The sequence below is a fragment of the Roseimaritima sediminicola genome, assembly GCF_009618275.1.
Taxonomy (GTDB): Bacteria; Planctomycetota; Planctomycetia; order Pirellulales; family Pirellulaceae; genus Roseimaritima; species Roseimaritima sediminicola.
In genome coordinates, this window is record NZ_WIAD01000021.1 from 1 (window position 1) to 57,671 (window position 57,671).

Annotated in this window: 46 protein-coding genes and 1 tRNA gene; 23 read left to right on the forward strand and 24 right to left on the reverse strand. The window is 63.4% G+C overall.

All coding sequences use genetic code 11. The annotated features are described in order from the left end of the window. Positions 1 to 20 precede the first annotated feature (20 nt). From GE027_RS11775 to GE027_RS11815, 9 genes are all read right to left on the reverse strand, one after another. Positions 21 to 482 carry a hypothetical protein gene (locus GE027_RS11775; RefSeq protein WP_153557397.1) on the reverse strand — a complete coding sequence of 154 codons (462 nt, stop codon included), beginning with the start codon at positions 480 to 482 and terminating at the stop codon, positions 21 to 23. Between the two features lie 218 nt (positions 483 to 700). Beyond that, positions 701 to 773 (reverse strand) — tRNA-Lys (locus GE027_RS11780). A 232-nt stretch (positions 774 to 1,005) separates the two neighbouring features. Further along, complete coding sequence (locus GE027_RS11785; protein ID WP_153557398.1) at positions 1,006 to 1,161, reverse strand: hypothetical protein; 156 nt, start codon at positions 1,159 to 1,161, stop codon at positions 1,006 to 1,008. 46 nt (positions 1,162 to 1,207) lie between these two features. After that, positions 1,208 to 2,236 carry a DUF1559 family PulG-like putative transporter gene (locus GE027_RS11790; RefSeq protein WP_153557399.1) on the reverse strand — a complete coding sequence of 343 codons (1,029 nt, stop codon included), beginning with the start codon at positions 2,234 to 2,236 and terminating at the stop codon, positions 1,208 to 1,210. A 396-nt stretch (positions 2,237 to 2,632) separates the two neighbouring features. Beyond that, complete coding sequence (locus GE027_RS11795; protein ID WP_153557400.1) at positions 2,633 to 3,811, reverse strand: hypothetical protein; 1,179 nt, start codon at positions 3,809 to 3,811, stop codon at positions 2,633 to 2,635. An 11-nt stretch (positions 3,812 to 3,822) separates the two neighbouring features. Continuing rightward, positions 3,823 to 7,212, reverse strand: coding sequence for a PVC-type heme-binding CxxCH protein (locus GE027_RS11800; protein ID WP_162006697.1), 3,390 nt, complete (start codon positions 7,210 to 7,212; stop codon positions 3,823 to 3,825). A 599-nt stretch (positions 7,213 to 7,811) separates the two neighbouring features. Beyond that, positions 7,812 to 9,155: a Trk system potassium transporter TrkA gene (gene trkA, locus GE027_RS11805; protein ID WP_153557402.1), complete on the reverse strand. Its 1,344-nt coding sequence runs from the start codon at positions 9,153 to 9,155 to the stop codon at positions 7,812 to 7,814. Next, positions 9,155 to 9,349: a hypothetical protein gene (locus GE027_RS11810; RefSeq protein WP_153557403.1), complete on the reverse strand. Its 195-nt coding sequence runs from the start codon at positions 9,347 to 9,349 to the stop codon at positions 9,155 to 9,157. Before GE027_RS11810 ends, trkA begins: the two co-directional genes overlap by 1 nt. After that, complete coding sequence (locus GE027_RS11815) at positions 9,346 to 10,101, reverse strand: DUF6677 family protein (protein WP_237607475.1); 756 nt, start codon at positions 10,099 to 10,101, stop codon at positions 9,346 to 9,348. Before GE027_RS11815 ends, GE027_RS11810 begins: the two co-directional genes overlap by 4 nt. A 338-nt stretch (positions 10,102 to 10,439) precedes the next feature. On the opposite strand from GE027_RS11815, the gene GE027_RS11820 reads away from it, so the two are divergent. Next, positions 10,440 to 11,498: an endonuclease/exonuclease/phosphatase family protein gene (locus tag GE027_RS11820; protein WP_153557404.1), complete on the forward strand. Its 1,059-nt coding sequence runs from the start codon at positions 10,440 to 10,442 to the stop codon at positions 11,496 to 11,498. 121 nt (positions 11,499 to 11,619) lie between these two features. On the opposite strand, the gene recJ is transcribed toward GE027_RS11820, so the two are convergent. The 3 genes from recJ to GE027_RS11835 all read right to left on the reverse strand — a co-directional run bounded on the left by recJ (position 11,620) and on the right by GE027_RS11835 (position 16,105). Beyond that, positions 11,620 to 13,380, reverse strand: coding sequence for a single-stranded-DNA-specific exonuclease RecJ (gene recJ / locus GE027_RS11825; protein ID WP_153557405.1), 1,761 nt, complete (start codon positions 13,378 to 13,380; stop codon positions 11,620 to 11,622). 25 nt (positions 13,381 to 13,405) lie between these two features. After that, the gene (gene rpmG, locus GE027_RS11830) at positions 13,406 to 13,570 is read right to left on the reverse strand and encodes a 50S ribosomal protein L33 (protein WP_153557406.1); all 165 of its coding nucleotides are present in this window, start codon (positions 13,568 to 13,570) and stop codon (positions 13,406 to 13,408) included. Positions 13,571 to 13,864: 294 nt separating this feature from the next. Beyond that, positions 13,865 to 16,105: an NADP-dependent isocitrate dehydrogenase gene (locus tag GE027_RS11835; protein WP_153557407.1), complete on the reverse strand. Its 2,241-nt coding sequence runs from the start codon at positions 16,103 to 16,105 to the stop codon at positions 13,865 to 13,867. 243 nt (positions 16,106 to 16,348) lie between these two features. On the opposite strand from GE027_RS11835, the gene GE027_RS11840 reads away from it, so the two are divergent. Continuing rightward, a complete protein-coding gene (locus GE027_RS11840; RefSeq protein ID WP_153557408.1) occupies positions 16,349 to 17,458 on the forward strand; it encodes a zinc ribbon domain-containing protein in 1,110 nt (369 codons plus the stop codon). Further along, complete coding sequence (locus GE027_RS11845; RefSeq protein ID WP_153557409.1) at positions 17,458 to 18,504, forward strand: zinc ribbon domain-containing protein; 1,047 nt, start codon at positions 17,458 to 17,460, stop codon at positions 18,502 to 18,504. Before GE027_RS11840 ends, GE027_RS11845 begins: the two co-directional genes overlap by 1 nt. Positions 18,505 to 18,955: 451 nt before the next feature. Here the strand turns inward: GE027_RS11845 and GE027_RS11850 are convergent, their stop codons facing one another. From GE027_RS11850 to GE027_RS11860, 3 genes are all read right to left on the reverse strand, one after another. Then, complete coding sequence (locus tag GE027_RS11850) at positions 18,956 to 19,783, reverse strand: ExeA family protein (RefSeq protein WP_153557410.1); 828 nt, start codon at positions 19,781 to 19,783, stop codon at positions 18,956 to 18,958. An 80-nt stretch (positions 19,784 to 19,863) separates the two neighbouring features. Further along, on the reverse strand, positions 19,864 to 21,213 hold the full coding sequence (locus tag GE027_RS11855) for a P-loop NTPase family protein (protein WP_153557411.1): 1,350 nt from the start codon (positions 21,211 to 21,213) through the stop codon (positions 19,864 to 19,866). A gap of 87 nt (positions 21,214 to 21,300) precedes the next feature. Further along, positions 21,301 to 23,049, reverse strand: a complete 1,749-nt coding sequence (locus tag GE027_RS11860) for a hypothetical protein (protein WP_153557412.1) — start codon at positions 23,047 to 23,049, stop codon at positions 21,301 to 21,303. A 330-nt stretch (positions 23,050 to 23,379) separates the two neighbouring features. On the opposite strand from GE027_RS11860, the gene metH reads away from it, so the two are divergent. The 6 genes from metH (at position 23,380) to GE027_RS11890 (ending at position 33,022) form a co-directional block, all read left to right on the forward strand. Beyond that, positions 23,380 to 27,078 carry a methionine synthase gene (gene metH / locus GE027_RS11865; RefSeq protein ID WP_153557413.1) on the forward strand — a complete coding sequence of 1,233 codons (3,699 nt, stop codon included), beginning with the start codon at positions 23,380 to 23,382 and terminating at the stop codon, positions 27,076 to 27,078. A gap of 169 nt (positions 27,079 to 27,247) precedes the next feature. Continuing rightward, positions 27,248 to 28,324 carry an acyltransferase family protein gene (locus GE027_RS11870; protein ID WP_237607476.1) on the forward strand — a complete coding sequence of 359 codons (1,077 nt, stop codon included), beginning with the start codon at positions 27,248 to 27,250 and terminating at the stop codon, positions 28,322 to 28,324. A gap of 95 nt (positions 28,325 to 28,419) precedes the next feature. Beyond that, on the forward strand, positions 28,420 to 29,487 hold the full coding sequence (lpxK, locus tag GE027_RS11875) for a tetraacyldisaccharide 4'-kinase (protein WP_237607477.1): 1,068 nt from the start codon (positions 28,420 to 28,422) through the stop codon (positions 29,485 to 29,487). Positions 29,488 to 29,861: 374 nt separating this feature from the next. Next, positions 29,862 to 31,424 (forward strand): glutamate--tRNA ligase, encoded by a 1,563-nt coding sequence (gene gltX / locus GE027_RS11880; protein WP_153557415.1) that lies wholly within the window; start codon positions 29,862 to 29,864, stop codon positions 31,422 to 31,424. 501 nt (positions 31,425 to 31,925) lie between these two features. Further along, positions 31,926 to 32,498, forward strand: a complete 573-nt coding sequence (gene cyaB / locus GE027_RS22835) for a class IV adenylate cyclase (RefSeq protein WP_162006698.1) — start codon at positions 31,926 to 31,928, stop codon at positions 32,496 to 32,498. A 65-nt stretch (positions 32,499 to 32,563) separates the two neighbouring features. Further along, entirely contained in the window at positions 32,564 to 33,022 is a 459-nt protein-coding gene (locus tag GE027_RS11890) for an eL24 family ribosomal protein (RefSeq protein WP_153557417.1), read from the forward strand. Between the two features lie 63 nt (positions 33,023 to 33,085). Here the strand turns inward: GE027_RS11890 and uvsE are convergent, their stop codons facing one another. Then, a complete protein-coding gene (uvsE, locus tag GE027_RS11895; RefSeq protein WP_153557418.1) occupies positions 33,086 to 34,282 on the reverse strand; it encodes a UV DNA damage repair endonuclease UvsE in 1,197 nt (398 codons plus the stop codon). Between the two features lie 483 nt (positions 34,283 to 34,765). On the opposite strand from uvsE, the gene GE027_RS11900 reads away from it, so the two are divergent. From GE027_RS11900 to GE027_RS11960, 13 genes are all read left to right on the forward strand, one after another. Continuing rightward, positions 34,766 to 35,320, forward strand: a complete 555-nt coding sequence (locus GE027_RS11900) for a YeeE/YedE thiosulfate transporter family protein (protein ID WP_153557419.1) — start codon at positions 34,766 to 34,768, stop codon at positions 35,318 to 35,320. Between the two features lie 20 nt (positions 35,321 to 35,340). Continuing rightward, positions 35,341 to 35,955 (forward strand): YeeE/YedE thiosulfate transporter family protein, encoded by a 615-nt coding sequence (locus GE027_RS11905; protein WP_153557420.1) that lies wholly within the window; start codon positions 35,341 to 35,343, stop codon positions 35,953 to 35,955. A gap of 199 nt (positions 35,956 to 36,154) precedes the next feature. Further along, entirely contained in the window at positions 36,155 to 36,610 is a 456-nt protein-coding gene (locus GE027_RS11910; protein ID WP_153557421.1) for a beta-lactamase hydrolase domain-containing protein, read from the forward strand. A gap of 107 nt (positions 36,611 to 36,717) precedes the next feature. Next, positions 36,718 to 37,308 carry a DsrE family protein gene (locus GE027_RS11915; RefSeq protein WP_237607478.1) on the forward strand — a complete coding sequence of 197 codons (591 nt, stop codon included), beginning with the start codon at positions 36,718 to 36,720 and terminating at the stop codon, positions 37,306 to 37,308. 245 nt (positions 37,309 to 37,553) lie between these two features. Further along, a complete protein-coding gene (locus GE027_RS11920) occupies positions 37,554 to 38,453 on the forward strand; it encodes a DUF1559 domain-containing protein (protein WP_153557456.1) in 900 nt (299 codons plus the stop codon). Between the two features lie 2 nt (positions 38,454 to 38,455). Then, positions 38,456 to 38,881 (forward strand): hypothetical protein, encoded by a 426-nt coding sequence (locus GE027_RS11925; RefSeq protein ID WP_153557422.1) that lies wholly within the window; start codon positions 38,456 to 38,458, stop codon positions 38,879 to 38,881. A gap of 97 nt (positions 38,882 to 38,978) precedes the next feature. Continuing rightward, positions 38,979 to 40,238, forward strand: coding sequence for an MFS transporter (locus GE027_RS11930; RefSeq protein WP_153557423.1), 1,260 nt, complete (start codon positions 38,979 to 38,981; stop codon positions 40,236 to 40,238). Continuing rightward, on the forward strand, positions 40,235 to 41,422 hold the full coding sequence (locus tag GE027_RS11935) for a M20 family metallopeptidase (protein WP_153557424.1): 1,188 nt from the start codon (positions 40,235 to 40,237) through the stop codon (positions 41,420 to 41,422). Before GE027_RS11930 ends, GE027_RS11935 begins: the two co-directional genes overlap by 4 nt. 7 nt (positions 41,423 to 41,429) lie before the next feature. Continuing rightward, entirely contained in the window at positions 41,430 to 42,389 is a 960-nt protein-coding gene (locus GE027_RS11940; protein WP_153557425.1) for an amidohydrolase family protein, read from the forward strand. Position 42,390: 1 nt separating this feature from the next. Then, positions 42,391 to 43,368, forward strand: a complete 978-nt coding sequence (locus GE027_RS11945; protein WP_153557426.1) for a threonine ammonia-lyase — start codon at positions 42,391 to 42,393, stop codon at positions 43,366 to 43,368. A 207-nt stretch (positions 43,369 to 43,575) separates the two neighbouring features. Then, complete coding sequence (locus GE027_RS11950) at positions 43,576 to 44,517, forward strand: DUF1559 domain-containing protein (protein ID WP_153557457.1); 942 nt, start codon at positions 43,576 to 43,578, stop codon at positions 44,515 to 44,517. Positions 44,518 to 44,529: 12 nt separating this feature from the next. Then, complete coding sequence (locus GE027_RS11955) at positions 44,530 to 45,024, forward strand: hypothetical protein (protein WP_153557427.1); 495 nt, start codon at positions 44,530 to 44,532, stop codon at positions 45,022 to 45,024. A 29-nt stretch (positions 45,025 to 45,053) separates the two neighbouring features. Then, positions 45,054 to 46,310 carry a PepSY-associated TM helix domain-containing protein gene (locus tag GE027_RS11960; protein WP_153557428.1) on the forward strand — a complete coding sequence of 419 codons (1,257 nt, stop codon included), beginning with the start codon at positions 45,054 to 45,056 and terminating at the stop codon, positions 46,308 to 46,310. Between the two features lie 36 nt (positions 46,311 to 46,346). Here the strand turns inward: GE027_RS11960 and GE027_RS11965 are convergent, their stop codons facing one another. Further along, complete coding sequence (locus GE027_RS11965; protein WP_153557429.1) at positions 46,347 to 47,504, reverse strand: FUSC family protein; 1,158 nt, start codon at positions 47,502 to 47,504, stop codon at positions 46,347 to 46,349. A gap of 359 nt (positions 47,505 to 47,863) precedes the next feature. Here GE027_RS11965 and GE027_RS11970 point away from each other — a divergent pair, with 359 nt between their 5' ends. Then, positions 47,864 to 49,564 (forward strand): hybrid sensor histidine kinase/response regulator, encoded by a 1,701-nt coding sequence (locus tag GE027_RS11970; protein ID WP_153557430.1) that lies wholly within the window; start codon positions 47,864 to 47,866, stop codon positions 49,562 to 49,564. A 12-nt stretch (positions 49,565 to 49,576) separates the two neighbouring features. On the opposite strand, the gene GE027_RS11975 is transcribed toward GE027_RS11970, so the two are convergent. The 7 genes from GE027_RS11975 to GE027_RS12005 form a co-directional block, all read right to left on the reverse strand. Further along, positions 49,577 to 50,257, reverse strand: coding sequence for a thioredoxin domain-containing protein (locus tag GE027_RS11975; protein WP_153557431.1), 681 nt, complete (start codon positions 50,255 to 50,257; stop codon positions 49,577 to 49,579). A 56-nt stretch (positions 50,258 to 50,313) separates the two neighbouring features. Beyond that, the gene (locus GE027_RS11980; RefSeq protein ID WP_153557432.1) at positions 50,314 to 52,404 is read right to left on the reverse strand and encodes a serine/threonine-protein kinase; all 2,091 of its coding nucleotides are present in this window, start codon (positions 52,402 to 52,404) and stop codon (positions 50,314 to 50,316) included. An 82-nt stretch (positions 52,405 to 52,486) separates the two neighbouring features. Further along, positions 52,487 to 53,050: an ECF-type sigma factor gene (locus tag GE027_RS11985; RefSeq protein ID WP_153557433.1), complete on the reverse strand. Its 564-nt coding sequence runs from the start codon at positions 53,048 to 53,050 to the stop codon at positions 52,487 to 52,489. An 89-nt stretch (positions 53,051 to 53,139) separates the two neighbouring features. Continuing rightward, on the reverse strand, positions 53,140 to 53,355 hold the full coding sequence (locus tag GE027_RS11990) for a hypothetical protein (RefSeq protein ID WP_153557434.1): 216 nt from the start codon (positions 53,353 to 53,355) through the stop codon (positions 53,140 to 53,142). Between the two features lie 26 nt (positions 53,356 to 53,381). After that, complete coding sequence (locus tag GE027_RS11995; RefSeq protein ID WP_153557435.1) at positions 53,382 to 53,573, reverse strand: hypothetical protein; 192 nt, start codon at positions 53,571 to 53,573, stop codon at positions 53,382 to 53,384. 52 nt (positions 53,574 to 53,625) lie between these two features. Beyond that, positions 53,626 to 54,519: an alpha/beta hydrolase gene (locus tag GE027_RS12000; RefSeq protein ID WP_153557436.1), complete on the reverse strand. Its 894-nt coding sequence runs from the start codon at positions 54,517 to 54,519 to the stop codon at positions 53,626 to 53,628. A 976-nt stretch (positions 54,520 to 55,495) separates the two neighbouring features. Continuing rightward, positions 55,496 to 57,559, reverse strand: coding sequence for an alkaline phosphatase D family protein (locus GE027_RS12005; protein ID WP_153557437.1), 2,064 nt, complete (start codon positions 57,557 to 57,559; stop codon positions 55,496 to 55,498). Between the last annotated feature and the right edge of the window lie 112 nt (positions 57,560 to 57,671).

Here is a 57,671-nt window from a genome sequence, read left to right on the forward strand (position 1 = left end):
CTGCCGCGACGAAGTGGGGATCAGTCATCAGCATGGTTTCGAATGGTCTGTTTGATATCGTCCAGGGTCCTTTCGCCCGCTTTGAGTGCGGCGAATTCTTCGTCGGTTAGCTCGTACGCGCTGGACGTGTTCTCGCGTCGTACGAGCCCCAAGTAGTACACCACCGACTTAGTCTTTATATGGCGACCCCTCAGGTCCACCGTTTTGTGCCCCCGCGAGGGAAATGGGATCATCCGATAGTTTCCGCTGGTCTGTTCGACGAAAATGAAGTTCTGTTTCCAGTGGTCGTTGTCGAAAGCGGTGGTCCCTGTCGCGTCCAGCTTGCGAGGCAATCCGGTTTGGCCGTCGATCACGCTGAGGTTTGCGGCCGGCACGCCGTCGATCATGATGGTTAGGCGGGGTCGCTCGCGAAAGTAGTCGAGGAGCATGCCCACGCCGATGAGGAAGACGACGGCGATCGCAACGATCTTCGAACGCTTCATGGGTAACCGCTGTGCGAGTGGGACGCGGCGATGTCGCCGGGCAGAGGCGGGCTGGTGAATTCAGCGAATGCCATATTCTAGCGAATTCGGCGGCGGACGCTGGAGTCCAGGCTTTAGCCGCTCGGGAGCACAGGGGAAATCGCCTGAAGGCTAGACTCCAGCGTCCAAACTCTGGCGAGTTCGGCTACGGCCTTGGAGCTACCGTGTTAGAGAGAGAGTACGCCCAGTAGGACTCGAACCTACGACCCGCGGATTAAGAGTCCGCTGCTCTACCAACTGAGCTATAGGCGCTTGAGGATGGTCGCGGGGGCGGCTGGTCGAGCTCGCACTTGGCGGCTCGCCGGTGGCCCTGGTTTGACCAGTTCAGCCCCAATCGTACCCGGTTCGAGCGGCTGTGAAAACCTGGGCTCGGGGGCAACAGATCCTGGGACAACAAAAAAACGCTCGCCCTTCCCCGGGGGGAGCGGCGAGCGTTTGGAGGTTGGGCGCGTGAGGCCTAACCGGGGTGGAGTGCGCCGCCGGCCTAGGGCTCCATCAGGTCGCCCGGCATGATGTTGGCATCGTTGTAGCCCTCTTCGTCAAAGTCCGGGTTCTCACGCGGGTCCGGGCGGCTGGAGCCGCAACCGGTCGTGAGGAACAGTGCGGCGCACAACAGGGTCAACATTCCAATCATTCGCATTCTGCAAGTACTCCCGTTTCGGATGTGGTGGTTAAAACCGTCTTAATTAGTTACGTGGATCTTCGAACGTGTGGTTGTCACGCATGGCCGTCATCTTCAGCCAGGTGCCGTAGTCCATGGTTTCGGTCAAGAAGGAGACGCTGCCGTCGGCAAAGACCGCCTGCAGCCCGCCCGGGTGGTAACTGCTGGGGCCGGGCCAGTTGGCGTTGGGACCCCAAGCCGAAATGAAGGTCGGCGGAAAGGCGTGGTTCTTCCACCAGCCATTGGAAGCTTTGTTGCTGCCATCGGGATTAACAACTCGCTGAGTACCGCCCTCGTTGCCGGCCCAGCCGTTGACGCCCGTGGCGACAAACGCGCTGCGGAAGACCGGCGTGCCGACGCGGCGAGCACCCGTGCCGACGGTGCGGATCGGGCCGCCCCCAAAACCCATCGAATCACACTCGGCCACCGCCAGCGTTTGCGACAGGCCGTCGGTTACCTCGGAAATTCGCCGTGTCCGGTTCACGGCAAAGATGCCCATGATGTCGGCTCGCTTGGTCAGCGGATCCGAGAACGTGCTCCACGGCGGAGTGGCGTCGACCGTCGCGGTTTCCCACCAGTGATATCCTTCGCAGGCACCGTAGTTGGTTACCGCGATGTCGTGCGTCTCGCTGAGGTCCCAGCGGCCGCCGTCCGACGGACAGCGCAGGTAGGCCACCTGGGTGCTGACGATCGGCTGTCCCCAGACCGGCAAGTCGCGGTTGGTCGCATCGTACAGCGGTTGCTGTTCGATGAACGGCAACACCATCTCGTTCCACGTGTGATGGTACGGCTCGGTGTACGGCGCCTTGCCCGGTCCGTAGATCGCTTGCGGAGGGAACGTGCCGTAGGTGTCGTGATAGTTCTGCAGGGCCAGGCCTTGTTGCTTGAGATTGTTGCTGCAGGACATTCGTCGCGCCGCTTCGCGTGCCGCCTGAACGGCCGGAAGAAGCAGCCCCACCAAAACGCCAATAATGGCAATAACAACAAGCAACTCCACGAGCGTGAAGCCGAAGCGCAGGGGGAGCCGACGGCTCCGGGGAGCAGGGTAGTGCATGGGGACCTCTCAAAGAAGGACGAAAAGGTAGGGGGCGAGAAAGGGGATTAGTCGCCCGATAAGGGACGCTGAAGTAGCGTTCTAGTGAAGCTATCGGCCGAAAATTGCCGCGTCAAGAAAATTGCCGCGCCGCAAACTACTTCTTTACGGATTTTTAAGCCCCCCGAGCTTGCTAACCGCCCGAAAGTACCAGGTGAGGTTTCGGGATTGGGAAAGCAGGTCCGTTTTATTGTAGAAGGTGATGGTTGGTGGGGGCTGGGTGGCTCAGTGGAGGGGGAGGGGCGGAGGACGGTTTGAGCATTTGCCCTGGGCGTTGTCCTAGGCTGACTTAGGACCGCGGAGGGCCACACAAAAACCCTCTCCGGGCCTGAGAGCCCGACTCTCCCAGAGGGAGAGTTATATCTCGTCGGTTATCAGTAGGTCGACACAGAACACGTTCTCGTCGTCTTCGGGGTCGACCAGGATTTGCACCGGAGCGGCGTCGCTGCGAAGCAGACGTGCTTTATCGGCTGCCGTGGGGTCGACCGTGCAGGTCGCAGTTTGCCATTGACCCCGGTGCTGAAACCGCAGCGTCACGCGGTGAAGGACGCGGTTGTTGACGCTGATCCCGGTGCGTTGGACGTCTTCGACGGTGCCGGTTTCCAAGCGGCCTTCGCGTAACATGCGAGCTTTGCGGCGGCGGTGACGCAGCGTCCAACCGGCCATGACGGCGCCGATCAGAGGCATCACGAAACCCGGCACGAGCATGAACAGACGAAATTCGTCTTTCAGGGCGACCAGGCTGATCACGGCGGTGATGATGCCGAAGACGATGAAGGCGAAACCGACCAGGACCAGTGGAAAGGTGTCGCCGAGCACTTGACGCTTCACCGTTGCCGGAACGCGACGTGGCACGGGGCTGGCGAGGAACGAGGTGAGTTGCTCGCGCGGTACGACCAGTTTCTTTAGCTGACGCTTGACGGCACTGCCGACCAAGCCGCCATACTGGCTGCCGATGTTCGCCAAGTCGCTCGCGTCGGCGCGGCGCTCGATCGAGGGCTGTGCATCGAGCACGGTTTCGGCGCGGCTGAGTTCGGCCAACAGCTGCAGCGATTCGGCCAGGAAGGCGTCCCGTTGTTCCGGCGGGCAGGTTTGTCGCTCGCGGTAAATCGCCAGTTGGCGATGGTTCGCACGGATGCTCCATCCCGGATGCGCTGCGAGGTATTCGCGGAGCTGAGAATCGAACATCGTTCGCACGGCCGGCTCGGGCATCCCGAACAGCAGGTACTCTCTGGCGAATTGCGGCGAGTCGGGGAACTGGATGCCTTTGGCTCCCAGCAGCCGGCTCATGATAAACCGCGAAGGGCCCCGGCCATCGGTGGCCACCAGCCGGAACTGTGGGTAGTCGAACGCGTCGGCTTGCATGAAGGCGACGGTCTGGTCGATGCGGCCCGCACGGGAACTGGATTGTTGCCGATCGCGGTAACGCACCTGGCACAGGGTCCACGTCACTTCGTCGCTGCTCTGTTGGTCCAGCACTTCGGCTTGGACGTCGTTGTCAAAGAGGTCGGACAGATGTTGTTCGAGCGTCGGCATGGTGGGTTCCGTCAGGGGTTGGCTTGGCCGGCACGCAGAAACGCCAACAGGTCGGCCAGCTGTTGGTCGCTGAGTGAGTCGCCCAGGTCCTCGGGCATCAGGGAACGGGCGGAGCGTTTGCGCAGCTCGATGTCGTCGGTCGCCAGGATATGTTGTTTGCCCTGGGCGTCGTAGAGGTGCACGACGTCGTCGTCTTCGTGTTGAACCAGCCCCACGAAGACTTCGCCGTCGATCGTGAGGATGCTGGTCGTGCGGAAGGCTTCGTCGACGTTGCGGTTCGGGGCGAGGATGTCTTCGAGCAGACGCTGCGGAGGTCGGGCCACGGCACCGTCCAGCTGCGGTCCCAGTACGGTGCCTTGGCCATCGAGTTGGTGGCACGCCGCGCAGTGCTGGCGGAACAGGTTCAAGCCGCGGACGGCGTTGCCGCGCAGTCGGGGCAGTTCGGTCGCCAGCCGGGCGGCGCGTTGATCGCGGGGAGAAGCCGCCGCGAGGGCTCGGCCGCGCAGCTCCTCGGCGAGCGTTCGGTTCGCGCCCGCGAGTCGAGCATCGAGTGATTGCCAGAGTTCGTCGTCGGCCAGCACGTCGATGGCCAACGTGCCGTGGTGCAGCAGGTCCAGCAGTCGCCGGGTCGAGCCGCCTTGCCGGGTCCAGTCCAGGGCGAAAGCGTGTTGCTCGGCCGTCGTCAGTTGTTCGGCCAGCATCGTCAGGGCAGCGCGGATCGCCGCTTCCTCGCCTTGGGCCAGCCGCCGGATGCCCGCGGCGCTGTGCAGTTCGTTAAAGGCATCGGTGGCGGGCCACGGTCTCTGGGCCAGGGCCCGCAGAACGCAGTGTGCATCGGCGTGGCCGCCCAGCGAAGCCAGCGTCACGGCGATCTGTCGGCGCTGAAAGCCGCTCAGCCATTCATGGTCCAAGCTCGCGTCCAGGCGGTCGGCCATGTCGTCGTCGCCCAGCCGTTGGCTCCACTGCAGCGCACTGGCCAGGCCGTCGGACATGAGTTCTCGGAGGCGATAGGAAACCAGGTCCAAGGCAAACGGCTGGAAATCGCCTATCGCGATCCAGGCGTACGCGTCCCCGGCGTCGCCATCGATGCATTCGATCCGTACCAACCGACCGGCAAGCCGCGACGTGTCCCACTGGATCTGAGCTGTCACGTCGCTGCGTGGCGGCAGGGCGCGAAACAATTCGTCGCCGGTCACGGCATCGACCAGGCGGACGAAGTTTTGATTGAGAGCCGGTTTGCTGGGCGGTCCGTCGTGACCGGCCAGCCGAAACCGGATTTCCTCGGGGGCGGCAAAGGGAGTGGACCACTGCCGGCCGGTGTAGCTTTCGCCGAGCGCAAAGCTGCTGGAGACCCTCGCCTTGTTGCGACTACCGATGACCGGACGTTCCTCCAGAGGCCACGCCGTCGCCTGCGAGCTGGTCCAGTCCAGGACAACGGCCTCGCCGTCCGGTCCGGCCAGCCTCGGAGACGGGGGAGACAGCAGGTCGAGGAAGTCTTCCAGCTGCGAGGCGGCCAGCGGTCGGGCCCAGGCCGCGATGGCCGCCGGGACGCGACCGGCGCGAAGGTTCCGAGCGGTCCAGATCCGCTCGAGCCACTCCCGTTGGTGGATGGGATGCTCGCCGGCGATTTCTTGGGCGAGCTCCACGCAGCGCTCCAGTTGGTCGTTGCTGGCGCGGGAAGCGGCCAGGGCGAACAGCTCGTGATGGGCGGCCGGGTCGTCGCTGGCCGCCACGTAATCCAACAGGGCTGCGGCCGCGGCCGGGTGGTCGACCGCCGGCAAGATGTCGAGGAAGGCCGCGGCCACGGGCGGTGGTTCGGTCGCGGCGATTCGCCAGTGCGGGCTGTCGGCCGGCGTGCGGCGAAGCAGCCGAGCGCTGGCGATCCGCAGACTCTGCCGCAGCACCACGTCCTCGTCCGGGACGTCGACCAGCCGCCGCAGCAGTCGCGGGATGTCACCGGGTTCGCCCCGCCTGCCCAGCAGCTCGGCCGCGCGGCGGACAACGTGCGGGCTGGGGTCCTGCAACGCTTCGCGAATCCTCTGCAACGCCGGGCTTGAAGCGTTCTCGGTGGCGGGGTTGGCGGCGCGATTTAATTCTCCCAGACGCCCGCGGGCGGCGGCGATGGATTCGTCCGCGCCGGCTGCGGTGGCGTCCGCGGCCGGCAAGCCGCCCACGTAGCGGATCTGCCAGATCCGGCCACTGGTCCGGTCCCGCTGTGGATGGTCCAGAGGGACTTCGTAATGACCGATGATCGAGTTGTAGAAATCGGCGACGTACAGGTGGCCGTCGGGGCCGAAGCGCAGGTCTACCGGGCGAAACCAGGGATCGTCGCTGGTCAGGAAATCGGGCATCTCGGTGCCGCGCGCGGTCGCTCCGGTGTAATCGACTGCGTTGCGGTTCAGGCGGCTGGTCATCACGTTGCCGCTGAGCATCTGGCCGCGGAGCGGTTGCCAAGCGGAACGGCCGGAGACGTAGGCGATGCCCGAGATCGCCGTGCTGCCGTGCAGGTGATGGACCATCGGAGGCAGGAAGCCGAGCCCGTCGTGGGGGCGGCCAAAGCTGGGGTAGCAGGCGCCGTCGATCAGCTGGGTGATCGGTTTGCTGTGGCAGTCGGCCGAGTAGCGATAGCCCCAGTCGTCGGTCGTGGTGCCGAACGGATTGACTTGACCCTGCGTGACCTGTTCGATTCGGCTGCCATCGGGGCGAAAGCGAAAGGTGTTGCCGGAGTGCAGGCGAACGGTGTGCCCGTCGCGGCCGCGGACTTCCGATTGGTTGTTGAACCCGTGGCAGGCATAGATCCAGCCATCACCTCCGTCGCGCAGCGCATTGACCATGCCGTGGGTATCACGCGTGGTATCGAAGGGGCCAAATAATTTCTCTCGACGATCGCAGCGACCGTCGCCGTCGGTGTCGCGGAGGTACCAGATATGCGGAATGCTGAAACACAGGCAGCCGTCGCCGTAGGGCAGGATGCCGATCGGGATGTTGAGGCCATCGGCAAAGGTGGTGACGCGTTCGGCCGAACCATCGCCGTCGGCATCTTCGAGGATCAGCACGGCGTCGGCGGCGGACCCGTCGTCGGGTGAGTCCAGGGGGCGGGGATGGGGATAACGCGTGGTCTGAGTGATCCACAGGCGGCCGCGTGCGTCGGGAGCGATGTTCAGCGGTTTGGCGATCTGCGGTTCCGAAGCGAAGCAGCGGATCTCGAAGCCGGGCGGCAAGTGGAAGCCGGCGCGCTGTTGCTGGGGAGACCGCCAGGGAGTTTCGCGAACGCCTTGGCCGTAGATCGCCGGATCGGTCGACGGCTCCGCCGCGGCGGGAAGAGCAGGGGGATTCTGAGCCCAGAGCGTGGGCAGGAGGCTGGAGGAGCAGAGAAGCGCCAAAGCGAATCGAATGAGCATCGGCAGGTGGGGGGCAAGGAGCGCGGCGGGGATGAGTCTGCTCATTTTAACCCGATGAAGGGGTTGGTTGTTGGTGGGGAGTGGGGAGTTTGATTCGTGCTCGATTTGCGGTTTGCTGGCTCCGGCGGAATCTATGTAGGGTTCGGAGGGGTAGAAAGCAATGTTTTCTCCCCTCTCCCCCGCTGCGCCGCGAGCGTCAGCGAGTGAAGCAGTGGTGGGAGAGGGGCCGGGGGTGAGGGGGCTCGGGTGCAACGGAATGACTCACGGCGTACGATCCCCAGGGCCGTGCACCGCATCCACATACGGCAATCGCGCTGCTGCTCTGCTGGTCCCCCTCACCCCCGACCCTCTCCCCCGGAAGCCTGACTCGCTTAGGCTCGCCAGGCTTTCGGGGGAGAGGGGAGTAAATGGTTTTCGTCTATTGCATCGATTCCGCCGGAGTCAGGCGATTTGCGATTTGCTGGAGTCTAGGCTTTAGCCGACCTCGTGCTGGCGGGAACCGGAGCTAGCGCTCAAACGGTTCAATGGATACCGCGTTGAGTGCATCGTCCAAAGTCTGGCGAGGAGTTACTTTCGGCGGAGCGAAAGGCGACACTCGCCTAGGCGGCGAAGAGTTTGAGGGTGTCCTCGGCGACGGAATCGTCGATCAGGGCGACGACGACGTCGCCGGGCAGCAGTTGATCGGTCGCTTTGGGGACCTTCACAAAACCGTCGCGTTCGATGGCCGCGACCAGGCAGTGGCCCGAGAGCGGCAGGTCGCACAGCGGTTTGCCGCTGACCGGAGCTCCGTCCAAGATCTCCAGTTCGTACACTTCGATCGACCCGTGCGGCAGTTTGGTGTGGCTGATCACGGCGCCTTCGTGCAGGTGGCCGAGGATCTGCCGGGCGGCGACGTCGCGATCGCTGACCGCCAAGTCGATCCCCAGTTTTTCGACGACGTTGGCGTAATCGGCTCGGCCGACGACCGAGAGCACGTGTTTGGCACCCAGCTCGCGAGCTTCGACGCAGGCCATGATGTTGTTTTCGTCGTTGCCGGTGCAGGCGACAAACCAGTCGGCTTTGCCCGCTCCTTCATCTTCCAGGATCATCCGCCGGTTGGCGCTGGCGTGCAGCAGCGTGACGTGTTTCAGCTGGGTGCTGAGGTACTCACAGCGATCGCCGTCCTTTTCCAGCATGATGATGTGGTAGTGGTCCTCGCCCAGCGACTGAGCGAGGTGGTAGCCGGTTTCGCCGCCACCGGCGATCATCACGACTTCCTTGCGCTGAAAACGTTTGTCGCGGGCGAACAAGCCGCGGGCGTCGACCACGTCGCCGTGCGTACCGAGCAAACTGATCTGGTCACCGGCTCGCGGTTCATCACCGGCGCTGGCGATCCACATCCGGTCCTCGCGAAGGATCGAACCGACGCGAACGCCGCTGGGCAGTTTCAGATCGCTCAGCTTGGTGCCGGCCGCCGGCGCCGCCGCGTCGACTTTCAGGTCGTAGACGACCAGTTGGCCGCGCGCGAAGTTTTCCAGCGGGATGGCGTCGGGGTTGCGGATGGTGCGCGCCAGTTCGGTGGCCGACAATTGTTCCAGACTGAGCAGCCGGTCGATTCCGAAGTGACGCTGGTAGTCGAAGGTGCTGAGGTCGCGCAGGGCCGGTGCGTAGACGCGGGCGACCGAGCGGCGGGCGCCCAACGCCTTGGCCATGCTGGCCGCCACGATGTTGACTTCGTCGTCGCCGGTCAGCGCCAAGCAGATGTCCGAGGCCGCCACGCCGCACTGAAACAACACGGTGCTCTGCGCGCCGTTGCCCTGGATCGCGCGAACGTCCAGTTCGGCGTTGATGCGGCGAACGTTCTCGGCGTCCAGGTCGACTACGGTCACGCTGTGGCGGCGGCGGCACAACAGGTCGGCCACCCAGGTTCCCACCGTGCCGGCCCCCAAGATCATCACGTGCATCAGGACACCAAATACCCCACGCCCCAGAGGATCAAAAAGATGATCCCCATGAAGCTGGTGATCCAGTAAGCGGTGTAGGCGGCGTGTCTGAACACCAGGCTCATGTCCTCGTGCCGGGTCGCTCCGTAGACCAGCGAAATCGCTACCAACAGCGGCAGGTAGTACAGCAGATAGGTCGGAGAAATCGGGATCACTTCGAAGCCTTTGAGCGTGCCGGTGCGGTTGTTTTGCCTGCAGGCGTTTTGCCTGTGGACGTTTTGCCTGTGGACGTTTTGCCTGAATCCGGTTTGCCAGCGTTGCGTTTGCCCGAGGTTTTGGGCGGCGCAGCGTCCGCGGGCTTGTCGTCCTCGTCGTCGTCCTCGGTCTTCTTTTTGCGGCCGCTGATCGGGATCGACAGGGGGCCGGAGAAGGCGTCGTAGATAACCAGGATGTTCAACAGGCCCGCGATCATCGTGTACCAGGTGCCCATTTCGTACCCCGCGCCATGGCGGGCGTACCAGGCGGAAACCTCGTCGGCCTCCTGCTCGCGGACCGGCCGGCGGGGCGGCGCCATCACGCCGCCGAACAGCGGTTCCCAGCTGGCTGGCGTGCGATATCCCGAGACTCTGCCCGCGACGTCCCGATCGACAATCGTGGCCTGCTTCATCCGCCAGCCCTCGACCAGGGCCGGCAGGGCGGGCACGCCCACGCCCAGCTGGCAGACGTAGTGCCAGCGGCGGTCCCCGGGGATCCAGGATGCGTACACGACGTGGGCCCCGCCGATCGCAAAGCCGACCAGGTAGGTGAACAAAATGCACACCATGTAAAGGCCCCCCTTGGCGTAGCGTCCCTGGTACAAATGTCCCGCGCCGGGCAGCAGCCAAGCCAGGAGAGCAGCCAGCGAACGGTTGCGGAGATCGATCTTGATCCCGTCAACTTCGATCTGACTGGGGTCGGTCGTGGGCATGGTTCGGGGGTTCCAGTCGCGGTGGCAGAGGCAAGGAGCCGAAGTGCGGCAGAGCAGGCGAAACGGTCAGGGCGGAGGAAGACGGCGTTCAATCTTAGCGATTGGCCGTATTCAAGCTAGACGCAGTCAAAATCCGCGAGGTGCTGGGGTCCGAGCTGGCGCCGCAGCGCACCGAGCAAAAATTCCCTAAAAGCTCGACTCCAGCGGCCGCCGGCCAGCGTTTCGGTAGGTTAAGCTATTCGCCGCCCGCGTGGCCAGATTGGATGCTGCCAACGAAAAACGTGGCTCCGGCTTCCAGTCCGTGCTGCTCCACCTCCGTTTCCAGGCCGATGAACCACATGGCAAACTCGCCCATCGACCCAGCCGAAACGCTTGCCACGCCCGAGGGCCGCCCGGGCCGGGTGTTTGTCCAGGACCTGCTGGACGGCCTGGCACGGCTGGCCGTCCTGGCGCTGGTGGCCGCGGCCGTGCTGCAGCGGCTGCGCGGCCTGCACTGGGCGGCGGATCTGACCACCCACATGCAGGCCCATCTGTTGCTCGCCGCGGTGGCCGTCACGCTGTACTACCTGTGGGCTCGTCGCTGGGCGTGGCTGACGCTGGCGCTTGCCCTGGTGCTGTTGGGCGCCCTGACGGTACGTCCCTGGCAGTTCTGGATGGGGCCCGCCGAGCCGCCGCTGGCCGCGGCGGCCGAAGCCGCGCCGACCGACGGTGTGCGGCCGCTGCGGATCCTGGTTTGGAACGCGTTTGTGCACAATCCCGATCCGCAGTCGCTGGTCCGCTTCGTCGCCCGGCGGGATGCCGACGTGGTGGCGATCTTGGAGTGGACGCCGGCGTTGGGGCGCGAGCTGGATGGGCTGCGGCAATCGCATCCCCACCACCGGGAAGTTCCCTTTGGTGGAGCGTTTGGGATCGCCATGTATTCGCGCATCCCCGGCGCCATCGAGGCGGTGACGATACCGGGGCCGGTGCCCGCGCTGCGTTTCCGGCCGCAGGACCCGCGGTTGCCGGTCGACTTGTGGGCGGTGCACACCCTGCCGCCAACCGGTCGCGAGTACCAGGCCATCCGCGACGAACAACTGCGATGGTTGGGGACCCACCTCCGCGAAGGGACGCAGCGGATGCCGATCCTGGGCGGGGATCTGAATATCACGCCCTGGGCCGATCAGTACCAGCGTCTGCTCGGCGAAGCGGATTTGGTCGATTCGCAGGCCGGTTTCGGGTACCACGCGACCTGGCCGAACCGATTGGGGCGGTTTGGCATTCCCATCGACCACGTCGCGGTCGATCGCCACATCGAGGTTACCGCCCGCAGCGTCCACTTCGCCTCGCCGGGATCCGATCACGCGGCCGTTTGGATCGAGTTGGCGGTGAGTGGTCGTAGTGGCATAGGCTTCTAGCCTGTGAAAGTAGCACGGCTGTCTCAGCCGTGAACAAACTGCCTCTCGGCTGGGGACAGCCGAGCTACTTTGTGCTGCCTCTCGGCTGGGACAGCCGAGCTGCTTTATGCCACTGGGTTCTTTAGACGGGGCTGGGGGTGAGGGCGGGGCGCCAGTCGACGAGGTGGAATTCGACGTTGCACTGACCGCGGAACTCGTTGATCACCGGCCGGTAGACGATATCCATCGGGCCCTCGTGGGCGTTCAATTCTTCGCACCATTCGCCGTGGCCAAACGCGACGCCGCGGACGGTGATCCCGTCCTGCACGATGCGGAGGGTCAGGTGGCGGTCGCCGCCGCCCATCTTGCGAGACGGTTCGGCCAGCCGCACGTTGCGGGCGCACAGGATGGGCCGCGGATTGCCTTCGCCGAAAGGCGCCAGTTGTTCGATCTGGCGGACGGTCTGGTGCGTCAATTGACCGAGGCCCGCTTCGGCGTCGACTTTGATTTCGATGCCGGCATCGTCATCGGCCACCTGGTTGGCGACCGCTTCGCAGAAGTCCTCGCGAAACGCGTCCAGTTCCGCTTCGTGCAGGGTCAGTCCGGCGGCCGCACGGTGGCCTCCGAATTTGACCAGCCGATGTTCGCACTCGCCGAGGGCGCGGTGCAGGTCGACGGAGCGTGAACCGGCTCGGCCCGATCCCGTGGCCGGCCGGCCGCTGACCGGATCCAGCGAGAGGATCAGCACGGGCCGGCCGTACTTCTCGGCCAATCGTCCGGCGACCACACCGATCACGCCCAGGTGCCAGCCCGTTCCGGCCAGCACCAGGGCCGGGTCGGATTCCGGATCGAACTCCTCTTTGGCTTGCTTCTGGGCGGCCAGGTAGACGCTGCGTTCAAGGCTGACGCGGTTGCTGTTCAACTGGTCCAGGTACTCGGCCAATTGGACCGAGCGGTTGTTGTCGCGGACGGTCAGCAGTTCCACGCCCAGTTGGGCTTGGCCCAGTCGGCCGGCGGCGTTCAGCCGCGGTGCGAGCGAGAAGGCGATGTCTTCGCTTTGCAGCCGGCTGCGTTGGTCGACTTTGGTCAGCCGCATTAACTGTGACAGACCCAGCGTGGGCTGGGCCTGCAGGCTCTTCAGTCCGTGGGTGACCAGAATGCGGTTCTCATCGACCAACGGTACGACGTCCGCCACGGTGCCGATCGCCGCCAGCGAGAGGGCCTGCAGCAGGTAGGTCCGCAGCGAATCGGTCACCCGTTTGGATTCGCAGATTTCCTGACACAGGGCCCAGGCCAGTTTGAAAGCGACGCCGGCGCCGCACAGTTCGCCAAACGGGTAGCTCGATCCGGGCAGCCGCGGGTGCACGATCGCGTCGGCTTCGGGCAGCGAGCCGTCGATGCGGTGATGATCCGTGATCACCAGCTGCATGCCCAGCGATCGGCACAGTTTGGCCTCTTCACAGCTGCCGACGCCACAGTCGACGGTGATGACCAGCCGTTTGCCGCGCTCGGCCAGCTTCTGCAGGGCCTCACCGCTGAGGCCGTAACCCTCTTCGAGGCGATTGGGCACGTAGTAGCTGACGTCCGCGCCCATCAGCGTCAGGCCGCTGTAGAGGATTGCGGCGGAGGTCATGCCGTCGGCGTCGTAATCGCCGTAGATGACGATCGGTTGCTTGCTGCGGATTGCCGGAGCGATCGTGGCGACGGCCGCTTCCACGCCCGGCAGTTCCAGCGGATCGCGCAGGTCCGACAGTTTGGCGTGGAGGAATTTCTTTACCGTCTCGGCATCGTACACCCCGCGGCTGACCAGCAGCTGGGCGACGACGTCGGGAATGCGAGCTTGACGGACCAGCCGCTGGACCACCGAATGGTCCTGCGGCAGTAATCTCCAACGTTTCTGCATACTCGCATCCTTGCCTGGAAACTAATTATTTCTTCTTTTCGACGTGCCAGGTGTGCTTGCGAACGCGCGGGCAGTACTTCTTCAGACGCAGTTTTTCGCCGCCGGGTTTGCGGCGCAGCGTGTAGTTGTAGTCGCCGGTTTCTTCGCAAGCCAGGAAGACGGTTTCGGCTTTTTTCTTGCTCTTGGCCATCAGAGGCACTCCCAGTGTGTGGTTATGGTATCAGGCCGCCAAGGGAACGGCGCAGCGGCAAAATCGGTTTTCGAGCCCCGGATTATGCAATAACCCCCGCCTTGCAGGCAAGACCCGAAGGAAGGGGGAGGATTGCAAACTGGAAAATGAACCCTGCAAATTTGGAATCAAGGATCTGAGATTCGAGATTTGGTGACTCCGGGGGAATCGATGTAGGGCGTGCGAAGCTCGGGCGCAGCAGCCACGGCAGTGGCGACATGCGGTAGCCCCAGACGCGAGCGTGGGGTGTCGCCCTTAGGCTTCTAGCGAGGCGAGGGCTTGGTTGAAGGTGTTGCTGGGACGCATCGCCGCGGCCACCTTGCTCTCGTCGGGGTCGTAGTAGCCGCCGATGTCGACCGGCGAGCCTTGGGCGGCGTTCAGTTCGTCGACGATGGCGGCTTCCTGCTCGCTCAGCCGCTGGGCCAGCGGGGCGAAGGTGTCGCGAAGCTGGGCGTCGCTGTTCTGGGCCGCTAGGGCTCGCGCCCAGTACAGGGCCAGGTAGAAATGGCTGCCGCGGTTGTCCAGTTCGTTGACCTTGCGCGAGGGCGATTTGTCGTTTTCCAGGTACTGGCCGTTGGCTTCGTCCAGCCCGGCCGCCAGAGCCAGCAGGCGGGCGTTGTCGGTTTTGCGGCCCAGGTCTTCCAGCGAGACGGCCAGGGCCAGGAACTCGCCCAGCGAATCCCAGCGCAGATGGCCTTCTTCGAGGAACTGCTGGACGTGCTTGGGCGCCGACCCGCCGGCACCGGTTTCGAACAGTCCGCCGCCGGCCAACAGCGGCACGATCGACAGCATTTTGGCGCTGGTACCGAGTTCCAGGATCGGGAACAGGTCGGTCAGGTAGTCGCGCAGGACGTTGCCGGTGACGCTGATCGTGTCCTGGCCGTCGCGGCTGCGCTGGCAGGTCAGGCGGGTGGCTTCGACCGGCGAGAGGATCTGGATGTCCAGGCCGGTGGTGTCGTGATCGGGCAGGTACTGACGGACCTTGTCGATCAGGTTGGCGTCGTGGGCGCGAGCGGGGTCGAGCCAGAAGATGGCGGCCGCGCCGGTCGCGCGAGCTCGGTTGACGGCCAGTTTGACCCAGTCGCGAATCGGTTCGTCCTTGGTCTGGCACATCCGCCAGATGTCGCCCGGTTCCACGTCGTGCTGGAGCAACACGTTTCCGGCCGTGTCGACCACTCGCACCGTGCCGGCTTGGGCGATTTCGAAGGTCTTGTTGTGCGAGCCGTACTCTTCGGCTTTCTGCGCCATCAGGCCGACGTTGGAAACGCTGCCCATGGTCGTCACGTCGAAGGCGCCGTGCTGTTTGCAGAAGTCGATCGTGGCTTGGTAGACGCCGGCGTAGCTGCGGTCGGGGATCAAGGCTTTGGTGTCGTGCAGTTGGCCGTCGCGGCCCCACATTTTGCCCGAGGAGCGGATTGCCGCGGGCATCGACGCGTCGATGATCACGTCGCTGGGCACGTGCAGGTTGGTGATGCCCTTGTCGCTGTTGACCATGGCCAGTTCCGGCCGCTGGTCGTAAACGGCTTGCAGATCGGCTTCGATCTGTTGCCGCTGGGCGTCGGGCAATTGTTGGATCTTGGCAACCAGGTCGCCAACGCCGTTATTGGGTTCGACGCCCAGTTCTTCCAGGGTCTGAGCGTGTTTTTCGAACACGTCGGCGTAGTAGACCGAGACGGCGTGACCGAAGATGATCGGGTCGGAGACCTTCATCATGGTGGCCTTCAGGTGCAGCGACAGCAGCACGCCCTGCTGGCGAGCCTGTTGGATCTGGTCGGCCAGGAACTGTCGCAGGGCCGAGGCGCTCATCCGGGCCGCGTCGATCACTTCGCCGGCTTGCAGGGGCAGGTCGCCCAGAAGGACTTTTGTTTCTTTGGTTTCGCCTTCGCGGGGAACCAGTTCGATCCGCACCGAACCGGCCGCGTCCATGACGTGCGATTGTTCGCTGCCGTAGAAATCGCCATCGGGCATCGAAGCCACGTGGGTCTTGGAATCGGCGCTCCAGGCGCCCATCGAGTGCGGGTTTTTCTTGGCGTACTGTTTGACGGCCGCGGCCACGCGGCGGTCGGAGTTGCCTTCGCGGAGCACGGGGTTCACGGCGCTGCCGAGCACTTTGGCGTAGCGGCTGCGGATTTCCTGAGCCGCTTCGTCCTCGGCGTCCTCGGGATAATCGGGCACGTCGTAGCCGTGTTGCTGCAGCTCGGCGATGGCCGCGGTCAACTGCGGGATCGACGCGCTGATATTGGGCAGTTTGATGATGTTGGCCGCCGGCGTCTTGGCCAGCTCGCCCAGCTCGGCCAGGGCGTCGCCGCGGCGCTGCTGCTCGTCCAGCCGTTCGGGAAAGGCCGCCAGGATGCGGCCGGCCAAGGAAATGTCTTTCAGTTCGACGCTGACTCCGGCCGTCTTGGTGAAGGCCCGGATGATCGGCAACAGCGAACGCGTGGCCAGGGCGGGAGCTTCGTCGGTGAGCGTATAAACGATTTGGTTTGCTTGCGACATCGAGGTTCTTGCGGTGAGGGGCTTGCGAACGTTCCCAGAGGATACCGCGATCGATTCTTCAGCGGAACGGGCGGCCCCGAAAGCCCCAAGACGGTTCGGCGGCGACCGGGACGGTTCGGCGGCGGGGAATCCTGGTAAACTGGTCGGGCCGCGGGCGGCCCATGGCTGCGTCGGGGGCAGGCTGGCCCGGCATGCGTGTATTGCTTTCCCTTTGCCCGAGCTTTCCTCCGTTCTCTCTGCGAAATGGCTGAACCACCACCGCTCGGCGTGCAGCCGATCGAGCCGTCCTTGGTTGTCGACGCGCCGCTCGCCGCCGGCGCTGCGCCCTGCACCCGCTGTGGCAACCCGCTCTCGCCCGGCGATCAGTACTGCGCGGCGTGTGGTCAGGAGACCGAACAGGCGGCCGGCGAGCAAGTCGCCAGCGAAGCGGCTGCAGCCAGATTCTTGCGCTGCGAGACCTGCGGGGCGGAGATCCGCACCGAGGCGCTCCAGCGCAGCTACGTCTGTCCGTTTTGCGATTCCACCTACGTCGTCGAATTCACGCCGGACGCTTCGCAGCGGCGGCGCCCCGAGTTCGTGCTCGGCTTTGCGATCACTCGCCAGCGAGCTCAGCAGGAATTTCGGCGGTGGCTGCGGACCAATCGTTGGCTGCGACCGGGCGATTTGACGCAGGCCGCGATCGAGGAGAAACAGCAGGGCGTGTACCTGCCGTTCTGGACGTTTTCGACCCATGTCTCCAGCCGCTGGCGGGCCTCGATCGGCGAATACTGGTACGAGACGGTCGTCCGGCGAGTGCGTGGCAGCGACGGCAAAATGACCACACGCACCGAACGCGTGCGGCACACCGAGTGGTGGCCGCTGACCGGACGCCATCAACGCTACTACGCCGGGTTTCTGGTTTCGGCCTCTCGCGGACTCAGTCAGGCCGAAGCCCAGCAGCTCCAGCCCTTTCCGTTGACCGCCCTGGTGCGCTACCAGCCCAGCTATCTGGCCGGCTGGATGAGCGAGGAGTACGTGATCGATCACGACCAGGCGTGGCAGTTGTGCCAGCAGCATTTTCAGACGCTGGAAAAACGCAATATCGCCGCTTTCTTGCCCGGCGATGAACACCGGCAGTTGCAGGTGCACAGCCGTTTCGAGCAGACCGGCATCGATCTGGTGCTGCTGCCGGTGCACGTCCTGTCCTACCGCTACCACGACCGCGTGTTCCGGTTCTTGGTCAATGGTTACACGGGACAATTCGTGGGACAGAAGCCGGTGTCGGGCCGCCGCGTGGCGGCCCTGGTGGTCGCCATCCTGTTGGGGATCGCCGTGTTGGTCGGTTTGTTTCTGTTGCTTTCGGCGGGGGCGTGATGAACGACGACGCGGAGAACACGGCCGGCAAAGACGACGCCGACTTCGAGCTGGAGGCGCCCGAGAGCGAGGTTCTGGACGGTCCGCAGCGCTGCGGGGTTTGCGGCGCGATGACCGACCCGGAGGATCTGTTCTGCCACAACTGCGGAACCGAAGTGGAGCACGGCGAAGGGGCGCAGGAGTCGCCTCGAGGCACCGCGGCGACGCACACGTTTCGCTGTCAGAGCTGTGGGGCGTCGATGCGTTACGACGCGTCGGCCCAGGCTCTGCGCTGTCCGTTTTGCGGGGCGACCGAATTGGACGCGGTGCAGACGCATCGCGTGCTCGAGGCCCGGCGGGTCGTGCCGATGAGGCTGGACCAGGCGGCCGCGGGCGGTCGCCTACGCCAGTTTCTGGGCAGCAGTTTTTGGCATCCCGGCGATCTGGGCCAGCAATCGAAACTGCAGCTGGCCACGGCGGTGTACGTGCCGTACTGGGTTTTTTCTGCCGATGCCGAGACGTTTTATACGGCCGACAGCAGCCGCACGCCGCCGGGGGCTCGCGCCGATTGGTACCCGGTCAGCGGCCAAAGACGACAGCGGCACGAGGGCGTGTTGGTCTCGGGCAGCAGCGTGCTGACGCCGGCCGAAACCAATGCCTTGTTGCCATTTGATCTGCGCGCCGCGGTGCCGACCGAGCAGGTGGATTTGGAGAACATCACGGTCGAAGAGTTCCGTGTGGCTCGCCGCCATGCGCGGCCGCAGGCCCGGGCGATGATCGAACAGATCGAGCAGACGCAGTGCGCAGGCCTCGTGCCGGGGCGAGCTCGCAACGTCCGGGTCAACGTGATGCTGAGCGGGTTGGCCAGCGAGGCGATCCTGTTGCCGGTTTGGATCCTGGCTTATCGGTATCGCGACCAGGTGTACCGCGTGTTGGTCAACGGCCAGAGCGGCCAGGTCGCCGGGCAAGCGCCGACCAGTTACTGGAAGCTGGCCGGGGTGGTGATCGCGGTCGCGATCGCCGCCGTGGTGATATTAATTTGCGCCGGCGTCGCTGGTGGCGGGTAGAAGCCCGAGCCGCACGCGCTGGCGCCGCGTCAACATTTAATACTAGGGCCTGGCCGGAGCTGAAGTCGCCAGACTTTGGACCTTTTCGTCACCAAGTAACCGGGGCGTTCGCCCAAACGGCTCACCTGAGCGATGCGTTTTCGAATAAATCAATAGGCCGCGAGCGTCGAGGTTCGCGAGCATGCCCCAATGTCCTTCGGTTCACAGCGACCGCAAGGCCAGTCCGAAGGACGACACAGCCCCTGCCGGCGGTGTCAACCGCCGAGCCACGTCTCACCACGGCTAGCGCCCAATGCCACTTCCTTTGTAGCGGAACGGCGCGAGCCGTCCGGTTTTGCGGTGCGAACCTTCACACACCGGGCGGCTTGCGCCGCTCCGCTAACGCTTCAATCGCAAGCGATGGTGAAAGTAGATGGCATTGGGCTTGCGCCGTCGGCTGGCGGGTGTCGGCTTAGGGCGTGACGGTGACCAGTTCTTGGTGGACGCCTTCGACGTGGGGCGTTTCGATGCGGTCGAGCTCTTCGGCGTAGCCGACCATCAAGGCCAGGTCGGCCAGGCGGTTGATGCGGCGCGGAATCCCGCCGCTGCGAACGTGCAGCGTTTCGATCGCTTCGCTGGTGAAGATTCTTTGGGCATCGCCGCCGGCGACCTGGATGCGATGTTGGACGTAGCCGGCGGTCTGTTCGGCCGTCATCCGGCTGAGCATGCATTTGACGTTCATCCGTTCGTCCAGAGCACGGTTCCGCTCGATCACGCTGAGCAACGTTGCGTGCCCGACCAGGACCAGCGTCCAGGCGGCTTCGGCCCGGGCCTGGCTGCGCTGCAGGTTCAGCAGCAGCCGCAGGGTTTCCAGTTGCTCCGGCGCCATCAACAGATGGGCTTCATCGACGATCAACACGGCGTGGCGGCCGGCTTCGACGTTGTCGGCAAAGAAGCTGTCCAGGCGGCGGAGGGCCGTCCGCGGCGTTTCGTCATTCGGGCCGGTCGTCCCGGTCAGCTCGTCGGTCACGTACCCCAGCAGTTGATCTCCGCTGAGCTGTGGAAAGGCCAGGCGGGCGACCGGCATGAACGGCTCGGGCAGCTGGCTGGCCAGGGCGTCGACGATCAACGATTTACCGATCCCGCTGTCGCCACACATGGCGACCGCCGCGCGGCGGTTCTCGACCGCATAACGCAGCTTCAGCAGCGCCGTCTGGTGGACTTCCGACGGGTAGTAGTACTGCGGATCGCTCCAGTTCTCGAACGGCCGCGCGGTCAGATTCCAGTGGCTTTCGTACATCGCACAGGTTCCGAAGGGATGGTTGATTGACAGGCAACGGGTTTTCAGCAGGCTCGGGGAAGATTCTGAGTTGCCCGCGACTAATCCACAAAATTCTCGGCGATGCCGATCTGGGCGATCCCGGCAGCCCGCAGCGTAGCGATGCTGGCCTCCTGGGCGGCTTTGTCGAAGCTGCGCAGGTCGCGGACCAGGATGGCCGATTGGAAGCAGTCGCCGGGGATCGAACCGCTGGCACAGGGGCCGTCGATCAGGATCAGGTCGAAGTGGCCGCGCAATTGATCGACCGTCCGGTGCAGCTCGTCGGCTTGCGGCGGCAAACCGGTGGCCGCCGGGACGATCGGGAACAGCGTCACGCCGTCGCCGATGCTGTGCACGGCGGTTTCGGCCAACGAGACGCCGCCACGGATCGCTTCGGGCCAACCGAACTCCAGCTCCAGCTGCAGGGCGTCGATCAGCGACGGGTTCTCGCCATCGCCGTCGATCAACGCGACTCGGATGCCGGTCGTCGCCGCAGCGAGCGCCAGTCCGACGGCCAGGGTCGAACGGCCCGCGCCGCGGCTCGGACTGCTGATCAAGACCGTCTGCATGCCATCGCGGGCTGCTTGCGCCAGGGGCACGCCCGCCCCGGTGATCATGCCGCCGCTGGTCAGCAGTTGGTTGATGATCGCCGGAACCTCGAACTCGTCGACTTCCCAGGCCGCCTCGAAGGGCTGTGGCGCCACCGGCGATGGTTCGGTCGCGGCCGCCGCGAGCATCTCCTCGGCGGCGGGTTGAACAATGTCTTCGATGGTCAGCTCCGCGCTCGGTTCCACGGCCGGACGCGCGGTCGCCGTCTCCTCGACTTCAACAGCCTCGGCCCGTTCTACTTCGGCCCGTTCTACGTCGGCCCGTTCTACGTCGGCCCGTTCCGCTTCGGCCCGTTCCGCTTCGGCTAGGGCCTCTTGGACTTGTTCGATCGGGGCACCGGCGGTGGATGCGGGTGCTGCAGCGACTGCCGCCGGAGCCGCGGGGGCGAAATCATCGTGCGAGACGGTGATGGGCGGAAAGGCGCTGGCGTCCAGCCGCGAAGCCGGGGCCAGGTGGGGTGCGGGCAGCGGTTCGGCCGCGTCGATCCGCAGCACCGGTGGCGAGGTGTCGGGTTCGTCCTGCGGCGCGGTCGTGGTGTCGGTGGGAGACACCGGTGGCTGCTGGGGCGGCATCGCCGGAGCCGTTCCCGGTCGCTGGCCGCGGCGACGTTCGGTGGCGGGACGCGGGGCAGCGGCCGGATGAGCGTTATCGGTGCGGAACAGTTCGTTGTTGGAGGGGTCGATCCAGAACGATGACATGCCCATCGCCACCCAGTCCACCACGGCCGGTTCGGGATCGGCCGGGGAGCTTTGCGGACGTTCCTTGGCGAACGCTTTGACAAACGCTTGGTCAATCTTGCTCATCGATTCATCGTCCTGTCCGTGGAATGCCCGCCTGGATTCAGACGGCCCTCTGCTGGGAGCCGGCAATGCGTTGCTTCCGGCGACGCGTTACTGCTGGGGATTGTCATAGGGGCTGAAAGGTCGCTCCGCCGGGCCGGGAGCGAGATTCGCCGGCGGCGGAACCGAATTCGCCGGCGGCGTGAACCCGGGTTCGTAACCGGGCTGTTGCGTCTGGTAACCGGGCTGGGGTTGGTAGCCGGGCTGGGGTTGCTGGTAACCGGGCTGAGGTTGCTGGTAGCCGGGCTGGGGTTGTTGGTAACCGGGCTGCGACTGGTAGCCGGGTTGTTGATTTGCAAAGCCCGGTTGGGTTGCTTGGTAGCCGGGTTGCGGAGCGCTGCGGTCGTGGTTCACGCCGCCGGGCAACTGAGCCAAGCGGGGATCGGCGGCCGCAGCGTGCTGGCCGGCGGGCGTGGCGAGGTCGCTCGGAGCCGCGTAGGGGTTGGCCGGGAAGCCATCGCCGGAGTTCGCCGGCGGCCGGTCCGCGGCGGCTTCGGGGGCCAGGTACCGGTTGAAGGTGATGGCGTTGGGCATGTCGGTTTGGCCCGGAGACGGCTGCGGCGCGGCGGTCTGCTCGCTCTCGATGCCGCCGAGGAAGGCTTGGCGATTGGCGGTGGTCGGTTCGCTTGCGGCAGCGCGGGTGGGTGCGTCGTCGTGGGAGTCGTAGGCCGAGTAGGGCGCGGCCAAATCCATCTGCTCGTCGCCGGCCGGTTCGTTGGTCATGGCCGGTTCGTTGATCAGGGTCGGTTCGTTGATGGTCGAACGGCTGTTCTGAAACGCGACGTTCGCTTCGCCGTCATTTGGAGCGGCTGCGGCGGCGGTATCAGGGTCCGCGGCGGGGTCGCCGGTCGCCGAGCCGGTGGGGCCGGCCAGATCGATCCGGTCGCCGTCGCCGCTGGGAGGCGAGCTGCCCCGTTCGGAAGCGGCCAGTTCGGAGGCGGCCCGTTCGGAAGCGGCCCGTTCGGAGGCGGCCAGTTCGACCGTGTCGGCCGCGGCGGCATCGGCCGCGGCGGGGTCCGCGCCGCTGGACGCCGGGTCCGGGGACGCGTCGTCGGCTTCGAAGTCCGCGAAGTCGAACTTCGGCTCGTCGTCGGTGTCTTGATTCGATGTCGACTCGGCGGCCTCCGGTTGCAGGCCGTCGGCCGATTCCGCCGAACCGGTGTCGATCCCCAGATCGGCCAGCAGTTGATCGGTGTCTTGTTCGGCCAGGCGAACCGCATCCTCGTCACCGCGGCGGCTGAACAGGATCACGGCACCGGCCGCCACGACCAACAGCAACACGACGACCAGCCGCGAAGCCATGGCTTCGGTCCAGGCCCGACCGGCCGGCACCCCGCCGAGCCCGGGCGCAGCCTGGTTCGGCGGCGCGGCCTTGGCGGTCGGGGTATGATCAGGGGTGACGGCATCGGGGCGCGGTGCGACGGCCGGCGGCGGCGGGAAATCCGCCCCGTTTCCGTGCAGCGTGGGCGGAGGCGGAAAATCATCGCCAGGCGCGGCCAGCGTATCGCTGGTCGGCAGCGGCACCGCTGGGGGCGCGGCCGACATCGGACCGGCGTCGCCCACGGGCGAAGAGTCCGCCGCGGCGGACGCATTACCGGCAGCGTGCCCGTCAGCGGCGGCGTGCCCGGCGGCAGGTGGGCCGGCGATGGGCGATTCGAGGTGGACGGTGCGCATGCGAAACAGCACCGGAGGCGCACCGCTGGCCGCCGCTTGGGGCGTGCGATCCGCTGCGGCTCGTTCGTCACGGGCAGGATGAACCGGTGCGTCGGTACCGGAGTGTGGGAAAGGATGATTGGCCATGTTCGGTCGTCCTTGACGGCGTGCTGCACGCTCTGGCTGCGGCAGGAATCTCGGTGCGGGGCCCGGCCGACGGGTCGCCGGGGGCGCATCTTGGGTCCGATCGTTCTTATCGGCACGGCGGTTTGACGATCTTGACCTATTTGCGGAATAGCGAAAGCTTGCCGGTGCGGCAAGGTGGATCGGCCCTGGACGGCTGTAATCTCTTGTGAAAAACCGCTCAAGCGGGAACAATCATCTTTATCCCGGCCACCGGGTTGCTGCCGCGATGATGCTAGCAGCGGCGGAAACGGGATCCTCGAAACACGCAATTACGAACGGTTTGGTGAACAAATGCTGCATGCCAGCGACACAGAAACAATCCTTCCTTCCCTGATTCGCGAACGGATCCTGGTCCTCGACGGGGCCATGGGCACGATGATCCAGCGTCTGAAGCTGGACGAGCAAGGGGTTCGCGGGGAGCGTTTCGCCGATCACCACAAGGATTTGAAGAACTTCTCCGACATCCTTTGCTTGACGCATCCGGAAAAGATCACCGACATCCATCGCGCTTACTTGGACGCCGGCGCGGACATCGTGGAGACGAATTCCTTTGGGGCTTCGCCCGTGGGGATCATGGAATTCGACCTGCCGCTGGAGTTGGTCGACGAGCTCAACCGGGCGGCGGTGGCCTGTGCTCGGGCGGCAACCGAGGAATACAGCGAGAAAACGCCCGACCGGCCGCGATTTGTGGCCGGTTCGATCGGTCCGACCACCAAACAGCTGGCCATCAGCACCCAGGACGATCCGGCGCACCGCGACGTGACCTTCCGTCAAATGGTCGACAGTTACCGCGTCCAGGTCGATTCTTTGCTCGACGCCGGCGTGGACCTGTTGTTGCCCGAGACGGCGATCGACACGTTGAACCTGAAGGCTTGTCTGTTCGCCATTACCGACAGCTTCAACGCGGGCTCGCGGCGCGTGCCGGTGATGGCCAGCGGCACGTTCAGCGACGGCGGCCGGACGTTTGTCAGCGCCCAGAGCGTGGAGGCGTTCTGGACGGCGATCAGCCATTTTCCGCTGTTGAGCGTGGGCATGAACTGCGCTCTCGGTCCGGACGTGATGCGCTCGCACATCGAAGAGCTGGCCCGCGTGGCCGGCATTCCGGTCAGCTGCCACCCCAACGCCGGACTGCCCAACGAGATGGGCGAGTTCGATCTGGGGCCGCAGGCGATGGCCGACAAGGTGGGCGAGTACGCCGAGAAGGGCTGGGTGAACATCCTGGGCGGTTGCTGTGGGACGACGCCGGATCATATCCGGGCGATCAGCGAGCGTGTCGAAGGCTGCCGGCCCAAACAGGACAACCCCGGGCCGGTGTACACGCGGCTGTCGGGCCAGTTGCCCTTTGCGATGCGGCCGGAGATTCCGTTCACGATGATCGGCGAACGGACCAACGTGATGGGCAGCCGCGCGTTTGCCCGCTTGATCAAAGAAGAGAAGTACGACGAAGCCGTAGAGGTCGCTCGGCAGCAGGTCGAGAACGGGGCGGCGATCATCGACGTCAACTTCGACGTCGCCCTGCTGGACGGCGTCGAGGCGATGACCCGCTTTCTGCGTCTGCTGGCTGCCGACAGCGTGGCCGCCGCCGTGCCGATCATGATCGACAGTAGTAACTGGGAAGTGCTGGAAGCCGGGCTGCAGTGCGTCCAGGGCAAGGCCATCGTCAACAGCATCAGTTTGAAAGACGGCGAGGAGAAATTCCTCGAGCGGGCTCGGTTGGTGCGCCAGTACGGGGCCGCCGCCGTGGTGATGGCCTTTGACGAAGAGGGGCAGGCCGCCGAAAAGGACGCCAAGGTGGCGATCTGCAAACGGTCCTACGACCTGTTGGTGGGCGAATTGGACTTCCCGCCCGAAGACATCATCTTCGACCCCAACATCCTGACCGTGGCCACGGGCATGGCCGAACACAATAACTATGCGGTCGACTTCATCGAAGCGGTTCGAGAGATCAAGAAGGTTTGTCCCGGGGCCAAGACCAGCGGCGGCGTCAGCAACATCAGCTTCAGCTTCCGCGGTAACGACCGCGTCCGCGAAGCGATGCACAGCGCGTTTCTGTACCACGCCGTGCGGGCCGGACTGGACATGGGCATCGTCAATGCCGGGCAACTGGAGGTCTACGAAGAGATCCCCAAGGAGTTGCTCGAGTACGTCGAGGACGTGCTGCTGAACCGCCGCGAGGATGCCACCGATCGGCTGCTGGAGTACGCCGAGAAGGTCAAGGGCACCGGCAAGAAGGCCGCGGGAGAGGACCTGACGTGGCGCGAAGCCGACGTCGCCTCACGGCTCAAGCACGCTCTGCTGAAAGGCATCGACAAGTTCGTCGTCGAAGACACCGAGGAGGCTCGCCAGCAACTGCCGCGCTGTCTGGACGTGATCGAAGGGCCGCTGATGGACGGCATGCAAGTCGTCGGCGACCTGTTCGGACAGGGCAAGATGTTCCTGCCCCAGGTGGTCAAATCGGCACGCGTGATGAAAAAGGCCGTGGCCTACCTCGAACCGTTTATGGAAGAGGAAAAGAAGGCGCTGGGGATCGAGATGAACGCCTACCGCGGCAAGTTCCTGATCGCCACGGTCAAGGGCGACGTGCACGACATCGGCAAGAACATCGTGGGCGTCGTGTTGCAGTGCAATAACTACAACGTGATCGACCTGGGCGTGATGGTCTCGGCCGAGAAGATTCTCGAAGAGGCCCGCAAACACGATGTCGACATGATCGGGTTGAGCGGATTGATTACGCCCAGTCTGGAAGAAATGGTCCACGTCGCGCGGGAGATGAAACGTCACGACGTCCAGCTGCCGCTGTTGGTCGGCGGGGCCACGACCAGCGCCAAACACACGGCCGTGCGGATCGCGCCGCAGTACGACCAACCGGTGATCCACGTCCTGGACGCCAGCCGCAGCGTGGGCGTGGTCGAAAAACTGATGAGCGACGAGCACCGCGGCGCGTTCATCGAGGAGAACGTCAAGACGCAGGAAAAGTTGGTGGCCAGCTACCGCGACCGGCGGCAGAAACTGGTCTCCTACGAAGACGCACTGGCCAACCGCTTTCCCACCGATTGGCAGTCCGTGCGAATCGATGAACCGGAGTTTCTGGGCGTGCGGGTGCTGGAAAACTACGCCTTGGAGGACATCCGTCCCTACATCGACTGGTCGCCGTTCTTCATGACCTGGGAGCTGAAAGGCAAGTATCCCAAGATCTTCGATTCGCCCGAGCTCGGTGCGCAGGCTCGCGAGCTGTACGACGACGCCAACCGGATGCTCGACGAAATCATCGCCAACGGCAGCCTGCAGGCGCGCGCCGCGTACGGTTTCTTTCCGGCCGCCAGCGATGGCGACGATGTGATCCTGTATACCGACGATGAACGTACCGAGGAGCGGACGCGGTTTCACTTCCTGCGTCAGCAGTGGGAGCGCAAAGGACAAACCCACTATCGCTCACTGGCCGATTACATCGCTCCGGTCGATAGCGGACGGCGGGATTACCTGGGCGCCTTTGCCCTGACCGCCGGCCTGGGAGCCGATAAGTTGGGCGAGCACTACAAGTCCCAGCAGGACGATTATCACGCGATCATGGTCCAGGCCGTGGCCGACCGACTGGCCGAAGCCTTTGCGGAACTGCTGCACAAGCGAGTCCGGCAGGAGTGGGGTTACGGCCAAGAGGAACAGCTCAGCACCGAGGAGTTGATCGCCGAGTCCTATCGCGGAATTCGTCCGGCGGCCGGCTATCCGGCGTGTCCCGACCACACCGAGAAACGGATCCTGTTCGATCTGCTCGAGGCCGAGAGCAACGCTCATGTGCACCTGACCGATTCCTACGCGATGACGCCGGGCGCGGCCGTCAGCGGGCTGTACTTTGCGCATCCCGAGTCGCGGTACTTCAGCGTCGACCGGGTGACGCGCGACCAGGTGCAGGCCTACGCCAAGCGTAAGGGCCTGCCGCTGGGCGACGTGGAGCGGTGGTTGTCGCCAAACCTGGCGTACGATCCGGAATAGGCGGGCGATCCGGAACAGGCGGGCGATCCGGAACAACTGGACGGACCCGCTGCGGCGGACCGGGTTTCTGTCCGGCGGGGGGAAGGGTGGCCGCAGCGCGGACGCTCGGCCCCCAAAGCGGAGCTATGTTTGCGAAAGCATCCGTTGAACCAGATGACTCGCAAGCCGCATGACCCAGCCGCAGGCAACCAATCGTCGCATCGTCGAACTCGATGCCCTCCGCGCCCTGGCCGCCATCAATCTGGTGCTGTTTCACTTCACGCACGTGTATGCGGTGAAGTTCGGCTACACCGCGCCGCTGGGCTTTGAATGGCCCTACGGCGCGTATGGCGTGGAGATGTTTTTTATTCTCAGCGGCTTTGTCAACGCGATGTCGCTGCTGCGACGCGGCCAGCCGGGCAATTTTCTGTTGGCTCGCTTGATCCGCATCGCGCCGATCTTTTGGGTCGCGATCTTTGCCAACATGTGGTTCCTGAGCATGGCTCCGCTGGACTCGCAAACCGTCTCGCCGGGTCAGTGGCTAGCGAATCTGACGTTGATGCCGCGGATCGCCGGCTACGAATGCGTCGATCCGGTGATGTGGACGCTGCAGATCGAGATGCTGTTCTATCTGATCCTGGCCGGTTTGTTCGTGTCCGGGGCCCTCGGGCGGCCGGCGATCACGTGGTCGGTGCTGGTCGGCATGTCCCTCTTGGTGTGTCCGCTGCACGACGCTTGGCAAGCGGCCGGCAGCGACGGCCTGTTGGTCGCTGCGGTGGGGCTGCTGCGGCGGGTGCTGCTGTTGGATTTCCTTCCGCTGTTCGCGATCGGGTATCTGCTGTACCTGGTCAAAATCGGTCAGGGCAATCGCTGGCGGAACCTGGCCGGCATGTTCGCCGCGGCGGTGGTGTTTCATCAGATCGACCACGGCAAACACAACCCTGTGGCGACGGCCCTGATCGTGGGGCTCGTCGCCGCCTCGGCGTACGGCAAACTGCCGGTGCTGCGGCTGCGGTTCTTCGTGTTCATCAGCACGATCTCCTACGCGCTGTACCTGTTCCACAACAATCTGGGCTGTGTGTTGATCCAGCGTTTTGATCATGCCGGCGTGCCGCCGGTGGCGGCCCTGGCCATCGTCCTGGCATTCACCTTCGCCCTGGCGACGTTGATCACGACGCGAGTCGAACAACCGCTGTCGCGGTATCTGCGAGCGAAGTTCCTGGACGCCCGCGTGGCAAAAAGCAAAGCGGCCAATGCACCGGCGTAGCCGAAGTCGCCAGACTTTGGAAAACTACGTTTCGAAAGCGGAATCGCGCCGCGTCGCCGCTGGTCGATTGGGACCGCCGGCGGTAGGCTCTGGGCATGGACTACCACCGCTTGATGAACGGCACGCGACGCGATCCGCTGGCATACCTGCTGCGCGGTGTTTTGCGCAGCGCGTCCGGGGTCTACGGTGTGGGCGTTCGTCTCCGCAATCGCCGCTACGACCGTGGGGGCGGCCGCGATCCCATCACCCGTTTAGAAGTCCCCGTGATCTCGGTCGGCAACCTGACCACCGGCGGAACGGGCAAGACGCCGCTGGTGGCCTATCTCGCGCGGCTGCTGCGCGAGCAGGGGCTGCGCGTCGCCTTGGTCAGCCGAGGCTACGGTCGCGGCGAAGCGGCCCTGAACGACGAAGCCCTGGAACTGGAGCAGCGTTTGCCCGACGTGCCCCACGTGCAGGACCCGGACCGCGTGGCCGCGGCCACGGTGGCCGTCGAGGAACTGGACACGCAGGTCGTGCTGATGGACGACGGATTCCAGCATCGGCGGCTGTACCGCGACCTGGACATCGTCGTCATCGATGCCACCTGTCCCTTTGGTTATGGGTACCTGCTGCCTCGCGGAATGCTGCGCGAACCCCTCTCCTCGATCGCCCGCGCCGACGTGGCCGTGCTGTCGCGAAGCAACCTGGTGACGGCCGCAGAGCGCGAGCGGATTCGTGACGCTTATCTCGGGCGGAATCCGGAACTATTGTGGGTCGAAGCCGAACACCGGCCGGGCCGGCTGGTCGACGATCGCGGCCGCAGCGAGCCGCTCGAAGCGATTCGCGGGAAACGTGTGTTGGCGTTCTGCGGGATTGGCAACCCGGCGGCTTTCTCGCAAACCATCGCTGACTGTGGGGCCGACGTGGCCGACCTGAAAACGCTGGCCGATCATGCTCGCTACGACGCCCCCGCGATGCAGTCCTTGCAGGAATGGGCTCGGCAACATCAGAATGCGGCTGGCCAAAGGATCGACCGAGTGCTGTGCACGCAGAAGGATCTGGTCAAAGTGCGGGCCGGGCAAATCGGCGGCTTGCCGCTGCAGGCGGTGCAGATTGAACTGCACATCGCCGACGCGGAGCCGTTGGTGCAGCGTCTCGAGCAAACCGTCAATCCAACGGGATGAAGGCTACCAACAACCAACAACACACCTCGCTTCCTCCCCTCTCCCCCGAAGCGCCGCGAGCGTCAGCGAGCGTCAGCGAGTGAAGCTTCGGGGGAGAGGGGGGCCGGGGGTGAGGGGGGGGGCAGCTCCGGTGCAAGCCCTCGTCGCGACCCATGCCGCAACCATAAGCCTATAGCCGACGAGCACGAGCACGAGCACGAGCACGAGCACGAATCAAACTCGCCACTCGCCACTCGCCACTCGCCACTCGCCACTCGCCACTTAGAACCAACCAACAACCAACAACCAACAACCAACAACCAACAACCAACAACCAACAACCAACAACCAACAACCAACAACCAACAACCAACAACCAACAACCAACAACCAACATGCGTACACGTTTTGCTCCCAGTCCGACCGGTTACCTGCACATTGGAGGCGTGCGAACGGCTCTGTTCAATTGGTTGTTGGCTCGTCAGAGCGGCGGCCAGTTCGTGCTGCGGATCGACGACACCGACCAACAGCGGAACGTCGCCGAAGCGCTCGAGCCGATCCTCGAAGGCTTCCGCTGGCTGGGCATGGACTGGGACGAGGGCCCGGGTGTCGAAGGGCCGTATGGTCCGTACTACCAGTCGCAGCGGGGCGAGCTGTACAAGGCGGCTGCGGCCAAATTGATTGCCGAGGGACACGCCTACCGCGATTACAGCACCACCGAGGAACTGCAGCAGCAGCGGCAGGAAGCCGAGAAGGCGGGGCGGACGTTCGTCTATGACCGCCGCTGGATGGCCGAAGACGACGCCGCGGCGGCTCGCTTCGAAGCCGAAGGCCGGACGCACGTGGTCCGGCTGAAGATGCCGCGCGAGGGCGAGTGCGTGATCCAGGACGCGGTCCGCGGCGAAGTCCGCGTGCAGTGGGCCAGCGAACAGGACCACGTGATCCAGCGCGCCGACGGCAGCTGTCTGTATCACTTGGCCAGCGTCGTCGACGACCACGCCATGCAGATCACCCACGTGGTCCGGGCCGAAGAGCATCTGCCCAACACGCCGCGTCAGGTCTTCATCGCCCAGTCGCTGGGGTACGAGCTGCCGGAGTACGCGCACCTGCCCTACGTGGCCGAGCCGGCCGGAACGGCTAAGCTGAGCAAGCGGAAGCTCGCCAAATACCTGAAGAACCCGGAGTTCGCCCAGCTGATGAAGCACGGCCAGGCGATCGCCGAGCGAAGCGGGATGACGGTCGACGAGGCGACGTTCAATCCGGTGATCGTCGACTTCTACCGCGAAGTCGGTTTTTTGCCCGACGCCGTGCTGAATTACCTGCTGCTGCTGGGCTGGTCGCTGGACGGCGAAACCGAACACTTCGACCGCGAGTCGATGATCAAGCTGTTTTCCCTGACGCGGGTGAATAAGGCTCCGGCCAGTTTCGACCCTCAGAAGCTGCTGGCCTTTCAAGCCAACTGGATGCAGTCGCTGGAACGCAAACGCAAGGTCGCCATGGTGCTGCCGTACCTGCAGGCCGCCGATTTGGTCAGCGATCCGCCGCCCTGCGACATCGCCGATCGCCTGGGTGGCATCGTCGAAGCGGCTGGAGACCGGATCAAAGTCGCCGGAGACATCCTGGACTTCGACTACATGTTCCTGCCGGCCGACCAGCTCGAGTACGAAGACAAAGCGTTCCAGAAGCGATTGGTGAAACCCGCCGAGGCGGGCGAGTTGTTGCAGAAGTACAGCCAGACGCTCGAGGATGTCCAGCCGTTTGAGGCCGATTCGATCGAGGTGGGGCTGAAGCAGTTCTGCGCCGACCAGGACATCAAGATCGGTCAGATCATCCACGCCCTACGGGTCGCGACGACGGGCCGAGCCGCCGGCTTCGGGATGTTCGAGACGCTACAGATCCTGGGCCGCGAAGAAGTCCAAACCCGCATCGACCGCGCCCTGGCCCAGCTCGAGGCGTAGCTGAACTCGCCAGCGTTTGGTTGATGGCGAGTGGTGAGTGGTGAGTTCGAATCGTGCTCGTGCTCGTGCTCGTGCTCGTGCTCGATTTGAGATTTGCTGGCTCTGGCGGAATCTATGTATGAGAAGAATCGTTCTCTCCCCTCTCCCCCGAAGCCTGGCGAGCCTAAGCGAGTCAGGGTTCGGGGGAGAGGGGTTGGGGGTGAGGGGGACCAGCAGAGCAGCACCGCTTCCGTATTTCGATGCGGTGCGGCAATCGGAAAGGCGTACGCAAATAGTCGTTCCGTTGCACCCGAGACCCCCTCACCCCCGGCCCCTCTCCCACCACTGCTTCACTCGCTGACGCTCGCGGCGCAGCGGGGGAGAGGGGAGAAAACATTGCCTTCTACCGCTCCGTTCCCCTACATAGACTCCGCCGGAGTCAGCAGATTTCAGACTTCAGACTTAACCGCCTCGACCGGCGACCGAACCGTTTCCCCTCTCAGACTCTGGCGAGTTCAAAAAGTGCTTGAAATCGAATTAAAATTCCCGCTGGACGATGCGGAGCGCTTGCGCCAGCAGGTGCTCGAACTGGGCGGCAGTGTGGCCGGACCGCGGCAGCAGCACCGCGATACCTACTACGCGCATCCCTGTCGCGATTTCAAGAAAACCACCGAAGCGCTGCGGATCCGCGGGATCGATGGCCATTACCATATCACTTACAAGGGGCCCAAGCAGGCCAGTCAGGTCAAGACGCGGCAGGAACTGGAGTGGTCGCTCGGGCCCGACGACGCCCGCGGCGAGAAGATGACTGCCGTGTTGGAAGCCTTGGGTTTCCGGCCGGTGGCGACCGTAGAGAAGTTTCGGGAAACGCTGGAAATCCACTGGGATGGTTTGGTCTTGGAAGTGACGCTGGACGAAGTGAACGGTGTGGGCTGGTATGCCGAGATCGAGGCCATCGCGGCCGATCAAGCGGCGGTTGCCACCGCTCGCGAGGCCGTTTTGTCGCTTGCCCGGCGGCTAGGGTTGACGCAGCCGGAGCCACGTAGCTATTTGAACCTACTACTAAATGCGGAAAATCTTGACGCAAAAGATTGACGCAGGCTGTGCCGGCTACCTAGATTGACGGTGTTTGCTTTCTACCTACTTTGGGAAAACTAAAAATGAAAAAGATGATTGGATCGATTTTCGGCGTCGCGTTGGTTGCCTGCGCCACGGTCTGGGCGACCGAGCCGAAATTGGACGACGTCAAGTGCGTGGTCGCTTCGCGGAACGCCAGCGCCGATAAGTCGGCCGACTATAAAGAAGGCAAAGTTTTCTTCTGCTGCAACGGTTGCAAAGGTAAGTTCGAGAAAGCTCCGGAAAAGTTCACCGCCAAAGCCAATCACCAGTTGGTCGCCACCGAGCAGTACGAAGAGACCGCTTGCCCGATCAGCGGCCGTGACCTGAATCCGGAAACCAAGACCAAAGTCGCCGGCGTGGAAGTCGCTTTCTGCTGCAACGGCTGCAAGGGCAAAGTGGAAAAAGCCGAAGGCAAAGAGAAGATCGAATTGGTCTTCGGTGAAAAGGCCTTCAAGAAGGGCTTCAAGCCCGCCGAAGCCGACGAGCCCTCGGAAGGCTAAGCGCTTCGAATCGAACAGCGTGCTCAGAACGAACGGGGATTGCCGAAAGCGAACCGCCCGGGTTCACTTTCGGCAAACCGGTTCGTTCGGTGCTTTCTTCTGCTCCGCGATCAATCGTTGCTTCTCGGCCTTGCTCAAGGCTTTGATCGCCAGCTCCCGCTTCAGCGCCGCACTGCGGTGAGGATGCGTTTCTTGATACAGCACGCGGACCGGCAGCCGGCTGCGGGTGTAGCGCGAAGCCTTGCCGGCGTTGTGCTGCGCTAGCCGCCGCGACATGTCGTTGGTGATGCCCGTGTACAGCGTGTTGTCGCCGCAGCGGAGAACGTACACCGTCCAGCGTTGGGCCAGTTGTCGCTGCAGCCGCAGCACGGCTTGCTCTTTGGCTTTGGCTTCCACTTCCACCGTGATCGCGCGATCGCGCCAGCACTCCGGAAAGTCGGTGATATCGATGTACTCGTGGTGTCGACGCGGTTTCGGGCCCTGCCAACCTTCGATCGGGCTCGATAGATGAAACAGCGGTTCACGGTTCCAGGTTTCCAGGGCCCCGTCGGTAGCCTGTTCGATGCTCAGCGAATCGGGCAGGCAGCGGTGATGGTGGACGTCGTAGACCAGCGGGATGTTTTCCGCCCGGCACAGCGGCAGCAGGTCTTCGGGCGTGTAGGTGACGTCGTCGTTTTCGACCGTCAGCCGCTCCCGCACCCGGTCGCTTAGTCTGGGCAGCGTCTGGGCAAATCGTTTCAGGGCGGCCGGGCGGTCGCCGTAACCGCCGCCGCCGTGGATATTGACCACGTCGGCGCCAACCCACTGCGCCACCTCGCACTGGTATTCCAGTTCCAGGATCGAACGTTCGACGACGTCCGAGTGGGGCGAGTTCAGCACCACAAACTGGTCGGGGTGGAAACAGGTGCGGATATCGTGGGCCGCCGCAAACCGGCCGCAGGCCTCGAAGGCTTCTCGGACCCGCTGGCCCTCGGGCAATTCTTCGATCGCATAGCCGCATTGGAAGTGCGTTTTCAGCGGCAGGATTTGGCTGCAGATGCGAAAGCAACCGATCGCATGGTCCGCACAGTATTCAAGAGCCGCTTGCAGGGCCGCCGCATTGGTCAGGCACAGTTCGCTCAGCCGCGCCAGGCCCTGCTCGCGAGGCATCGCACTGTTGGCCTTGACCGTCGTGTTGCGGAACTTGATCGGTTGCTCGAGGAACGTACAGCACAATCCGAGGCGAAGCGGGGCGGTGGAACGAGGAGAGCTGCGAGCCATACGATACAAACGGAAAAGGGAAGGGCAGAAGGGAGCCGAGGGGACGTCAGCGGCCGAGCCGCATCGTCCCTGAAGCACCATAGCCGAACGCCTACCCCGAGCCGAATGCCAAAAGCGGCATACCATTTGCGGTTTTCCTGCTGAGTCGCCTAGAGTCGCCTTTCGCTCCGCGAAAGTTTTGCGGTTTTCGCTGAGTCGCCTTTCGCTCCGCGAAAGTAGGGCCAACGATCCGCAACTTTCGCGGAGCGAAAGGCGACGCTTGTGCAACTTTCGCGGAGCGAAAGGCGACTCTTGTACAACTTTCGCGGAGCGAAAGGCGACTCTTGCGCAACTTTCGCGGAGCGAAAGGCGACTCTTGTGCAACTTTCGCGGAGCGAAGGGCGACTCTGGCGCAACTTTCGCGGAGCGAAAGGCGACGCTTGTGCAACTTTCGCGGAGCGAAAGGCGACTCTTGCAATCCGACATCAATGGGAGAGACCAGATATGTTCGCCGATTGTTTCCCGCTGGCGGCATCCAGCGTGGATCCGCTGCAGTATCCCGGCCCCGCCTGGTCGCCCTACCTGGTCGGTGCGCTGATTGGCGGGCTGTCGATGCTGACCTTCTACTTTTCCAACAAACCCTTGGGGGCCTCGACGGCTTATGCACGCGTCGCCGGTATCTTGGGACTGGCGGTGGCTCGGCGGCATACCGAACGGCTGAAGTACTATCGCGACAAGCCGCCGAAGGTTGGTTGGGAGTTGATGTTGGTGGTCGCGGCAGTGGCGGGCTCCTTCCTGGCGGCTTGGAGCGGCGGCGAGCTGACCGGACGCTGGCTGCCCGAGATGTGGCAGCAGCGATTTGGTTCCGACAGCCATGTGCTGCGCGGCGTGGTGGCCTTTGCCGGCGGCACGTTGATGGCGTTTGGAGCTCGCATGGCCGGTGGCTGTACCAGCGGTCACGGGATCAGCGGCACGCTGCAGCTGGGGGTCGGATCCTGGCTCTCGGCGCTGTGTTTCTTCATCGGTGGCATTGCCGTCGCCATGTTGCTGTACGCCTAAAGCACTGGAGAACGTTCACCATGACAACGCTTAACGATCCGGCGGCAACGGCCGCGAACGAAGAGAATCAACCCGAAACGCCCGAAACGCCCGAGGTGGCTTCCAGTAAAAAGCTGGTCCTGGGCATCGTGTTTGGATTGATCTTTGGTTTTCTGTTGCAGAAAGGGGGTGTGGCCAAGTTCCACGTGTTGATCGGCCAGCTGTTATTGGTCGACTTTACGGTGCTGAAGATCATGATGTCGGCCGTGGTCGTCGGTTCGATCGGGATCCACTTTATGCATCGCGCCGGACTGGTGGAGTTGCACGTCAAGCCGACGCGCTATGCATCGAACATCATCGGCGGGTTGCTGTTTGGGTTCGGTTTCGCGCTGGCCGCTTATTGTCCGGGCACGGGAGCGGCGGCCTTGGGGCAGGGGAACTTCGATGCGATCGGCATGATGACCGGGATGTTCGCCGGCTCGTACCTGTTCGCCGAATTGTCCGGATGGCTTTCGCGGCGCGTCGATCCGATCGGCGAGCGGGGCAAGATTCGCTTGCCCGACCTACTGCCGCTGTCGCCCACCGCCACGGTGTTCGCCACCGTGCTATTGATCTGCGCCGTCCTGGCCGCCGTCGAAGTCTACGCCGTCCGCTAACAGCGGCAGTGTCGCCTTTCGCTCCGCCGAAAGTTGCTTAGCGCAGCCCGAGCTACTTTCGGCGGAGCGAAAGGCGACGGGCTACTTTCGGCGGAGCGAAAGGCGACACTGGGCGGTATGTCATTTGCACGCTTGATGGGGGAAGGCAAGGCGGATCCGTCCTGCATTCTCCAGTTCAACCATCAAGCGGAGTAAACGCGTGGCCAAGGAACAAAAGATCAACGATCAGGTAACCGTCGCAGCCCAGCCCTCGGAGTCGGAGATCCGCCAGCTCGGACAACAGGGCTTCAAGACGGTGGTCAATTTTCGTACCGACGGCGAGGACGACCAGCCGCTGCCGCCCGATGCCGAAGCGGCCGTGGTCAAGCAAGCGGGACTGGAGTACCTGCACGTGCCGGTCTCGATGAACTCGATGGGACCCGACGTCGTGGACCGCTTCCGCGAAGCCTACGCCGATCTGCCCAAACCGGTCTATGCCCACTGCAAGAGCGGCAAACGCGCCGGGGCGATGGTGATGATGCACATGGCCGTCGAGCAGGGGATGAGTGGTGACCAAACGCTCGAGCAGGCCAAGCAGATGGGCTTCGAGTGCGATCAGCCGCAGCTGGAAAAGTTCGTTCGCCAGTACGTCGATTCCCACACCGCGTCGGCTTGAGCACCCCTGTGGCATAGGCTTCCAGCCTGTGAATGTCCCCGCACCCCCTGTGGCATAGGCTTCCAGCCTGTGAATGTCCCTCGGAACCCTTTCACAAGGAACTCGCCATGATGAATCTCTCGACACCCTGGACGCTGTTGTGTGCAGGCCTGCTCTGGATGACCCCGGTGGCGGTCTTGGGGGAAGACCCCACGGGCACCCCTTCCTATGAACATCCGATCATTCAGGAGCACGGCGGAATCGTTCCGCTGCCCGACGCGGCTCATCAGCCCCAGCCGGATTCGAAGGTCTTGCTGGACGTGACGTCCGACAAGAAGAGCGGCAGTGTGATCAAGGCTTTTGATCGGGCGGCATTGATTTTGAATCAGTACGCCCACGCCGGTTCCGGCCCGGACAACGGCTTCAAGATGGCGCTGATTCTGCATGGCCCGGCGACCAAAGCGGCGCTCACCGACGAGGCCTTTGCCCGCCATACCAATTCGTACCTGAAAGACAAAGGGGCGGCGAAGAATCCCAACTTGAAGCTACTGGGCGAGCTGAAGAAGGCGGGCGTGAAGATCTATGTTTGCGGGCAGGCGCTTGCCCATCACGGTTTTGCAACCGATGAAGTGGCTTCGCCTGTCGAGGTCGCCGTCTCCGCGGCCACGGTGAACATCAACTTGCAGATGGACGGTTACGCCGTGATTACTTTCAAGTAAAAGACGTCTGCTGAATCTTTCGGTAGCCAAGCCGGTGGGGCGCTGACGCGGTTTGGTCGCCCGAGGGTTGCGACCGGCGGCCTGGTCTAGCTAAACTTGACGTCATTGCCTTTATTCCTGCCTTAATGTGGCTGGGCTCCTCGTTGTCGTGGGAGCTTTCGCTGTGAACGGCGTGCGCGTCGTTGTGCCGATCCGGAGCGGAAGTTCCGTGTCGGGGGGCGATCTATTCTCAGAGGAGGTGCGTTATGTGCCGAACAACGCGGTGCGCTTCCAAGCGTGCTGGATTTACGTTGGTCGAACTGTTGGTGGTGATCGCCATCATCGGCGTTCTGGTCGGTTTGTTGTTGCCGGCCGTTCAAGCGGCTCGCGAAGCCGCTCGGCGGATGCAGTGCTCCAACAATATGAAGCAGCTGGGGCTGGCCCTGCACAACTACCACGACACCTTCGATCGTTTTCCGCCGTGCAGTCTGGACGGCTCGGGCAAGATCGGGATCTTCGTGCGGCTGTTGCCCTACATGGAGCAGAACAACCTGTACGAACAGGTGCGTTACGACGGCAACTACGTCCAGAACCTGCCGATGGCCAAGGTCCCGCTCAGTACGCTGCTGTGTCCGAGCGGACCGGAGCAGTTCTCGGTGTCGACCGCTTCGAACGAGAAGGATTGCTACACGACCCACTACTACGGCAATTCCGGGCCGGTCGGCACCAACGGGTTGACCAATCAGACCTACGCCCGCGACACCTCACGCGAGAGCACTTCGTTTGGCGAGTACGCCACCGACGGCGTGTTCCAGCTGCGCAGCAATCTGACCTTTGCCGCCGTCACCGACGGCACCTCCAACACGATTGGCATAGGCGAGTTGTCGTACAACAAATACCGCTTTTACCGCGCCTGGACGCGGGGGCTGTACTGGTATCGCGGGGTGGCTTTGTTGTCGAACAAGAATCACAAATGGCCGATCAACATCGCCAAGGACGGGAACTTCACGATGACCTTCAACAACGGTGCGTACGGATCGCATCATCCAGGTGGCTGCATGATGGGCATGATGGATGGTTCGGTGCGTTTTGTTTCCGAGACGTTGGACATGACCGCCTACCGTGCGGCGGCCAGTCGCAACGGCGGCGAAGTTGAGGGCCTGTAGGGATGCTGAAGCAGCAATGGATCGTTCTGCCGGTTGTGGCCATGACGCTCGCCGTCGTGGTCGGTTGTGGCGGGTCGGATGTCGACCGTTACCAGGCTTCGGGAACGGTGACCTACCAGGGCAATCCCGTCCCGCAAGGCACGATCATGTTCGAACCCGATACGTCCAAGGGCAACTCGGGCGCGGCCGGGATGGCGATGATCGTCGAAGGCCGGTACGACACGGCCAGCGAGGGTGGCAAAGGGATTTCCGGCGGTCCGCAGATCGTCACCATCCAAGGCTTCGACGGCGTGGATCCCAATCCGGAATACGCGCCGTACGGATCGCCGATCGGCGGAGGCAAGAGTTACATCAAACGATTCGACTTTCCCGAGGCCCAGGCCATCGAACAGGATTTCGAGATGGCGGATGTGGTCGACGGGCCCTAAAGCCGTTGCCGCCTGGCCGCTGACGATAGTCCGCTGTGATCCCCCGCGACTGGTACGACCTTCCTTGACCATGCTTCTCCGACTCTAGGCCGACGACTTGCCTCCTGATCCCGCTCTTCCGGCGGCCCGCACACGCTGGGTCCTGCTGGCCCTGTTGGTGGTTTCGATCCTGGTCAATTACATCGATCGCGGGGCGCTATCGGTAGCGATCCCGTCGATGGAAGCGGAGTTCTCGCTGAGTGATTCCCAGAAGGGAATGTTGCTGTCGGCCTTCTTCTGGACCTACGCGCTGTTGCAGTTGCCGGCGGGCTGGTTGGTGGATCGCTACGACGTGAAATGGGTGTACGCCGCCGGGTATCTGGTGTGGACGATCGCCACGGCACTGACCGGGTTGGTCAATGGGTTTGTGTTGTTGATTGCCGCCCGCTTGTTGTTAGGGATCGGGGAGAGCGCGGCGTATCCGGCGATCTCGCGATTGATTGTGGAGAATTATCCCGAGCATCAACGGGGCACGGCCAACGCTTTGATCGACGCCGGCACCAAGATCGGTCCGGCGCTGAGCATCTTGGCCGGCGGGCTGTTGGTGGACCAGTTCGGCTGGCGGGCGCTGTTTTTGGTTCTGGGCGTGGGCGGAGTGTTTTGGCTGCTGCCCTGGATCCGCTTGATCCCCAATCGGCCCAAGCAAGTGGTCGTCGACGCGGACGAAGCGCCACAGGATCTCCAGCGGCCGCCCACCGCCACGGTCCTGCTGCATCGGTCGGTGTGGGGGACGTCGCTGGGGATGTTTTCTTTGGGGTACGTGTGGTATTTCCTGCTGACCTGGTTGCCCTCGTACCTGATGGACACCCACGGATTTGACTTGAAAGCGATCGCGTTGTTGGCGGCGCTGCCGTTTCTGGCCATGGCCGTCGCGACCGTAATGGCCGGCATGGCGGCCGATCGGCTGATCACTCGGGGCGGTTCGCCGACGGTGGTCCGCAAAGGGTTTGCGCTCAGCGGTTTTGTGTTGGCGGCCGGTTGTCTGGTCGCCGCGTCGCTGGTCGATTCGTCGACGGTCTGTGTGGCGTTGCTAGTGGCGGCGTGTTGCGCGCTGGGCATGTTTACCGGCAACGTCTGGGCGATGACGCAAACCATGGCCGGTCCGGCCGCCGGCAGCTGGACCGGGATCCAAAACTGTATCGGTAATATGGGCGGCGTGACGTCGCCGCTGGTCGCCGGCTGGACCGTCCAGCAAACCGGTTCTTACCAGACGGCGTTTTATGCCGCCGCCGCTGTGATGTTGGTCGGCACCGCTGCCTATCTTCTGTTGGTCGGCCCGATTGCGCCGGTCCGCTGGTCCAAAGGATTGCAAGCATGAGTTCATCAAGCACCGCTTCGGTACTGTCGCTGTTGGCCGATCTGGTTCGCATCAACAGCGTCAATCCCAACTATGAGGGCGGCGTGCCCGAGGTCGAACTGGCGAACTTTGTGCAGCGGTACTTCCAGCAGCGGCAGATCGAAACCTGGCGTCAGGAAGTCTACCCCCAGCGTCCCAACATCATCGCCCGCGTGCCGGGCCGCGATGCTTCGCGGCGGATCGTGTTCGAGGCGCACCTCGATACGGTGTCCACGGCCGGAATGTCGATCCCGCCCTGGGAGCCCGAGATCCGCGACGGGCGGATGTACGGCCGCGGGGCCTGCGACACCAAGGGTGGCATGGCCGCGATGATGCATGCCCTGGCCAATCTTTCGGAAGAAGCGGTCCCGCCGCCCTGCGACGTACTGTTCGCCGCGACGATCGACGAGGAGTATTCCTATCGCGGTGTGGTGGCGCTGTGCGAATCGCTGCCGCCCGAAGCACAGCCGCTGCGCGCCGACGCGGCTATCGTGGCCGAGCCCACGGACCTGCGGGCGGTGATCGCCAGCAAGGGGCTGGTTCGCTGGAAGATCGAAACCATCGGGCGGGCGGCACATTCGGCGAAGCCGCATCTGGGCGTCAACGCTATCGAGGCGATGGCCCGCGTGGTCGCGGCCCTCGAAGCGGATACTCGCGAGATGGCCACGCGGACACACCCGCTGCTGGGGGCGGCGACCTGCAACGTGGGCGTGATCCGCGGCGGCGTGCAAATCAATTTTGTTCCCGACCGCTGCGAGATCGAGATCGACCGCCGCTTGCTGCCCGGCGAGACGCCCCAGTCGGCGCTGGTGCATTATCAAACGCTGGTGGACGAGTTGACCGGCCAGGATCCGGAACTGAAGGTCGTGATGCACGAGCCGATGTTGACCGATGTTCCCCTGGAGACCGATGCCGATTGCCAAGCCGTGCGGACGATGAGGCAAGTCCTGGAGACGATCGGGCTGGACGACACGCCGCTGGGCGTGCCGTTTTGCAGCGACGCCAGCAAGTTCGGCGCGCGGGGCATTCCCAGCATCATCCTCGGTCCGGGCAGTATCGACCAAGCGCATGCGGCGGTCGAATACGTCGATGTCTACCAGGTCGAACAGGCGGCCGAGGTGTATCGCCGCTTCATGCTCACTTTTGATCCCACTGCCGAGGAGTGATATTGTTATGAACGCCTCAATCAATCGGCGCCGGCTGTTGGTCGGCGGGGCCGCCTCCGCAGTCGCCACCGCAGGCTTGTTGGCCCGGCCCGCTGCGGCGATCGCCGCCGAAGCCGTTGCCGCGGCGGACGATTCGCCGGGCTGGATCGATGCCCACGTGCACGTCTGGACGCCGGACACCCGACGCTATCCGGTGGGCCCGAATTTTACGGTCGCCGACATGGTCCCGCCCAGTTTTACGGCCGACCAGTTGTTGTCGCACTGTCGGCCCGAGAACGTCGGGCGCATTGTTCTGATCCAGATGAACTTTTACGAGCTGGATCATCGCTACCTGTTGGCGGTGATGCGGCAACATCCCGGCGTGTTCTCGGCCGTGGGCCTGGTCGACCATCAATCGCCTGCAGTGGCCGCGGCCATGAATCACTTGGCCGCCCAAGGGGTCCGCGGATTCCGCCTGCACTCCCTGGGCGATGCCAAGGACTGGCCCCACAGCGAGACGATGGCGACTCTGTGGAAGAAGGCCGCCGCCGATGGGCTGGCCGTGTGCCCCTTGATCAATCCCGAGGACCTGCCGCACATTGACGTCCTCTGCAAACGCTTTCCCGACACCACGGTCGTCGTCGACCATTTCGCCCGGATCGGGGTCAGCGGCCGCATCGACGCCGAACGGCTGGACGCCCTGTGTCGATTGGCTCGCTTTCCCAACGTGCACGTCAAGACGTCCGCGTTCTACGCCCTGGGGGCCAAAGCGTCGCCCTACACGGATCTGACCGCGATGATCCAGCGGGTGCTCGACGCCTTCGGGCCGCAGCGATTAATGTGGGGCAGCGATTGTCCCTACCAGGTTCAAGATCCGCATACCTACCACGATTCGATCGCCCTGATCCGCGATTCTATGGACTCGTTGTCTGCGACCGAGAAGCAGTGGATCTTGCGCGATACCGCCGAGAAGGTGTTCTTTAGCTGATATGCCAGAATCCGAACCCACCGGCGCGTTGCTGGACGTTGCCGAGGTCCATGCGGCCGCTCCGCGGATCGCTCCCTACCTGCATCGCACTCCGCTGATCCGCTCGACGACCCTCTCGCAGCAATTCGGTGCGGAGGTGCACCTGAAACTGGAATGCCTGCAGAAGACCGGTTCGTTCAAGCCTCGCGGCGCGTTCAACAAACTGCTGGGGCTGAGCGACGCGCAGCGGGCCGCCGGTGTGGTGGGCGTCAGCGGTGGCAACCACGCCCAGGGCGTTGCCTATGCCGCCCGGTGTTTGGGTTCGCGGGCGACAATCTGTATGCCCAAAACGACGCCGCAGAACTACCTCGATGCCACGCGTGGCTACGGCGCAGAGATCGTCTTGGCCGACGACATCCACGCCGCGTTCGCCGCCTGCGAGGCGTTGCAGGAGCAGGGGATGACGATGATCCATCCCTTTGACGACTGGGACGTTATGGCGGGGCAGGGGACGCTGGCTCTGGAAATCCTGGAAGACGTGCCGGAGCTGACGCGCATCTATATCAGCATCGGTGGTGGCGGACTGATCGCCGGCATGGCTGCGGTATTGAAAGCGGCGAACCCCGCGATCCACATCGTCGGCGTGGAGACGGCCGGAGCCGACGCGATGACGCGCAGCATCCGCGCCGGGGAGATCATCGAAATGCCGGCGATCACCTCGATCGCCCGTACCCTGGGATCACCGCGAGTCAGTGAGCGAACGTATCGGCATGTCGAGCAATTGGTCGACGAGCTGGTCGTGGTCGAGGACGACGCCACCGTCGAAGCGCTCGTGTTCTTGCTCGAGCGGACCAAGACCTTGGTCGAACCGGCGGCCGCCTGCTGCTTGGCCGCCGCCTGGCAGCAGCAAGCGAGCATCGGCCAGGGCGAGCAGGTCGCCCTATTGATGTGCGGCGGCAACGTCTCGGTCGCGGACCTGAAGCAGTGGTCGGCCCGTTAGCTCGACAGGCCGCCTGTTGACAAGCGTTCGGAGAGAGCTATTGTGAGCTTTGTTGATTTTGATTCTCATTAGCGTTCGCAAGTAGCAAGCCAGTCGCCGATCTCGAGCGACCCAGCCAGCAATAGCGAAGCGGGCCCAGGAACCTGGGCACTTTGACTACGTTTCTGCCACCTCTGTTGAGGGGTGGTTGGCTGGGAGAACCTACGCATGGCTTGGATGAATTTTTGTGGTTCCGCGTCGCCGCGCCGCCGCCGCGCGGCCTTTACGCTGGTAGAGTTGCTGGTCGTGATCGCGATTATCGGCATGTTGGTCGCGCTGCTCTTGCCCGCGGTGCAGTCGGCCCGCGAGGCGGCACGGCGGATGTCGTGCAGCAACAACATGAAGCAGGTCGCTTTGGCGATGCACAACTACGAGTCGACTCACAACAGCCTGCCGCCGGCTTGGGTCGACCTGGACGGGCTCTACCAGGCTCCCATTCACATGGCCCACGCGAACGTGGCGGTGCTGCCGTTTCTTGAAGGCGGCAATGCGGAACGCCAGTACGACTACAGTCTCCGTTGGGATCATCCGGACAATGCCGACATGGCGACCAACATGCCGGAGTCCTATCAGTGCGCGTCGAATCCTGAAGCGGGTAGGACGGAGTCGGGCAAGGGCTTTCAAACGTCTGACTACGCGCATATTCGCAGTGACACGGGTTGGATTACGGACCCGGCGCCCAATCGAGCCATGTTCGAGCAGAACGAAGCCCGGCAATTCCGCGATGTCATCGACGGCCTGAGCCAGACGATTCTGCAGTATGAATCGGCCGGTCGTGCGGAGCTGTACGTTCGCGGAAGACGTGCGACAGCGCCGGCTTGGTGGAGTTCGGAGTTTCGAGCTTGGCCCGGTCACTTCAACTCCGGCTGGATCTACCCTTACCAAGTCGATGTGGATCCGAGCACGGGGGATCCGAGCGTCACTTGGTTTGTCGGCAACGAGATTATCAACCTGAGCAATCTGTACGGAGCGCCCTATGCGTTTCACCCCGGAGGGATGCAGGTCAGTCTGGCGGATGGCTCGGTTCAGTTCATCACGGAGCACATCGATATCGAGGTGCTCAGTGCCTTGACGAGTATCGATGGCGGCGAAGTCGTCGGCGATTACTAGAGGACGCATACCGTGAATTACGCATTGATGCTGAGCTCGGCTTTGGCCGTCTGCTTGTTGACGGGCTGCAGCGACGATTGGCGTGCCGAGACGTATCCGGCCACGGGTCGCGTGACGGTCAACGGCCAGGCGGCGAGCGGTGCGGTAGTCACCTTGCACCCGGTCGGCGAAAAGGTCGACGAGCGCAACTCGCGGCCGTACGCAATCGTTGGCGAGGATGGCAGCTTCACGCTCGAGACCTACGAGTCCGGCGACGGCGCGCCGGTGGGCGAGTACGACTTGACGATTACTTGGCCGGTCGATACGAGCAAAATGGAACTGGCCATGCTCGATCGGCTCGATGGCAAATTTGCTCGTCCCGAACAATCGCAGTGGAAGGTCAACATCACCGAAGGTGAGAACGAGATTCCCAGCATCGAGATCAGCGGCGTGAGGTTGATCGACAAGCAACGTGCCGCGCAGCGGCGTCGGGTGCCGCGTGGTCCCGAGCAGGGAGGCGGGTCGTGAACCAATCAGCCGACAACCGCAAAGAATCGATGAATAAGAAAAATGGGGCCAGTGTTCGCATGCGGCAGGTCTGGCTGAAGGTGCATCGGTGGCTCGGCTTGACGGTCGGGCTGGTGTTCGTACTGCTCGGCCTGACCGGCAGCGTGCTGGTTTTTGATCACGCGATCGACGAATGGTTAAATCCCGAATTGCTGCTCACCGAGGGCCAGGGACCGTCCCGCTCGATCGCCGAGATCATCGACCTGGCGGAAGACGCCTACGATGATTCCAGTCAAACGGCCATCGCGGTCAGCCGTCCGCGCGTGGAGAACGGCGTGTGGACGGTTTGGTTTGCAGCTGGCGAGCCGGAGCAGCCGAAGTTCGTCGGCGTCTATGTGGATCCCTATGCGAATGTCGTGACGGGGCAGCGCGTCTGGGGCGAGGATCTGATGGGGTGGATCTATCGGCTGCACTATCAGCTGGTTGCCGGCCGCGTAGGCTCGATCCTGGTGGGTTCGATCGGCGTGTTGGTGCTGGTCTCGATCGCCAGCGGGATCGTCTTGTGGTGGCCGCTGTGGCGGCATAGCTGGCGCGCGGCCTTTGCGGTTCGCGGCGGCCGGCGGTTCAACTACGACCTGCACAAGACGTTTGGTATCTGTAGCGCCGTCCTCCTGACGGTCGTCACCTTTACCGGCGTGTACATGGAGTTCCCCGATGCCTTTACCGCGGTTGCCAAAACGTTTGCCAGCGTCACCGACGGCGAGCCGGAGCTGGCATCGAAGAAGCCGTCAGCGGCTCAGCCGTTGACGCCCGACCAGGCCCTGGAAATCGCCCAGCAGACGTTTCCCGGGGCCACCTTTGATCACCTGCATCCACCCATCGGCGAAGATGGAACGTATGAGGTAGCCTTCCGGCAGGACGATGAAGTCCAGCAGAGTTTCGGACGCTCGCAGGTCTTCTTGGATCAGTACACCGGCGAAGTTTTGGAGGTGCGGAGCCCGGAAACCTTTACCGCCGCCGATGCTTTCTTCGCGTGGCAGTACCCGCTGCACAACGGCGAAGCCTTTGGGCTGGTAGGCCGCTGGGTCGTGCTGTTTCTGGGGCTGACACCCGCCATCCTGTACATCAGCGGTGCGATCGTATGGTGGCGCCGACGCCGGCCGAAACGGGCGGTGAAGCAGCAGACGCGGGACGATTCAAACACGCTTGAAGCCACCGACAGGCCCGCACCGCGGTCCGGCGGCCGCGTGACCGAGCCTGCCGCGCCGGCCCCGTCCGCCGAGCCGGCCGGATCCGGCGTTGGTTAACGAACTCGTTCCGCACGTGGCTGTTTGCAGGTCGCATCATTCACCGAGCAACGAGACCGCCAGTCGCGAGACCGCCGGATCGAGTTCTTGCTTTTCTCGGCGAATGCGATCGATCTCTGTATCCGCGCGGCCGCGCGGAAGGCGGTCGATGGCGTCGCTCAGAACCCGCCAGTGTTCGGCGATGACCTTCATCTCCTCGCGCAGCCGGTCTTCGTTGGGATCGGAATCGGTAAGCTCGTCGTGTAGGTGTTCGGCGTGACGAGAAACTTCGGAGGCCGACTCGCGAATCCGATCCGCAAAGGACCGCGGCTGGATCCTCCGGCTTAATTCCGCGACGCGACGCTCGAGCGTTCGGCTGCCGCCTTCCACCGTCGCGGCCGCGTCGAACCGCTCGACGATCTCCTGGTTGCTCAGCTGGGAAAGGTTATCCGCTTCTAACAGCCGTTGTTCCATCAGCACGCGTGTGCGGCGGGCCAAGCGACCCGAGCCATGGCGATCGCGCTCCATTTCCAGATCATCGATCAAGCCCTGCATATAGGTTGCCGCCGCGATCAAGTTCCGCTCCAAACGCGGACGTTCAAACTGCGAGGGCTGGTCGAACATCGCAATCAGGTCGTCGGCGGTTCGGTCCAATTGCCTCAGCAAGCGTTCGCGGGTGCTGTCCCGGCGTGCAAACGGCTCCATCTCGTAGGCCAGGGACCGCCAGCGGGCGTCAAAGTCCAGGTACGCTGCCCGCACCGGTTCCAGGGTCGCGCGGTCATCCATGCGGCGCACCAGTTCGGGTGCCGCGGCGGACAATTCGATCAGGTCGGGCAGGGTTTCTCGCAGCGGTCGAGGGGCCGGCCGAGTACGCAGGTCAGCGACCAGCTGGTCCAGGCCGCTGTGGAAATCATTCATGGAACGCACGAAGCGCAACGCTGTCTCGCTTCGCACCTGAATTGTCTGCGAGCGACCGGGATCGACCTCAAAGCGACGGGGATCCGAAAACCTTTCGACCTCAGCCGCTTGGCGGGCCGCTTCCTGAGCCCGGCGTTCTTCCTCCAGCCGTTTGCGGCGTTCCCGCTCCACGGCCGCTTCGCCAAAGGTCCGGATCACGTTCTCAAGAAACTGTCCTCGCTGCGCGGCCGCCGGGCGGGCGGGCAAGCTGGCGATCAGGAGGATGAAAGCCGTGGACCACTGGAGGGTTCGTGACATGTTTAAGTCCCAGGTTGATGGCAAAGTGGCGAACGGGCACAGGTTCGAGTTGATTCACCGCAAGGCATGTGCCGAAAGTTAACCGGACACCGGCGGTAGGGCCCCCAGCTCCCCCAGCGCGGCGCACGGTGCTTGCTTGGTCGAGGGCGTCAGGTGGTGCCGGTTCGTGCTGGGGAGGGGTGCAGCCGAGTGGAGTAGCGGCCGTCCTGCGATCCTCGCTGCTGCGCGAACCGTTGATCCTGTTACTAGACTTGCAGAGCGTTTATGATGCTTGCCGCGAGCGGGCGGGCCGCGGTGGCTAAGGCCCGGAAAGCGTGCTCGGCATGCTGGCAAGGAGATCACCCTGAGAACCGCAATCTATGGATCTGCATCCGCCCTGCTTTCAAAAGCTCTTTGAGTCCGCTCCCGGCTTGTATTTGGTACTGACCAGCGATTTCAAAATTGTGGCCGTCAGCGACGCTTACTTGCGAGCGACGATGACCGAGCGAGAGGTCATCATTGGTAAGGGAATCTTCGAAGTCTTTCCGGACAATCCGCAGGATCCCGTCGCCGATGGTGTCAGCAACCTACGCTCCTCGCTGCAGCGAGTCGTGCAGACGCGCTCGGCCGATGCGATGGCGGTCCAGAAATACGACATCCCTCGGCCCGCATCCGAGGGCGGTGGATTCGAGGAACGTTACTGGAGTCCGTTGAATTCGCCGGTGCTGGGCGAGGACGGTGAAGTCGAACACATCATTCATCGCGTGGAGGACGTGACCGAATTTATTCGGCTGAAGCACCGCCGGGCCCAGCAGGAGGAAGACTATCGAGAGCTTCGGCAGCATTCCGAGCAGATGGAAGCCGAGGTGTTTCTGCGGGCCCAGCAAATCCAAGAAGCCAATCGCAAACTTCGCGAAGCCAACGAGGAACTTCGCTCCGCCCATCGACGCCTGTCCGAAGCCGACCGCCGCAAGGACGAATTCCTGGCGATGTTGTCGCACGAGCTGCGCAATCCCCTGGCCCCGATTCGCACCGGACTGGACATCCTGGCCACCGACCCGGGTGAGCATGCCGACACGATCGGCCTGATGCAGGAACAGATGGAGCATCTGGTTCGCTTGGTCGACGACTTGCTGGACATGTCGCGGATCATGCAGGGCCGTATCGAACTGCGCCGCGAAACGGTGGAGCTGGCTGCTTTGATTGATCGATCGGTGGAGACGGTCAAGCCGTTGATCGAAAGCCAACAGCATGAATTGTCCGTTGCTCTGCCGGACCGTCCCGTCTGGCTGGATGTGGATCCGGTTCGGATGACGCAGGTCCTGGGCAATCTGTTGACCAACGCGGCAAAGTACACCGAAGCCGGCGGCCGGATCGCCGTCACGCCCGAGGTGGACGGCGACGAGGCGGTCATCAGTATTCAAGACTCGGGTCTGGGGATCGACGCGGCGCTGCTGCCCCACGTGTTCGATCTGTTCATGCAATCGCCCCGCTCGCTCGATCGAGCTCAGGGGGGGCTTGGCATCGGTCTGACGTTGGTCCATCAACTGGTCACCTTGCACGGAGGACGCGTTACGGCCGAGAGCGCCGGAGAAGGGCGGGGCAGTACGTTTCGGATAAGGCTGCCGCTGGTCGCTGCGCCGGTGGCCACAGAAAACGTAAATGATTCCTCGCCCCAGGAGGCACGTCGTCGTATCCTCGTCGTCGATGACAACCAAAGTGCCGCCAAGATGCTTTCCATGTTGTTGGCCAAGCTGGGCGATCACGAGGTGAAAACCGTCTTTGAGGGTCCGGAAGTTGTGCCCGCCGCGGAAGCATTTCGGCCCGATATTGTGCTGCTGGATATCGGTCTGCCGCGGATGAACGGCTATCAGGTGGCCCGAGCGCTTCGCGAAAACACCGACTTCGACAACGTCCTGCTGGTGGCCTTGACCGGTTACGGTCAGGAGGAAGACCGGCAGAAGTCGAAGGAGGCCGGGTTCGACGTGCATCTGGTGAAGCCACCGGCCCTGGAGCAGATCGAGAGCGTGCTCGCCCTTCCCAATCGCAAGTCCGTGTCCAACGTGGACGACACGCGGTAGCTCGGCACGCCTTCAGTCGGCGATCGCCTCTCGGAGCTTGGCTTCGTCCTCGGCCGTCATCCGAGGCAGGGCGGTCTGGCACAGCAATTCCATGAATGCCGCGTGGTTTTCAGCAGCTCCCGACGGGATCGCGATGGGCTCGGACAGCTTCGTTCCGGAGTTCGCCAGTTCGTTGCCCGCCGCATCGACAACCACGATATAGGGCACGTATTCCGGATGCGTATCGGTGACGTCTCGGTACCGGCGGGTGACATCCTCAAAGCCGGACATCGACGAGTGGATCTGGGCGATCGCAAAGTACTTTGTGATCGTGTCCTCGTTGGCTTGCAGAAACCGATCCAGACGGACGCATCCGGGGCAGTGGTCGCTGGTAAAGATCAGCATCCCGCGTTTGTCTTCCTGTGCGGCTCGCGTGGTTGCCGTCCGCACCGCGTCCTGGGCCGTGCCCGCCAACTGGTCTCGCAGCGCGATATCGCACCACACGGCCGGGGCGAAGACAACCTGCAGCAGTTCGCGATCCAGCGAGCCGAACCGCATGGGCAGCGGGTTCCGGGATCCAGGCTGGCGAATCCATCCATAGCTGCCCACGTACGCAGCCACCAGGATGGCCAGCAGCGGAAGCCAGATGCGGCTTGGGCATCGCGGACGCACGATCGGCCGCTCCATATCGACACGGTTGGTTGGGTTATGCATGAGCAATACGCGTAAGAACGTCCCGCAGGCTTGGAAAAGTGCTCGGGAAGAGAACGTTAGGGTTGGCGGAGGTCGGCGCCGGTCAAGCGAAGGTGTTGGGTTTGCCGACCGACGATCTGAAAATCTTGCACGGCGATCGGACCTCGCCGGTTGCCGACCGTGGGCGTGGTCACCGTCAACCGATAGCTGCCTTCCGGCAAACGGATGCGCTGGGCGGGCTGCGCACCACGGGTGAGGCGATCACCGTCGGCGCGAACGGGTGTCGCCTGGATGGTCAGAACGCATCGATCGGGCAAGTTTTCCAGTTCGACAATCGCCTCGCCGTAGGTGCCGGCCTGGAATCGCGCACCGGCAATGGCCACCACCAGCAAAGCGATGAACGCTGTCGTCATGATTGCTAGGCGTCGTCGGCGTTCCCAAGCGGCCGCCGGATAGTTCAGCTTGCGATAGACGACCCACACCACCACGGCCAGAGTTGCGACGGTAACGATCAGCAACCACCCGGTGACAGCCGTTATTCCTGCCAGCGAATCGGAGACGATCCTCAGTGCCCCGGCGGCGACGGCCAGCAACAAGGAACCGCCGAGCAGGCGTCGCAGCGAGATGCGAGGAAACAGTGGGCGGGCGACGCGGTTTCCCAACGAGTCGAACAGTGCGACCAGCCCTGTCGGTGCTGCGAGCAACTGAAACGCGAAGGTCGCCAGGACCATTTCTCTGGTCATCGATCCGTTAAAGGACAGGCTTCCCAACCAGATCAGCAGTATTCCCAGCAGCGAGAATCCCATCATCCCCAATCCCAGCGACACGGCTGCAAAACCGCAACGCCAGCGATACGCACCTCCCCAAACCAGCCCGCCCAGCGGCAACATGGCAACAAGCAAGACGGCCGCCCCACGCAGGTTGTCGACCGCCACGAGCGGTAGCGCGGCGATGGCCACCAAGGCGAGAACCAAGGCCAGAATGAACGGATCGAGTCCCCATTTGGGCAAGGCAAACGTCGGGGAGCGTTGCTGGCGAAGCTTGCCACAATTCGGCGGAGGCGCGCCGGAGGGGTCGTGCAGATGAGCGATGCCCTGGGTGAAGACACCCGCGATGGCGTGGGCGGATTCCGGTCGCCGCTGAGGCGCCTTCTCCAGCATGCCGTCGATCAGGGTTGCCAGCCAAGGCGGGATGTCGGGGTTAAGCTTGCGAACCGCCGCGGGACGGTGTTCGCAAACCGAACGCATCACGTCGAGGATCGATTCGCCGGCAAAGGGGGCTTGGCCCGTGCACATCTGGTACAGCACCGCGCCAAAGCTGAACAGGTCGCTGCGATGATCGACCGTTTCACCTCGGGTTTGTTCGGGCGACATGAACGGAGGCGTTCCCGCGAAATGACCGGTCAGGGTTAATTTCACATCGCCGGAAACCTGAGCGATGCCGAAGTCGGTGATTTTGACGCGGTCGAGGCCGTTTTCCAGCAGGATGTTTGCGGGTTTGATGTCACGGTGCACGATACCCCGACGATGGGCGGCCGCGAGTCCTTCGGCGATCTGCAGGCCGATACTCAGGATCTGCTCGAGCGGCATCGGACCCGCTTGGTCGATCCGCGTTTGCAGCGTCGGGCCCTCGACAAGTTCCATGCAGATCAGGGGCGTCGTCTCGGATTCGATGACCGTATGGATCGCGACCACGTTGTCGTGGGCGATGGACGCGGTCGCTTTGGCCTCGCGCACGAAGCGTCGAACAGCAACCGGATCCGCTCCCAACTGAGGCGACAGCATTTTCAGCGCGACCAAGCGGTTCAGTCGGGCGTCCTTGGCACGCAAGACCACGCCGTAGCCGCCTTGTCCGATGATTGACAGAATCTGAAAACCTGCCAGCGTCCCCAAGCCGTGCTCGGTTTCGTCGGGATCCAACAATCGGCGAACGGCTTGTTCGTCCAGTCTTTCCGGCCCGCTTCGGTCCGCAGTCGTCTCAAGCAATTGGGGAGCGTGACTGAGGTGGGGTAGGTCCGACCGCCGGTGCGCGGCCAACAGCTGTTCGACAAGCCTGCGAAGGGTGTCGTCCGCCCCGCAGCGTTCGGAGACGAATGCCTGTTGCTGATCCTCGCCGGTCAGTTCAACCGCACCGTGAAAGATCTCTTCGGCTCGCTGGATGGTGCTCATGCTCGTATGCCGTCTCGCATCGGGCCTCGATCGGAAAGAAAGCCTCTGTATGGGATCAAGCGAGATTCCGCGCAAAAGCGCCTCACTGATCTCGCAAAACTTCCACTGCCAACCAGGCTTTGGCGAATTTCCAGTGTCGGGAAGCGGTGGCTCGAGAGATGTTCAGGGCCGTAGCCGCCTGCTCCAGCGTCAAGCCGGCAAAGTAACGCAGCTTGACCAGTTCGGCCTGCTGGGGGGCTTCGGCGGCCAGCCGATCAAGCGCTTCGTGGACGGCCAGGATCTGGTCTTCGTCCGCGGTGACGCTCGGCAGAGCGTCGGGCTCCGCCGCCACGCGCCGCAGGTCGCCACCCCGCTTGGCGGTCGCCCGGCGGCGAGCGTGATCGACCAAAATCCACCGCATCGCTTCGGCGGCGGCGGCGAAAAAATGGGCTCTCGTTTGCCAAGCATTCCGTCGCTCGGCATCGATCAAGCGAATGAAGGATTCGTGAACCAGGTCGGTCGCTTGCAAGCTGTGGCCGGATCGTTCGCCCGCCATTTTGCTGCGAGCCAGCCGGCGTAGATCTTCATAGACAGCCGACAACAGCTGCTCGGCGGCCTGTGCGTTGCCCGACGCGGCCGCGGTCAGCAGTTGTGCAACGTCGGACATAGCAGTCATTCTGAGAGAGCAAGCGGCACCGACCACGGAGCCAGCCGGCAACCGGCGAATCAAACCAACAGGAAAATCCCACCGGCAAATTATAGCCAAGCGATTGGGGCTTCCGAAGGATTTTTCGAACCGGCGGCGAGCTGCTGTTTCAGGGCCGCACACTTCGCCCCTTCGCCGCGACGCGCCGTCTGAGCTTCGCGCAGCATCGCTTCCAGCTTCCGCTTCGCACGCAGCCTCTGCTTGGCCTGCATCAGTCGTTCGTCGAGGCGGCGGCCTTTGCCCGCCGCCTGTGGACAAAGGCTCAAAATAACCGCCGGAGGGGCGGCACTGGTTAAGAGGATTGATCTTCGTGTCGTCCGTTTTCGACCGCCGTTTCGTACACCGTCACAGCCGCTTTGGACATCAGGTGCATGGTCTGCTTGTCGGGAAGCAAGGGCAGTGATTTCAGGCCCATTTTGAAGATGACTTCGACAATTGCTTCTTCGATTTTCTTTTCTAGTCGCTTGACGGTTTTGGGGTCCATGATTTAACCGCTGATTGAGTATATAGGAACACTTGCTCAAGACGTCCTGGTTTCAGGGTTGCAGATGCTCTTCGAAAAAATCCCACATCGCCTGCATGGCACGTTGCTGGTGTTCGCCGCCGAAGCCGTGGCCTTGCCCTTCTAGGATCACCAACGTGTGATCCGCCCCGACTGCTGCCATCCTCTCGTCCAGCTTCGTCGCCTGCGCGACCGGCACCAGGGCGTCTTGGTCGCCGTGCAGGGTAAGCACGGGCGGGTCATCGTCGCTGACATAGGTGATTGGGCTGGCGGTTTCGTAGGTTTGCGGGACTTCTGTTGGCGTGCCGCCCATGAACGCGCGAAGCATCCAGGCGACGGAGCTACCGCCGTGACAAGAGGCCATCTCTGTAGGCCCGAAGAAGTTGACGACGGCCTGCACCCGGCTGGACTGTTCTGGGTGCCCGCTTTCTCCTTCCAGCTCGCAGTCGGCATCGGTCAGGCCGACGAGCAGCGAGAGGTGACCGCCAGCAGAGCCACCGGTGACACCGATTCGATCGGGATCGACGCGGTATTTTTGGGCATTGGCGCGGAGCCAACGGATGGCTGCCTTTGCGTCGTGGATCTGAGCAGGGAAGTTCGGTTCGGCCGGGGCGGTTTCCTTGTTCGCTTCGTCGACTTGCATCAGCCGGTAGCTGATCGTCGCGGCCACGTACCCCCGCTCGGCCGCTTGTCGGATCTGCTGGCTATAAGCTTGACGGCTGCCCCGGCACCAGCCGCCACCGTGGATAAAGACGATTGCCGGGAACGGACCTTCGCCGGCGGGCCGAGCCAGATCCAGTTTCAGATCGGTGTCGTCGGCAACGCCATAAGAGATACCTTGCTCGAGGGTAACTTCCCCGCACCTGGCGACCGGCGCCAACAAGCCCAGCGCAAGAAACGGTAAAATAAGAACGCAAAGGATCCGCATGGCAAGGGCTCCGGGCTGGATAAGAAAGCGTAGGTTTCTGAGATTCTAGCCTGCGGCGTGTGTGCTGTGCTGTAACAGCGATCGCATCTGCGGAGAGTCCGATACAGCAGCCACGTGCGTGGCGACAGGATGTAGCCATGGGCGCGACCCCATGGTATGGATACCCCAGCGGCGTTCCGTCCCGAAGAATCCATGATGCAATACGTTGACTATGCACCTCCGGCTGTACCTTCGCTCAAGCAGCAGCGGGACGCCTTGCAGAAGGGCCTGGGCCGGTCATGGATGTGGGCGTCGGCGGGTGTGCTTGCCGATGCGCCCCTTCTCGAATCCTGTCTTCGCGACATGCGCTTTGACCAACAGTGCGAAGAACCACGAAGTGCGTGGCTCTGGAAGATCGTGCAGCACGCAGGAGCTGAGGATCGCTTGCGAGCCCCGATATTCGGGGCACTCAGTCGATTACCAGACGAGCGGAGTGCACAGCAACTGTGCGAGCTTGCCTACCGGTACGCCCAGGCGGGGCACAAACTTTTTCGTTCGCGGCTGGGAAATGCAATCCGCGAGCCGATGGTTCTCGGCTGGCGGTCGTCGCATACGGTTTGACGCCGTGCCAGAACTGCCGGTTCGATGCGGCGAAAGTACTTTGCCGGCAAGACGCCGCCCCCGAGTGGCTCCGCGAAGAAGGTCGCTACGACGCGGACGAAGGTTGTCGCCAGTTGTTTGCCGGCCCGTCGATTTAGTGAGCCGTTTAGGCGATAGCCTCGGTTTCGTCAGCACAGAACCGGGGCTATCGCCCAAACGGCTCACATAAGCAATGCGTTATCGAATTAATCGGCAAGCCGTTGCAGGACCGGCAGGCGAGAAAGTTCACGGTAACGACGAGATGAACCGCTCACCTCTTCACCTCTGATCGTTGACGACCGGGTGGTCGTGCTGGCGGGAAAGTTGACGGGGCCGGAAGACGACTTCCGCGGCAACGCTATTGGTGAGACAGGGCGTGGGCCGGTTCCTGATCTCGGGATTCGCTGAGCGATTTGATGGCCGGTGGAGGTAGTGCTCCCTGCCACACGGTGAGTTCGTCGATCAGCCCATCGTAATTGCGTCCCGTGCCGGCTCGATGGCCGCCGATGACCAGACCGCCGAATTCGGAAGCCGGTCCCTGAACCGGCAACACGTGCTTCGCGACCTGCTCGCCGTTGAGGAACAGCGTGAGTGATTTTGAATCGAAGGCGACCGCCACGTGGTTCCAGCGATCCAACAATTGGCTTCGATCGACCAGCGTGTTGAACGGACCTTGCGCCGCGGGCGTGGGGGCGGCCTCCGGTCGGTCGGCTGGTCGGAGAGTGTGTGTAAAGAGCTGCAGATTAACCTTGTCGGGGTTCGCGCCCGCTCGCAGCCCCAACGACAAATGGTAGGCACCCTTCTGGGATGGTCTTCCTTGGGCAGTGCTTTCCAGCAGAAAGGACCGTGCATCCGAATCGTGCTCGGGCAGGCTGGTTGGCTTGAACCATAGCGATAGCGTATGAGCGGCCGAATTGTCGTCGAGGAAGCTGCGAGGGACGACCAGGTACTGCTGTTTCGAACGGTCGAACCGTGCAGCGCCTTCCGAGCCGTCGCCATCGTGGACAAGCGCCGCACCGTTTACGGGTTCGGCATCGATCCGGTCGCCAAGGAGTGAACGGTTGGAAAAGTCGCTGTCAAAGGACCAGTGGCCACGAAGCTGGGCGTCGCTTTCTGGCTCGACTGCCGCGTGCGTCATCTCGGCAAGCGGAATCACGACCTTGCGGTTGAGCTTCCCGTCCGGTTGCCGGAACTCAGCGATCAAGGTTGCTTCGTCTGCTTGGCCGTCGGCAGTCAGCGTAAGGAACTGATTGCCTTCGACGAGCGACCACTCGAGGGACGGGTGGTAGACATCAAGCTTGGTGATGACGTGCTGGTGTCCCGGCGAGATAATAAAATCGTGCAGGTCATACCCGACTCGCTGCGGGTGCATCAGGTGCCGAGCCACATGGATATCGCCGCCCAGCAACACGACCCCGCTGATCTTCTCCGCCTTGATATAGTCCAACAGAGCATCTCGCTCGTACCAGTACGTGAACATATCGTCGGTCTCGCTGTTCTTCTTGTCCTGCCAGATGGCTCCAGAGGCCAGCACCTTGAACGGCGCCTTGGACTCCCGCAGGCTTTTCAGCAGCCACTGCCACTGATCAGAACCGAAACACGTCGGCTGGGTGTTGTCGACCGGTGACGGCTGCGTCTGCGAAAAGTACCGAGGGTCGAGCAGGAAGACTTCGATCATTCCGAGATCGACTTTGTGATAGACGCCCTGCTTGCCGTTGCCGAACTGGGCATGAGCGCGGTACTCGATAAAGCCACGGCGTGTTGTGCTCTTGCCCGCCTGCATGTTCCGGCCGTTGCCGTTGTTGCGTCCGAAGTCGTGGTCGTCCCAGGTTCCGACGGTTGGGGTGTGGGCCGAGAGCGCGGCTAAGGCCGGCATTTGCAGGAAGTTGCGGTGCCGGGTGCGGACGACGTTCAAGTCGGAACTGTCGATGTACGGCGTGTCTCCCATCAAGCACACCATGTCGACTCGCAGCCTCTTCAGCTCTTCCCAGATCCCGCTGGGTTCCATATCGACACAGGACACAAAGCTGACCGAGACGCGGTGATTCTCGCGAGCGGGGTTGGCCGTCTGAAAGGAATGCTCTTCATCGGCGGCACCGAGCAGGCGACCGCTCGCGTCTTTCACTTGGTAGGTGTATCTCGTTGCCGGCTCGAGTCCGGTTACCGCAAACTTTGCGACGAAGTCGTTCTCGCTGCGGGCTTCGGCCGCGACACGCTGCGCGACCTGTCCATCGCGAAACACCTGCAGTTGAAGCTTGGTTTCCTCTGCCGCGGGACGATACAGAATCCGTACTGCCGTGGGCTCGACAGCCCCGACGACCGGTCCAACCACATCCTGCTGCGCCAGCGCCGGCGAGGTGGCGATGCTGAGATTGACTCCAAAAAGCATGACGGACAGCTGGAGAAAGTTTCGTCGGTTCATGACTCGGACTCACCTTGTTGGAGGGGCTGCAGGATGCTGAGGTGCTGCCGTCGGCTTGTGCGGTGTGGATCGTTCGGCAGTCGCGCGACGTTGACCGAATCGACGATGGTTG

Coding starts and splice junctions, on each gene's coding strand:
- lpxK (WP_237607477.1), top strand. CDS start 28,420: ATGGACTACCACCGCTTGATGAACGGCACGCGACGCGATCCGCTGGCA.
- GE027_RS11815 (WP_237607475.1), bottom strand. CDS start 10,101: ATGCCCACGACCGACCCCAGTCAGATCGAAGTTGACGGGATCAAGATC.
- GE027_RS11935 (WP_153557424.1), top strand. CDS start 40,235: ATGAGTTCATCAAGCACCGCTTCGGTACTGTCGCTGTTGGCCGATCTG.
- GE027_RS11820 (WP_153557404.1), top strand. CDS start 10,440: ATGGCAAACTCGCCCATCGACCCAGCCGAAACGCTTGCCACGCCCGAG.
- recJ (WP_153557405.1), bottom strand. CDS start 13,380: ATGCAGAAACGTTGGAGATTACTGCCGCAGGACCATTCGGTGGTCCAG.
- GE027_RS11940 (WP_153557425.1), top strand. CDS start 41,430: ATGAACGCCTCAATCAATCGGCGCCGGCTGTTGGTCGGCGGGGCCGCC.
- GE027_RS11860 (WP_153557412.1), bottom strand. CDS start 23,049: ATGGCCAATCATCCTTTCCCACACTCCGGTACCGACGCACCGGTTCAT.
- GE027_RS11980 (WP_153557432.1), bottom strand. CDS start 52,404: ATGAGCACCATCCAGCGAGCCGAAGAGATCTTTCACGGTGCGGTTGAA.
- GE027_RS12005 (WP_153557437.1), bottom strand. CDS start 57,559: ATGAACCGACGAAACTTTCTCCAGCTGTCCGTCATGCTTTTTGGAGTC.
- GE027_RS11945 (WP_153557426.1), top strand. CDS start 42,391: ATGCCAGAATCCGAACCCACCGGCGCGTTGCTGGACGTTGCCGAGGTC.
- GE027_RS11850 (WP_153557410.1), bottom strand. CDS start 19,783: ATGTACGAAAGCCACTGGAATCTGACCGCGCGGCCGTTCGAGAACTGG.
- GE027_RS11965 (WP_153557429.1), bottom strand. CDS start 47,504: ATGTCACGAACCCTCCAGTGGTCCACGGCTTTCATCCTCCTGATCGCC.
- GE027_RS11890 (WP_153557417.1), top strand. CDS start 32,564: ATGAAAAAGATGATTGGATCGATTTTCGGCGTCGCGTTGGTTGCCTGC.
- GE027_RS11775 (WP_153557397.1), bottom strand. CDS start 482: ATGAAGCGTTCGAAGATCGTTGCGATCGCCGTCGTCTTCCTCATCGGC.
- GE027_RS11840 (WP_153557408.1), top strand. CDS start 16,349: ATGGCTGAACCACCACCGCTCGGCGTGCAGCCGATCGAGCCGTCCTTG.
- GE027_RS11925 (WP_153557422.1), top strand. CDS start 38,456: ATGCTGAAGCAGCAATGGATCGTTCTGCCGGTTGTGGCCATGACGCTC.
- GE027_RS11985 (WP_153557433.1), bottom strand. CDS start 53,050: ATGTCCGACGTTGCACAACTGCTGACCGCGGCCGCGTCGGGCAACGCA.
- GE027_RS11920 (WP_153557456.1), top strand. CDS start 37,554: ATGTGCCGAACAACGCGGTGCGCTTCCAAGCGTGCTGGATTTACGTTG.
- GE027_RS11785 (WP_153557398.1), bottom strand. CDS start 1,161: ATGCGAATGATTGGAATGTTGACCCTGTTGTGCGCCGCACTGTTCCTC.
- GE027_RS11995 (WP_153557435.1), bottom strand. CDS start 53,573: ATGGACCCCAAAACCGTCAAGCGACTAGAAAAGAAAATCGAAGAAGCA.
- GE027_RS11795 (WP_153557400.1), bottom strand. CDS start 3,811: ATGCCGACGCTCGAACAACATCTGTCCGACCTCTTTGACAACGACGTC.
- trkA (WP_153557402.1), bottom strand. CDS start 9,155: ATGCACGTGATGATCTTGGGGGCCGGCACGGTGGGAACCTGGGTGGCC.
- GE027_RS11905 (WP_153557420.1), top strand. CDS start 35,341: ATGACAACGCTTAACGATCCGGCGGCAACGGCCGCGAACGAAGAGAAT.
- GE027_RS11960 (WP_153557428.1), top strand. CDS start 45,054: ATGAATAAGAAAAATGGGGCCAGTGTTCGCATGCGGCAGGTCTGGCTG.
- GE027_RS11900 (WP_153557419.1), top strand. CDS start 34,766: ATGTTCGCCGATTGTTTCCCGCTGGCGGCATCCAGCGTGGATCCGCTG.
- GE027_RS11870 (WP_237607476.1), top strand. CDS start 27,248: ATGACCCAGCCGCAGGCAACCAATCGTCGCATCGTCGAACTCGATGCC.
- GE027_RS11915 (WP_237607478.1), top strand. CDS start 36,718: ATGATGAATCTCTCGACACCCTGGACGCTGTTGTGTGCAGGCCTGCTC.
- GE027_RS11970 (WP_153557430.1), top strand. CDS start 47,864: ATGGATCTGCATCCGCCCTGCTTTCAAAAGCTCTTTGAGTCCGCTCCC.
- GE027_RS11855 (WP_153557411.1), bottom strand. CDS start 21,213: ATGAGCAAGATTGACCAAGCGTTTGTCAAAGCGTTCGCCAAGGAACGT.
- GE027_RS11975 (WP_153557431.1), bottom strand. CDS start 50,257: ATGCATAACCCAACCAACCGTGTCGATATGGAGCGGCCGATCGTGCGT.
- GE027_RS11790 (WP_153557399.1), bottom strand. CDS start 2,236: ATGCACTACCCTGCTCCCCGGAGCCGTCGGCTCCCCCTGCGCTTCGGC.
- GE027_RS11845 (WP_153557409.1), top strand. CDS start 17,458: ATGAACGACGACGCGGAGAACACGGCCGGCAAAGACGACGCCGACTTC.
- GE027_RS11800 (WP_162006697.1), bottom strand. CDS start 7,212: ATGCTCATTCGATTCGCTTTGGCGCTTCTCTGCTCCTCCAGCCTCCTG.
- rpmG (WP_153557406.1), bottom strand. CDS start 13,570: ATGGCCAAGAGCAAGAAAAAAGCCGAAACCGTCTTCCTGGCTTGCGAA.
- GE027_RS12000 (WP_153557436.1), bottom strand. CDS start 54,519: ATGCGGATCCTTTGCGTTCTTATTTTACCGTTTCTTGCGCTGGGCTTG.
- metH (WP_153557413.1), top strand. CDS start 23,380: ATGCTGCATGCCAGCGACACAGAAACAATCCTTCCTTCCCTGATTCGC.
- uvsE (WP_153557418.1), bottom strand. CDS start 34,282: ATGGCTCGCAGCTCTCCTCGTTCCACCGCCCCGCTTCGCCTCGGATTG.
- GE027_RS11835 (WP_153557407.1), bottom strand. CDS start 16,105: ATGTCGCAAGCAAACCAAATCGTTTATACGCTCACCGACGAAGCTCCC.
- GE027_RS11950 (WP_153557457.1), top strand. CDS start 43,576: ATGGCTTGGATGAATTTTTGTGGTTCCGCGTCGCCGCGCCGCCGCCGC.
- gltX (WP_153557415.1), top strand. CDS start 29,862: ATGCGTACACGTTTTGCTCCCAGTCCGACCGGTTACCTGCACATTGGA.